The organism is Acinetobacter sp. ATCC 27244 (assembly GCF_000156555.1).
In the GTDB taxonomy this organism is placed as follows: domain Bacteria; phylum Pseudomonadota; class Gammaproteobacteria; order Pseudomonadales; family Moraxellaceae; genus Acinetobacter; species Acinetobacter haemolyticus.
The window spans coordinates 244,375-301,451 of sequence record NZ_GG665950.1 but is presented as its reverse complement, the minus strand read 5'-3'; the positions used below and the strand labels follow the sequence as shown (position 1 = coordinate 301,451).

64 protein-coding genes, 3 tRNA genes and 2 pseudogenes (1 of these 69 running past the window's edge) are annotated in these 57,077 nt (G+C 41.0%); 21 read left to right on the top strand and 48 right to left on the bottom strand.

Features of this window, described 5'->3' with window-relative positions; all coding sequences use genetic code 11:
• From HMPREF0023_RS03640 to HMPREF0023_RS03625, 4 genes are all read left to right on the top strand, one after another.
• On the top strand, positions 1-150 hold the 3' end of the coding sequence (locus HMPREF0023_RS03640) for a tripartite tricarboxylate transporter substrate binding protein (RefSeq protein WP_005086808.1). It extends 846 nt beyond the left edge of the window; the window shows 150 of its 996 coding nt (coding positions 847-996); its start codon lies beyond the left edge, outside the window; it ends in the stop codon at positions 148-150.
• 96 nt (positions 151-246) lie between these two features.
• Positions 247-690 (top strand): tripartite tricarboxylate transporter TctB family protein, encoded by a 444-nt coding sequence (locus tag HMPREF0023_RS03635; RefSeq protein ID WP_008941222.1) that lies wholly within the window; start codon positions 247-249, stop codon positions 688-690.
• A gap of 14 nt (positions 691-704) precedes the next feature.
• A complete protein-coding gene (locus HMPREF0023_RS03630; protein WP_005086812.1) occupies positions 705-2,201 on the top strand; it encodes a tripartite tricarboxylate transporter permease in 1,497 nt (498 codons plus the stop codon).
• A 65-nt stretch (positions 2,202-2,266) separates the two neighbouring features.
• Positions 2,267-3,331, top strand: coding sequence for an AbrB family transcriptional regulator (locus HMPREF0023_RS03625; RefSeq protein ID WP_008941221.1), 1,065 nt, complete (start codon positions 2,267-2,269; stop codon positions 3,329-3,331).
• 19 nt (positions 3,332-3,350) lie between these two features.
• Here the strand turns inward: HMPREF0023_RS03625 and HMPREF0023_RS03620 are convergent.
• From HMPREF0023_RS03620 to HMPREF0023_RS03610, 3 genes are all read right to left on the bottom strand, one after another.
• A tRNA-Arg gene (locus tag HMPREF0023_RS03620) sits at positions 3,351-3,427 on the bottom strand.
• 47 nt (positions 3,428-3,474) lie between these two features.
• Positions 3,475-3,551 (bottom strand) — tRNA-Arg (locus HMPREF0023_RS03615).
• Positions 3,552-3,562: 11 nt separating this feature from the next.
• A tRNA-Ser gene (locus HMPREF0023_RS03610) sits at positions 3,563-3,652 on the bottom strand.
• Positions 3,653-3,910: 258 nt separating this feature from the next.
• Between HMPREF0023_RS03610 and rnr the strand changes: the two genes are divergently transcribed.
• From rnr to HMPREF0023_RS03580, 6 genes are all read left to right on the top strand, one after another.
• Positions 3,911-6,349: a ribonuclease R gene (gene rnr / locus HMPREF0023_RS03605; protein WP_008941219.1), complete on the top strand. Its 2,439-nt coding sequence runs from the start codon at positions 3,911-3,913 to the stop codon at positions 6,347-6,349.
• Between the two features lie 191 nt (positions 6,350-6,540).
• Positions 6,541-8,580 carry a M3 family metallopeptidase gene (locus HMPREF0023_RS03600; RefSeq protein WP_008941218.1) on the top strand — a complete coding sequence of 680 codons (2,040 nt, stop codon included), beginning with the start codon at positions 6,541-6,543 and terminating at the stop codon, positions 8,578-8,580.
• Between the two features lie 38 nt (positions 8,581-8,618).
• On the top strand, positions 8,619-8,825 hold the full coding sequence (locus HMPREF0023_RS03595) for a YheV family putative metal-binding protein (RefSeq protein ID WP_005086820.1): 207 nt from the start codon (positions 8,619-8,621) through the stop codon (positions 8,823-8,825).
• 12 nt (positions 8,826-8,837) lie between these two features.
• Positions 8,838-9,287 (top strand): hypothetical protein, encoded by a 450-nt coding sequence (locus HMPREF0023_RS03590; protein WP_005086822.1) that lies wholly within the window; start codon positions 8,838-8,840, stop codon positions 9,285-9,287.
• Positions 9,288-9,348: 61 nt separating this feature from the next.
• Complete coding sequence (locus HMPREF0023_RS03585; RefSeq protein ID WP_005088311.1) at positions 9,349-10,236, top strand: DMT family transporter; 888 nt, start codon at positions 9,349-9,351, stop codon at positions 10,234-10,236.
• A gap of 58 nt (positions 10,237-10,294) precedes the next feature.
• The gene (locus tag HMPREF0023_RS03580; protein ID WP_005088313.1) at positions 10,295-11,050 is read left to right on the top strand and encodes a DUF2314 domain-containing protein; all 756 of its coding nucleotides are present in this window, start codon (positions 10,295-10,297) and stop codon (positions 11,048-11,050) included.
• A 73-nt stretch (positions 11,051-11,123) separates the two neighbouring features.
• On the opposite strand, the gene HMPREF0023_RS03575 is transcribed toward HMPREF0023_RS03580, so the two are convergent.
• The 6 genes from HMPREF0023_RS03575 to HMPREF0023_RS03550 form a co-directional block, all read right to left on the bottom strand.
• Positions 11,124-13,334, bottom strand: coding sequence for a TRAP transporter large permease subunit (locus HMPREF0023_RS03575; RefSeq protein WP_004641016.1), 2,211 nt, complete (start codon positions 13,332-13,334; stop codon positions 11,124-11,126).
• Between the two features lie 177 nt (positions 13,335-13,511).
• Positions 13,512-14,093, bottom strand: coding sequence for a rhombosortase (rrtA, locus tag HMPREF0023_RS03570; protein WP_004641018.1), 582 nt, complete (start codon positions 14,091-14,093; stop codon positions 13,512-13,514).
• 127 nt (positions 14,094-14,220) lie between these two features.
• Positions 14,221-15,264: a hypothetical protein gene (locus tag HMPREF0023_RS03565; RefSeq protein ID WP_004641019.1), complete on the bottom strand. Its 1,044-nt coding sequence runs from the start codon at positions 15,262-15,264 to the stop codon at positions 14,221-14,223.
• Between the two features lie 359 nt (positions 15,265-15,623).
• Positions 15,624-15,830 carry a hypothetical protein gene (locus HMPREF0023_RS03560; RefSeq protein ID WP_026056364.1) on the bottom strand — a complete coding sequence of 69 codons (207 nt, stop codon included), beginning with the start codon at positions 15,828-15,830 and terminating at the stop codon, positions 15,624-15,626.
• A gap of 210 nt (positions 15,831-16,040) precedes the next feature.
• Positions 16,041-16,436: a hypothetical protein gene (locus HMPREF0023_RS03555; RefSeq protein ID WP_005088316.1), complete on the bottom strand. Its 396-nt coding sequence runs from the start codon at positions 16,434-16,436 to the stop codon at positions 16,041-16,043.
• Positions 16,423-16,680 carry a succinate dehydrogenase assembly factor 2 gene (locus HMPREF0023_RS03550; RefSeq protein ID WP_005088318.1) on the bottom strand — a complete coding sequence of 86 codons (258 nt, stop codon included), beginning with the start codon at positions 16,678-16,680 and terminating at the stop codon, positions 16,423-16,425. Before HMPREF0023_RS03550 ends, HMPREF0023_RS03555 begins: the two co-directional genes overlap by 14 nt.
• Before the next feature lie 186 nt (positions 16,681-16,866).
• On the opposite strand from HMPREF0023_RS03550, the pseudogene HMPREF0023_RS03545 reads away from it, so the two are divergent.
• Positions 16,867-18,039, top strand: a pseudogene (locus HMPREF0023_RS03545) (acyl-CoA dehydrogenase family protein).
• Positions 18,040-18,090: 51 nt separating this feature from the next.
• Here the strand turns inward: HMPREF0023_RS03545 and HMPREF0023_RS03540 are convergent.
• From HMPREF0023_RS03540 to HMPREF0023_RS03385, 32 genes and pseudogenes are all read right to left on the bottom strand, one after another.
• Positions 18,091-18,588, bottom strand: coding sequence for a DUF2059 domain-containing protein (locus tag HMPREF0023_RS03540; RefSeq protein WP_005088321.1), 498 nt, complete (start codon positions 18,586-18,588; stop codon positions 18,091-18,093).
• A 122-nt stretch (positions 18,589-18,710) separates the two neighbouring features.
• Complete coding sequence (locus HMPREF0023_RS03535) at positions 18,711-20,201, bottom strand: flavin-containing monooxygenase (protein WP_005086827.1); 1,491 nt, start codon at positions 20,199-20,201, stop codon at positions 18,711-18,713.
• A 378-nt stretch (positions 20,202-20,579) separates the two neighbouring features.
• The gene (locus HMPREF0023_RS03530) at positions 20,580-21,077 is read right to left on the bottom strand and encodes a GNAT family N-acetyltransferase (RefSeq protein ID WP_004641030.1); all 498 of its coding nucleotides are present in this window, start codon (positions 21,075-21,077) and stop codon (positions 20,580-20,582) included.
• Between the two features lie 164 nt (positions 21,078-21,241).
• Positions 21,242-21,607, bottom strand: coding sequence for a 50S ribosomal protein L17 (gene rplQ, locus HMPREF0023_RS03525; protein ID WP_004641032.1), 366 nt, complete (start codon positions 21,605-21,607; stop codon positions 21,242-21,244).
• Positions 21,608-21,625: 18 nt separating this feature from the next.
• Entirely contained in the window at positions 21,626-22,633 is a 1,008-nt protein-coding gene (locus HMPREF0023_RS03520) for a DNA-directed RNA polymerase subunit alpha (RefSeq protein ID WP_004641033.1), read from the bottom strand.
• A gap of 18 nt (positions 22,634-22,651) precedes the next feature.
• On the bottom strand, positions 22,652-23,278 hold the full coding sequence (gene rpsD / locus HMPREF0023_RS03515) for a 30S ribosomal protein S4 (RefSeq protein WP_004641035.1): 627 nt from the start codon (positions 23,276-23,278) through the stop codon (positions 22,652-22,654).
• Positions 23,279-23,290: 12 nt separating this feature from the next.
• Positions 23,291-23,677, bottom strand: a complete 387-nt coding sequence (gene rpsK, locus HMPREF0023_RS03510; protein WP_004641037.1) for a 30S ribosomal protein S11 — start codon at positions 23,675-23,677, stop codon at positions 23,291-23,293.
• Between the two features lie 19 nt (positions 23,678-23,696).
• On the bottom strand, positions 23,697-24,053 hold the full coding sequence (gene rpsM / locus HMPREF0023_RS03505; RefSeq protein WP_004641038.1) for a 30S ribosomal protein S13: 357 nt from the start codon (positions 24,051-24,053) through the stop codon (positions 23,697-23,699).
• Between the two features lie 107 nt (positions 24,054-24,160).
• Positions 24,161-24,277, bottom strand: coding sequence for a 50S ribosomal protein L36 (gene rpmJ / locus HMPREF0023_RS03500; RefSeq protein ID WP_000867907.1), 117 nt, complete (start codon positions 24,275-24,277; stop codon positions 24,161-24,163).
• 21 nt (positions 24,278-24,298) lie between these two features.
• Positions 24,299-25,618: a preprotein translocase subunit SecY gene (gene secY, locus HMPREF0023_RS03495; protein ID WP_171055818.1), complete on the bottom strand. Its 1,320-nt coding sequence runs from the start codon at positions 25,616-25,618 to the stop codon at positions 24,299-24,301.
• Between the two features lie 45 nt (positions 25,619-25,663).
• On the bottom strand, positions 25,664-26,104 hold the full coding sequence (gene rplO / locus HMPREF0023_RS03490) for a 50S ribosomal protein L15 (protein ID WP_004641042.1): 441 nt from the start codon (positions 26,102-26,104) through the stop codon (positions 25,664-25,666).
• 4 nt (positions 26,105-26,108) lie between these two features.
• On the bottom strand, positions 26,109-26,285 hold the full coding sequence (rpmD, locus tag HMPREF0023_RS03485) for a 50S ribosomal protein L30 (RefSeq protein ID WP_000849088.1): 177 nt from the start codon (positions 26,283-26,285) through the stop codon (positions 26,109-26,111).
• A gap of 6 nt (positions 26,286-26,291) precedes the next feature.
• A complete protein-coding gene (gene rpsE, locus HMPREF0023_RS03480; RefSeq protein WP_001141025.1) occupies positions 26,292-26,789 on the bottom strand; it encodes a 30S ribosomal protein S5 in 498 nt (165 codons plus the stop codon).
• Positions 26,790-26,791: 2 nt separating this feature from the next.
• Positions 26,792-27,142: a 50S ribosomal protein L18 gene (gene rplR, locus HMPREF0023_RS03475; protein WP_004641044.1), complete on the bottom strand. Its 351-nt coding sequence runs from the start codon at positions 27,140-27,142 to the stop codon at positions 26,792-26,794.
• 14 nt (positions 27,143-27,156) lie between these two features.
• Positions 27,157-27,690: a 50S ribosomal protein L6 gene (gene rplF / locus HMPREF0023_RS03470; protein ID WP_004641046.1), complete on the bottom strand. Its 534-nt coding sequence runs from the start codon at positions 27,688-27,690 to the stop codon at positions 27,157-27,159.
• A gap of 13 nt (positions 27,691-27,703) precedes the next feature.
• Positions 27,704-28,099: a 30S ribosomal protein S8 gene (gene rpsH / locus HMPREF0023_RS03465; RefSeq protein ID WP_004641048.1), complete on the bottom strand. Its 396-nt coding sequence runs from the start codon at positions 28,097-28,099 to the stop codon at positions 27,704-27,706.
• Between the two features lie 11 nt (positions 28,100-28,110).
• Positions 28,111-28,416, bottom strand: a complete 306-nt coding sequence (rpsN, locus tag HMPREF0023_RS03460) for a 30S ribosomal protein S14 (RefSeq protein WP_004641050.1) — start codon at positions 28,414-28,416, stop codon at positions 28,111-28,113.
• Between the two features lie 9 nt (positions 28,417-28,425).
• On the bottom strand, positions 28,426-28,962 hold the full coding sequence (gene rplE / locus HMPREF0023_RS03455; RefSeq protein ID WP_004641052.1) for a 50S ribosomal protein L5: 537 nt from the start codon (positions 28,960-28,962) through the stop codon (positions 28,426-28,428).
• 15 nt (positions 28,963-28,977) lie between these two features.
• Positions 28,978-29,295, bottom strand: a complete 318-nt coding sequence (gene rplX, locus HMPREF0023_RS03450) for a 50S ribosomal protein L24 (RefSeq protein ID WP_004641054.1) — start codon at positions 29,293-29,295, stop codon at positions 28,978-28,980.
• Between the two features lie 9 nt (positions 29,296-29,304).
• Complete coding sequence (rplN, locus tag HMPREF0023_RS03445; protein WP_004657680.1) at positions 29,305-29,673, bottom strand: 50S ribosomal protein L14; 369 nt, start codon at positions 29,671-29,673, stop codon at positions 29,305-29,307.
• Between the two features lie 92 nt (positions 29,674-29,765).
• Entirely contained in the window at positions 29,766-30,023 is a 258-nt protein-coding gene (rpsQ, locus tag HMPREF0023_RS03440) for a 30S ribosomal protein S17 (RefSeq protein WP_004641057.1), read from the bottom strand.
• Positions 30,020-30,217: a 50S ribosomal protein L29 gene (rpmC, locus tag HMPREF0023_RS03435; protein WP_000849927.1), complete on the bottom strand. Its 198-nt coding sequence runs from the start codon at positions 30,215-30,217 to the stop codon at positions 30,020-30,022. Before rpmC ends, rpsQ begins: the two co-directional genes overlap by 4 nt.
• Positions 30,217-30,630, bottom strand: a complete 414-nt coding sequence (rplP, locus tag HMPREF0023_RS03430) for a 50S ribosomal protein L16 (RefSeq protein ID WP_004641059.1) — start codon at positions 30,628-30,630, stop codon at positions 30,217-30,219. Before rplP ends, rpmC begins: the two co-directional genes overlap by 1 nt.
• Positions 30,570-31,386: pseudogene (rpsC, locus tag HMPREF0023_RS03425) on the bottom strand (30S ribosomal protein S3). The gene rplP and the pseudogene rpsC overlap by 61 nt, the downstream one beginning before the upstream one ends.
• A gap of 1 nt (position 31,387) precedes the next feature.
• Positions 31,388-31,717 (bottom strand): 50S ribosomal protein L22, encoded by a 330-nt coding sequence (gene rplV, locus HMPREF0023_RS03420; RefSeq protein ID WP_005086837.1) that lies wholly within the window; start codon positions 31,715-31,717, stop codon positions 31,388-31,390.
• Positions 31,718-31,728: 11 nt separating this feature from the next.
• Entirely contained in the window at positions 31,729-32,004 is a 276-nt protein-coding gene (gene rpsS, locus HMPREF0023_RS03415; RefSeq protein WP_004641066.1) for a 30S ribosomal protein S19, read from the bottom strand.
• Between the two features lie 13 nt (positions 32,005-32,017).
• Entirely contained in the window at positions 32,018-32,842 is an 825-nt protein-coding gene (rplB, locus tag HMPREF0023_RS03410; protein WP_004641068.1) for a 50S ribosomal protein L2, read from the bottom strand.
• Between the two features lie 11 nt (positions 32,843-32,853).
• Positions 32,854-33,174: a 50S ribosomal protein L23 gene (rplW, locus tag HMPREF0023_RS03405; protein ID WP_004641070.1), complete on the bottom strand. Its 321-nt coding sequence runs from the start codon at positions 33,172-33,174 to the stop codon at positions 32,854-32,856.
• Complete coding sequence (gene rplD, locus HMPREF0023_RS03400; RefSeq protein WP_004641072.1) at positions 33,171-33,773, bottom strand: 50S ribosomal protein L4; 603 nt, start codon at positions 33,771-33,773, stop codon at positions 33,171-33,173. The genes rplW and rplD overlap by 4 nt, the downstream gene beginning before the upstream one ends.
• 11 nt (positions 33,774-33,784) lie before the next feature.
• Entirely contained in the window at positions 33,785-34,423 is a 639-nt protein-coding gene (gene rplC, locus HMPREF0023_RS03395; RefSeq protein ID WP_005086841.1) for a 50S ribosomal protein L3, read from the bottom strand.
• A gap of 57 nt (positions 34,424-34,480) precedes the next feature.
• Positions 34,481-34,792 carry a 30S ribosomal protein S10 gene (rpsJ, locus tag HMPREF0023_RS03390; protein ID WP_000070912.1) on the bottom strand — a complete coding sequence of 104 codons (312 nt, stop codon included), beginning with the start codon at positions 34,790-34,792 and terminating at the stop codon, positions 34,481-34,483.
• 227 nt (positions 34,793-35,019) lie between these two features.
• A complete protein-coding gene (locus HMPREF0023_RS03385) occupies positions 35,020-35,748 on the bottom strand; it encodes a type 1 glutamine amidotransferase (RefSeq protein WP_004641076.1) in 729 nt (242 codons plus the stop codon).
• Between the two features lie 168 nt (positions 35,749-35,916).
• On the opposite strand from HMPREF0023_RS03385, the gene HMPREF0023_RS03380 reads away from it, so the two are divergent.
• From HMPREF0023_RS03380 to HMPREF0023_RS03355, 6 genes are all read left to right on the top strand, one after another.
• On the top strand, positions 35,917-37,110 hold the full coding sequence (locus HMPREF0023_RS03380; RefSeq protein WP_005088324.1) for a PLP-dependent transferase: 1,194 nt from the start codon (positions 35,917-35,919) through the stop codon (positions 37,108-37,110).
• Between the two features lie 19 nt (positions 37,111-37,129).
• Positions 37,130-38,677 (top strand): helicase HerA-like domain-containing protein, encoded by a 1,548-nt coding sequence (locus HMPREF0023_RS03375; protein ID WP_005088327.1) that lies wholly within the window; start codon positions 37,130-37,132, stop codon positions 38,675-38,677.
• A gap of 142 nt (positions 38,678-38,819) precedes the next feature.
• Positions 38,820-40,031: an NO-inducible flavohemoprotein gene (gene hmpA, locus HMPREF0023_RS03370; RefSeq protein ID WP_005088328.1), complete on the top strand. Its 1,212-nt coding sequence runs from the start codon at positions 38,820-38,822 to the stop codon at positions 40,029-40,031.
• A gap of 79 nt (positions 40,032-40,110) precedes the next feature.
• Positions 40,111-40,563 (top strand): RrF2 family transcriptional regulator, encoded by a 453-nt coding sequence (locus tag HMPREF0023_RS03365; RefSeq protein ID WP_005088330.1) that lies wholly within the window; start codon positions 40,111-40,113, stop codon positions 40,561-40,563.
• Positions 40,564-40,634: 71 nt separating this feature from the next.
• Positions 40,635-41,411, top strand: a complete 777-nt coding sequence (gene yihA, locus HMPREF0023_RS03360) for a ribosome biogenesis GTP-binding protein YihA/YsxC (RefSeq protein ID WP_005088331.1) — start codon at positions 40,635-40,637, stop codon at positions 41,409-41,411.
• 129 nt (positions 41,412-41,540) lie between these two features.
• A complete protein-coding gene (locus HMPREF0023_RS03355) occupies positions 41,541-42,485 on the top strand; it encodes a metal-dependent hydrolase (RefSeq protein WP_005086849.1) in 945 nt (314 codons plus the stop codon).
• Positions 42,486-42,558: 73 nt separating this feature from the next.
• Here HMPREF0023_RS03355 and HMPREF0023_RS03350 read toward each other — a convergent pair whose 3' ends face one another.
• From HMPREF0023_RS03350 to HMPREF0023_RS03340, 3 genes are all read right to left on the bottom strand, one after another.
• Complete coding sequence (locus HMPREF0023_RS03350) at positions 42,559-44,676, bottom strand: TonB-dependent receptor family protein (RefSeq protein ID WP_005088332.1); 2,118 nt, start codon at positions 44,674-44,676, stop codon at positions 42,559-42,561.
• Between the two features lie 319 nt (positions 44,677-44,995).
• Entirely contained in the window at positions 44,996-46,237 is a 1,242-nt protein-coding gene (locus tag HMPREF0023_RS03345; RefSeq protein WP_005086853.1) for a dicarboxylate/amino acid:cation symporter, read from the bottom strand.
• A 128-nt stretch (positions 46,238-46,365) separates the two neighbouring features.
• Positions 46,366-47,238, bottom strand: a complete 873-nt coding sequence (locus tag HMPREF0023_RS03340) for an acyl-CoA thioesterase (protein WP_004641096.1) — start codon at positions 47,236-47,238, stop codon at positions 46,366-46,368.
• Positions 47,239-47,596: 358 nt separating this feature from the next.
• Between HMPREF0023_RS03340 and plsB the strand changes: the two genes are divergently transcribed.
• Positions 47,597-50,149, top strand: coding sequence for a glycerol-3-phosphate 1-O-acyltransferase PlsB (gene plsB / locus HMPREF0023_RS03335; RefSeq protein ID WP_004641098.1), 2,553 nt, complete (start codon positions 47,597-47,599; stop codon positions 50,147-50,149).
• A 49-nt stretch (positions 50,150-50,198) separates the two neighbouring features.
• Here plsB and HMPREF0023_RS03330 read toward each other — a convergent pair whose 3' ends face one another.
• Together HMPREF0023_RS03330 and HMPREF0023_RS03325 are read right to left on the bottom strand one after the other, a co-directional pair.
• Positions 50,199-51,179 carry a putative solute-binding protein gene (locus HMPREF0023_RS03330; protein WP_017396794.1) on the bottom strand — a complete coding sequence of 327 codons (981 nt, stop codon included), beginning with the start codon at positions 51,177-51,179 and terminating at the stop codon, positions 50,199-50,201.
• 143 nt (positions 51,180-51,322) lie between these two features.
• Positions 51,323-52,150, bottom strand: a complete 828-nt coding sequence (locus tag HMPREF0023_RS03325) for an NAD-dependent epimerase/dehydratase family protein (RefSeq protein ID WP_008941212.1) — start codon at positions 52,148-52,150, stop codon at positions 51,323-51,325.
• Between the two features lie 18 nt (positions 52,151-52,168).
• Here HMPREF0023_RS03325 and recG point away from each other — a divergent pair, with 18 nt between their 5' ends.
• Both recG and HMPREF0023_RS03315 read left to right on the top strand, forming a co-directional pair.
• The gene (gene recG, locus HMPREF0023_RS03320) at positions 52,169-54,214 is read left to right on the top strand and encodes an ATP-dependent DNA helicase RecG (protein ID WP_008941211.1); all 2,046 of its coding nucleotides are present in this window, start codon (positions 52,169-52,171) and stop codon (positions 54,212-54,214) included.
• A complete protein-coding gene (locus HMPREF0023_RS03315) occupies positions 54,207-54,866 on the top strand; it encodes a ComF family protein (RefSeq protein ID WP_008941210.1) in 660 nt (219 codons plus the stop codon). The genes recG and HMPREF0023_RS03315 overlap by 8 nt, the downstream gene beginning before the upstream one ends.
• Here the strand turns inward: HMPREF0023_RS03315 and HMPREF0023_RS03310 are convergent.
• Together HMPREF0023_RS03310 and HMPREF0023_RS03305 are read right to left on the bottom strand one after the other, a co-directional pair.
• A complete protein-coding gene (locus tag HMPREF0023_RS03310) occupies positions 54,835-55,242 on the bottom strand; it encodes an NUDIX hydrolase (RefSeq protein WP_026056363.1) in 408 nt (135 codons plus the stop codon). The two genes, HMPREF0023_RS03315 and HMPREF0023_RS03310, sit on opposite strands and share 32 nt — an antisense overlap.
• 10 nt (positions 55,243-55,252) lie before the next feature.
• Positions 55,253-55,837, bottom strand: a complete 585-nt coding sequence (locus tag HMPREF0023_RS03305; RefSeq protein WP_008941208.1) for a TIGR00730 family Rossman fold protein — start codon at positions 55,835-55,837, stop codon at positions 55,253-55,255.
• A 173-nt stretch (positions 55,838-56,010) separates the two neighbouring features.
• Between HMPREF0023_RS03305 and HMPREF0023_RS03300 the strand changes: the two genes are divergently transcribed.
• Complete coding sequence (locus HMPREF0023_RS03300; protein WP_005086867.1) at positions 56,011-57,027, top strand: CorA family divalent cation transporter; 1,017 nt, start codon at positions 56,011-56,013, stop codon at positions 57,025-57,027.
• Positions 57,028-57,077: the final 50 nt, after the last annotated feature.

Here is a 57,077-nt window from a genome sequence, read left to right as displayed (position 1 = left end):
ATGATGCAAGATCCAAAATTTGAGCAATCACGTCAACAGTTTGAGCTACTCCCGCTCTCCATGACAGGTGAAGAATTAGATCAGTTTGTAATCCAACAAACCAATCAATTAAGAGCATTATCTAAAGAGTTCGACCTCGTTACAAAATAGCACTTAAAACCCAGAAAACATTTCAACCGCTGATCTTTCATAGAATGAAACTCAGGGTTGAAGTGTTCCTGAATTTTAATGAAAAAGGAATGATCTATGTCCGCAGAAAGGATTTTTTCAGGGACCTTAGGACTCGTCAGTCTTGGCCTACTCTACTTGGCTTGGGGCTATGTCGCACCCATTGCATATGACCCGTTAGGACCACGTCCTTATCCCGTACTCCTGTTATTACTTTTAATTTCATGTTGTTTATATCTTACCTTTAGACCTCGAAAACTCGCTGAATTTATTGATCTGGGATACACCCCATCCGTCTTAAAAAAAATCGGTTTGTTGATGCTGTTTATGCTGATTTATGCCGTTACTTTTGAGTTCTTAGGTTTCCCTATTGCAACAGCCATCATGTTTTTCCTTGTCGGCACCCTCTTCGGAGGAAGTTTAAAAGCATCACTAATCACAGGCATTGTTTTTGGCTGCCTCTTATATGGGTTATTTGACTACATATTAGATGTACCACTGCCATTAGGATTTTTTAGTTAATCAAGGAAGAATTAATGGACGTTTTTGAATATTTAATGTACGGCTTTCAAGTCGCATTAACCCCACAAAACCTATTCATTGCACTGATTGGTGCATTCATTGGTACGATTGTCGGCTTATTGCCTGGTCTCGGTCCAATTAACGGTGTTGCATTACTCCTTCCTTTTGCTTATGCCTTAGGACTCCCCCCTGAGAGTGCATTAATCTTACTGGCAGCCGTTTATCTCGGATGTGAATATGGTGGACGAATTTCCGCCATTCTAATCAATGTCCCCGGAGATGCAGCAGCAATTATGTCCACCATGGACGGTTACCCACTTGCTAAACAAGGAAAAGCAGGGATTGCGCTGTCGCTCTCGGCCATGAGCTCATTTATTGGCAGTTTAATTGCAATTATCGGGATCGTATTATTTGCTCCCCTTTTAGCAAAATGGGCAATTGTTTTCGGGCCAGCTGAATATTTCGTTTTAATGGTATTTGCTCTGACCTGTTTAAGTGGCCTCGTGGGTGATCAACCGATTAAAACAGCCGTAGCAGCCTTGATCGGATTACTGTTTGCTACCGTTGGTGTCGATGCAGTGACAGGTGTCTATCGCTTTACATTTGACTCAGTAAACCTCAGTGATGGCGTTCAGTTCACTACCATCGTGATCGGTTTTTTCAGTATCAGTGAAATTCTGATTATGTTAGAAAAAACAGCGATTGGACAGAAAGCACTTGGACAAGGTAAACGCAGTCTTTTCAACCTAAAAGAATTTTTGTTCACCCTAAAAACCACGATTCGTAGTTCGCTACTGGGCTTCATTGTCGGCATTTTACCGGGCGCAGGCGCAACAATTGCCAGTGCAATGTCTTATACCAGCGAACGAAAACTTGCGGGAAAAGATGGAAAATTTGGTGACGGCGATTTACGTGGTATTGCAGCACCTGAAGCAGCCAATAATGCTTCGGCATGTGGTTCATTTATTCCAATGTTAACTCTAGGTGTACCTGGTTCAGGTACCACAGCTGTGATGTTAGGTGCATTAACGCTTTACAATATTACGCCTGGTCCACAGTTATTCACTGAACAACCAACGATTGTTTGGGGACTAATTGCATCATTATTCATTGCCAGTATTTTATTATTGATCATGAATATTTCATTGGTACGTTTCTTTGCCAAGTTGTTGAGCGTTCCAAACTTTATTCTTCTTCCTGCAATCGCAGCAGTCAGCTTCGTTGGTGTGTATGCAATACATAGCACCGTATTCGACTTGGTTCTGATGGTTGGATTGGGTATTTTTGGTTATATTTTACGTAAACTCAACTTCCCATTATCCGCCCTGATCTTAGGCTTTGTTTTGGGTGAGCTTATGGAGTCAAGCTTACGTCGCGCACTGTCTATTTCTCAAGGTGAATTGTCAATCTTGTTCGATGGCTACATCACCAAAGTATTGTGGATTTTAGCAGGTATCATGATCGTACTTCCTTTAATCCGCTGGTTACGTAACCGTCACAGAGCGATTTAAATAATGTTGACCGATAGAGAATAAAATCTATCGGTCATTTACCTTTTATTTATGCGATTTGATTTATGCAATTGTATCTAAAGTATGCTTTGAGTCTAAGCCTTGCATTTTTAGGTGCACTTGTTGCACAGTGGCTACACTTACCTATTCCATGGCTGCTCGGGCCATTATTCACCACCGCTCTTCTTAAAATAAATCACGCTCCCATCGAATGTCATAATTCTGCACGCAGTATTGGACTATCCATCATAGGACTCACGCTCGGTTTATATTTCACACCAGAGATGATTCACCTAATCGCATCACATTGGCTGGTATTACTGATCGGCCTGTTGTTTGCATTATTACTCGGTGCAATCGGTGCCTTTATATTGCAACGCTGGGCAAAAGTCGACTTTAAAACCGCATGGTTTGCTTCTGCAATTGGTGGGGCAAATGAGATGTCTCATCTCGCAGAACACTATCAGGCACGCGTTGATCAAGTTGCATCAGCTCATACATTACGCGTATTAATGGTGGTGGTGATTGTGCCTTTCTTTTACCAATTTATGGGCTGGCATGGTTTTGATACGGATCAAATCGCAAAACATCTCGAAGTGAACTGGTTTGGTTTTTTCAGCTTGGTCTTGATCTCTTATATTGCCAGTCGTATTTTTATTCAGTTTAAACTCCCTAATCCATGGACCTTTGGTGCATTATTGGTTGCTATCTTCTTTACAGCACAAGATATTCATCTATCCGCAATTCCGACACCGATTATTCATCTAGGACAAGTCTTACTCGGTTGGTCATTAGGTAATAAATTTAAACCTGGATTTTTTAAAACCGCCCCGCGTTATTTAAGCATTGTGGCACTTTGTAATCTAGGCGCATTATTCTTAACTGGGCTGCTAGCTTATACACTGATGCAATGGACGGATCTTCCTATCGCCACCCTTGGTTTAGGACTTGCGCCCGGTGGTGTCGCTGAAATGACGATCACAGCCAAGGTTCTGCAACTCGGTGTTCCAATCGTGACTGCATTTCATGTGGTTCGTATGGTAGGTGTCTTGGGAACAGTCGGATATTTATATCTTTTCTTCGATAAAATACTACAAAAGAAAATTCAGACACAAAAAAACCGCAATTAAGCGGTTTATTTCATTAAGTTGGTGCGCTCAGAGAGATTCGAACTCCCGACCCCTTAGTTCGTAGCCAAGTGCTCTATCCAGCTGAGCTATGAGCGCATTACTTATGTGCCTATGCAGGCGTGTGTTACTTTTAAATCTTTACTTGGTGCGCTCAGAGAGATTCGAACTCCCGACCCCTTAGTTCGTAGCCAAGTGCTCTATCCAGCTGAGCTATGAGCGCCTTAAGTAAAGTGGCGGTGAGAGAGGGATTCGAACCCTCGATACAGTTACCCGTATGCATCCTTAGCAGGGATGTGGTTTCAGCCACTCACCCATCTCACCGTAACACGAGCGCAATAATACAAACTAAATCCCCATTACACAAGGGAAGAACCCTATTTTTTCTGTTTTTTTAAATCAATCAAATATTTTTTAAACAATTTTGGTATTTTTTCAGCATTTTTTTGCTTTTCACTTGTTAATATAGGCATCTCTTTTATACAGATCCATGACATAAACACAATCTTGCAATCTTTGACGTGCAGTCTAAGTTTGAATGTCTTATGCTAAAGTGATCTGCCAGATGTGAAATGAAACGATATGACTACAAATTGGGTTGATCCCGAAGCAAAAGCAGAAGCTGAACGTTACGATAATCCTATTCCGAGCCGAACTCTTATTCTTACTACATTAGAACAATTAAAAACTGCGCAATCTCACGCAGAACTCGTTGAGCATTTTAATATTCAAGACCAAAAAAGTATTGATGCCTTGAACCATCGTTTAAGTGCGATGGTTCGCGATGGTCAACTGATGAAGGATGGTTTTAAATATCAGCCCTCAACAGATGCGCCTAGCTACGAAGCAACGGTTTATATCAATAGTAAAGGTTTAGGTACTGCAAATATCGCGGGACAAGATGATGTCCTCTTACCTGAACGTGAGTTGCGTCTCGTTTTTAATGGTGACCGCGTTAAAGTACGTCAGACTTCAGTTGATCGCAAAGGTAAAGCTTGGGGCTTCATTACTGAAGTGGTACAGCGCCGCGTGAAACAAATCATTGGTAAAGTGGCTGAACATCAAGGTGAATACTTTATTCAACCAAGTAATCCAAATCAGCATCAACCGATTACCCTAGAAAAAGAACTGATTGAACATGCCAATGCCAAAGTTGGTGATATGTTACGTGTTGCGATTGATGATTATCCAACTCGTGAAGAGCTTGCAACTGGTCACGTGGTTCAATCCATGGCAGACAAAGCGGATACTGAAATTATTATCCCGCAAACAATTTTAGAATTTGGTTTGCCTTATGAATTTCCAGAAGCAGTGATTAAAGAAGCTGAAAGCTTTAAAGAACCTTCTGCACAAGACATAAAAAATCGCGTTGATTTACGAGATCTGCCACTGGTCACTATTGATGGTGAAGATGCACGCGACTTTGATGATGCTGTGTATGCGGAGAAGCGCCCAGGAGGCGGTTACCGTGTTGTGGTGGCAATCGCAGATGTAAGCCATTATGTTCGTTTAGAGTCGCCATTAAACGAAGAAGCGGAAGATCGTGGCACATCGGTTTATTTCCCGCACTTCGTCCTGCCAATGTTACCAGAAGCCTTGTCGAATGGATTGTGTTCTCTAAATCCGCATGTAGACCGTTTATGTATGGTTTGTGATTTAAAACTATCACGTGCAGGTAAAGTGACAGGTTATGAGTTCTATCCTGCGGTTATGCATTCCAAAGCACGTTTGACCTACACCCAAGTTGGTCAATATTTTGAAGGTGCAACAGATGCGATTCCTGAAGACAAGACCATTCATAAATCACTAAACACACTATTCCAACTCTATCAAACGCTTAAAGGCCTCCGAGCTGAACGTCATGCAATGGAATTTGAAACCATTGAAACCTACATGACCTTTGACGAGTTAGGTGGAATCAAGGAAATCTTGCCACGCACACGTAACGATGCACATAAACTCATTGAAGAATGTATGTTATTGGCTAACGTTGCGGCTGCAGAGTATTGCTTAGAACACGATATTCCGATGCTTTATCGTGTACATGAAGCACCGGAGTTTTCACGTATTCAAAAAGTTCGTGATTTTGTGAAGTTGCTTGGTTTACCGTTCCCTGAACAGCCAACACAAGCGGATTATCAACGTGTTATTGAAGCAACTAAAGATCGTTTAGATGCACCAAGTATTCATGCCGTTTTGTTACGCTCGATGATGCAAGCTTATTATGGTGCGAAGAACTCAGGACACTACGGTCTTGCTTATGAGGCGTATACGCACTTCACTTCACCAATTCGTCGTTATCCTGACTTGCTCTTACACCGTGCGATCAAGGCTTATTTACAACAAAAACCTTATCCATTGTCAGGTGCGGCGCTCGATGATGCAGGCGAGCATTTCTCACAAACAGAACGTCGTGCTGACGAAGCTTCACGCAGTGTAACCACATGGCTGAAATGTCACTACATGCAACAACATCTAGGCGATGAATTCGTTGGGGTGATCAGTGCCGTGACTGAGTTTGGTCTATTTGTTACCCTTAAAGATCTCTATGTCGATGGCATGATTCATGTGAGTCAATTAGGTGAAGACTTCTTCCTCTATGATCAAGCCAGCCAAAGTTTAATCGGACAGAACCGTGGACAATCGTTTAGCCTCGGTGATGAAGTCAAGATTCAGGTTGCAGGCGTGAATCTAGAGGAACGTAAGATCGACTTCCAATTGGTACAACAGTTGACTCATTTGGGTCGTGTAATTCGCCAAAAAGCACCTCGTACTGCGAATCCTTCTAGCTCGAATCGTGCGTCAACAACTGAAGAAGTATTCGGCAAAGCACCTTCATCTACGAAAGCTAAAGTCAGTGAAGACGGCGAAAAGCCTGTGCGTAAGAAAAAGGATAAGAACAAACCAAGTTCTTATAGCAAAAAGCCAGCTAAAAAGGCTTCGGCTAAGCCTGATACGAAAGAAAAGGCCAAAAAGAAAGTGAAAAAGAAAAAGTCGAATGCGAAAGCAAAGGCTGAGTAATTGATAAAAGATAAGAGAGCTTCGGCTCTCTTATTTTTTCGATTTGAAGCATGTGCTCGCCATCTATATCAATAAACAAAATTGAATTAACAACAAAACAATCATCTAATAAATCATGAATCAACCTTGATTTCCGTGCTTGTAAGCCTTACATCTATAACTATGTTTAAAGATGATATGGCAAAAATACAATGACACTACAGCAAGCAACACTTCCCACTCCCCAGTTTAATCAAATCCAACTTGCCGACTTAAAACAACAGATTGAAAGCACCATTCAAAATGGTCAAAACTTCTTAAATCAACTCAATGAAGCTCCTCAAGACATCGAAGCACAACTTGCAACGCTGACTGAAGTCGATCAGCTTGAAAATAACATGAGTGAATCATGGGGCATTTTGTCACACCTCAATGCGGTCATGAACAATGCCGAAACCCGTGAAGTGTATCAATCACTTTTACCGAGTTTAAGCGAATACTACACTCAGCTTGGACAGCACACGGCATTATATCAAACCTATCAACAGATACATGACAGCGCTGCGTTCCAAAGTCTGAGCGAAGCTCAACAAAGTGCCATTAAACTCGCTTTACGTGATTTCAAACTTTCAGGCGTTGCACTTGAAGGCGAAGCCAAAAAACGTTATGCGGAAATCTCAGCACGTTTATCACAACTGTCTTCAGATTTCTCTAACCATGTACTCGATGCAACGCAAGCTTATTTCAAAGCATTAACAGAAGAACAACTCAAAGGCTTACCACAAAGCAGTATTGAACTATTAAAGCAATATGGACAACAGCGTGAGCTTGATCAAGCCGTTGCCACACTCGACTTCCCTGCTTATTTTGCGATTATGACCTATGCTGATGATCGCGAACTTAGAGAGGAGCTGTATAAAGCCTACGTGACTCGTGCCTCAGAGCAATCTGACAAGACTGAATTTGATAATACTCCTGTGATGGAAGAAATTCTGAGCTTACGTCAAGAGATGGCACAACTACTTGGCTTTAACAATTTTGCTGAATACTCCTTGGCCAGCAAAATGGCACCTAACGTCGAAACCGTCGATAAATTCCTAGTGGATTTGGCAGAACATGCACGCACACCTGCTCTTGCCGAAATCGCTGAACTCAAAGCAATTGCACAACAGGATGGTATCGAAGAACTCAAACCGTGGGATGCCACCTATTATTCTGAAAAGCTGAAACAACAGCAATTCAACTTGTCTCAAGAAGCACTTAAACCCTATTTCCCAGCTCCAAAAGTTGTGGACGGTTTATTCCAGATTGTGCAACGTCTTTATGGTATCCAGATCGTTGAACGTCAGGCACCTGTTTGGCAAAATGATGTGCGTTATTTTGAAATTGAAGATCAAGGTCAAGTGGTGGGTGGTTTCTACTTCGATTTATATGCCCGCAATGGCAAACGCGGTGGCGCATGGATGAGCGGCTTCCGTTCCCGCGTACAAACCACAAATGGACTGCAAAAACCAATTTGCTATATGGTGTGTAACTTTACACCACCGATTGGCGATCAGCCTGCCCTGCTTACGCATGATGAAGTGATTACCCTATTCCATGAATTTGGTCATGGCTTACATCACATGCTCACCGAAGTGGATAATATCTCGGTTGCAGGCACACACGGCGTTGCATGGGATGCAGTGGAGTTACCAAGCCAGTTCATGGAGTTTTGGGCATGGGACAATGAAAGTTTAGATGTACTTAGCGAGCATATTGAAACCAAGCAAACCTTGCCGCAAGAATTGTTAACTGCATTGTTGAATGCGCGTTTCTTCCAATCAGGTATGCAAACACTACGTCAAATCGAATTTGCACTATTTGACCTCACTATTCACCGTCAATCGCCCGCTTTAAATAGCGAGCAAATCCAAGCGACTTTAGATGACATTCGAGCGAAATTTTCGGTTGTTCCTACTGTTGCTTATAACCGTTTCCAACACAGTTTTAGTCATATTTTTGCAGGTGGCTATGCTGCAGGTTATTACTCATATAAATGGGCAGAAGTTTTAGCCAGTGATGCCTTTGACCGATTCGAAAATGAAGGTATTTTTAACACAGAGACTGGAAAAGAATTTCGAAAGTTTATTCTAGCAGTTGGCGGAAAAGATACAGCACTTGATGCGTTTCGCAATTTCAGAAAAAGAGAACCAAAAATAGATGCATTATTGCGTCATCAAGGTTGGACGAAGACAGATAAAACCGCTTAAACTACGTCATTATTGTTCACAGGATGGTATTAACTGACATGAAAAGACAATTCATCGCGGGCGCTAAATGCCCAAAATGTGGGGCTTTGGATCGTGTCGTTAAAATCATTACTGTGGATGACGAGTGGATTGAATGTATCGAATGTGCTTATAGCGAAAAACGTCCGACCCATGTGGAAGAGTCGCAACCCGCTGAGCCAGATGAAATTGGGGTGATACAGTTCAAACCTCGTCATTTTGACTAGAAGGTTAAAAAAATGACGTCACCAGCCCAAACAAGCAACTCCAAATTATTATGGATGATCATTGGTGGGATTAGCCTCGTTGTGCTGATATTTTTTACTGCACAGTGGCTGTTATCTAACCATACAGCAGAAACTGAAACAGCTGTAAGCCAACCCCATCCTGTAACGACTTCATTAGAAAATGTCGAAGCCGCTAGCGCTGCGATGATGAGTCATGTAAATGAGGAAAGTGACCCAGCTCCGATTCAACTGGTTGAAGAATCAATACTCAAAGCAGCTGTGCCAAACAATGAAAGCCTAGCAAAAGAAGAAATTGCTAAATTAGATGATATTCAACACCAGCTCAAAGATCAGAAACAAGAGTTACAAGCCCAACACCACGATGCTGATACTTTAATAAAACTCAAAGAAGAACAAATCAAACTATTAGAAGCACAACTGCTCCAAACACAAGCATCGTAAAACAGCTTTTAAGCTATTCAATTTGCTAGAATGTGATCATCCCTTCTAGCATTTTTATTTTATGCCTATCGTCAGTCAACGTCACCCTGTCGTTCTTGCAATCGCATGCCTGACGTTTTCAGCTTTTTTATTCTCACTTATGGGCATATGCATCCGTTTTGCATCACATACCATCGATAACTACACCATTGTCTTTTTCAGAAACTTAGTTGGATTGATACTGTTCTTACCTTTCATTTATAGACAAGGCACCGATTTTGTCAAAACAGAAAAAATCTGGATGCATACTTGGCGAAGTATTATTGGATTAGCTGCAATGTACGGTTTCTTTTATGCAATTGCTCATCTTGAATTATCCAATGCGATGGTCTTTACCTACTCTTCCCCAATCTTTATTCCTTTTATTGCATGGCTCTTTCTTAAAGAACGTATCAGCACGCTAATGCTTTGCGCGGCAGCACTCGGTTTTATTGGGGTATTTTTTGTGGCAAAGCCTGATCAAGGGCTATTGAACTGGTTATCAATCATTGGAATCACCTCTAGTTTATGTGCAGCGATGGCATTTGTGACTGTCCGCGCGCTTACCCAGACCGAGCCCCCAGAGCGCATCGTATTTTATTTTTGCTTTATCGGTGCTCTACTCTCAGGCATCCCGATGTTTTGGGTTTGGCGCCCCTATCAACTTGAAGAATTATTCTTTCTGATTGCGGCTGGTGTACTCGCCAATGTTAGTCAACTATTTATGTCACATGCGTATCGTCTAGCGCCAGCAGGTCAGATCGCTCCAATCAACTATGTCGCGATTATCTTTGCAGGTATCTGGGGCTTTTTACTTTGGCACGAATTACCTGATACCTACAGTCTAATTGGTTTTGGCTTTATTTTGATTGCGATCTTTTTATGTAGTCCACTTACACAAACCTATAAGAAATGGCGTTTTAAACTTTAACAATACGCTACTCTTTTGAATAAAATTGCAACGATACAAATTAGGAAAATTCAAACTCATGAATATAAGAAATACCGTTTTTGTAAATGAATCTCCTGAAATGATTTCAGCATTCAATAAAGCTCAAGAAACCTTTAAATATTTTTGGCGAGAACTTTCTTGGGAATATCGCAGAATAATTCCTGCTTTTGATCTTGCTTATGTTAAATGTGCATTCATCCAAGAACACAGCGACTCATCGGACTCACCACTAGTTGAGTATATGTGGATAAACCAAATTGATTTTGATGGGACCACAATCTCTGGCCAGTTAATAAATCAACCAAACTATATCGACAATGTACAAGCTGGTGACATTATAGCGCAACCTTTTGAGGCGATCGTAGACTGGATGTTTTTAACTCAAGATCAGGTTTATGGTGGCTTTACTATTCAAGAATATCGTAAACAATTAAATGATTCTGAGCGAAAAGAATATGATGAATCTTGGGGAATAAATTTCGGTGATCCCAACAATATCTTATTTGTCTATGATCAAGAGGAACACCCTGAAAACTTAATTGAACATCCCATGTGCGAAAAGATGTTAGATAGTTTTTTAAACTTTATCCAAACCAATCCAACCGTAATTCATGAAAGAGATGATCACGGCAATCAATTATTACATCGAGAAGCTATTGCGGGTAATTTCTTAATTATTCAAGCATTACTGCAACATAATCTAGATAAGTCAGCACTGAATAACCAATCTATGACCGCCTCAGACCTAGCCCTTAAAATGGGATGGGAAAATATTGCAAAGTTATTGGCGTAGCTTTGATCTATCCATCATATTCCCTATTCTGTATACATAAAAAAGCACCCGAAGGTGCTTTTTTATTCACTGCTTATTGGTACCAACCAAACAACTTAAAGTAATAAGGAATATACGCAACAATCAGGATTGCTGGGACCATTACCAATAATGGCAATATCCAACGTTCGAAACGATAGTAGAAGGACAAATGCTTCACTTCTTCGTCGGCTGCTCGTACTTCATCATCACCAATTGCTTGTCGTGCCAACAAGTGATTCAAGGCAACAGGTGGTGTGACATAACCTAGCTCGAAGCCAATCAATGCAATCATCCAGAAGTGAACAGGATCTATACCATATTGATAAGCCACTGGTGCAACCGTTGCGGAAATCAAAATTACCGCACCAAATGGATCCATGATCATCCCTACGAGAACCATGAACACAACCACTAAACTGATCACAATAAACATACTACTGATGTCACGCGGGAATGCTTCCATCACTTCAATATGTTCTAAGAAACCACCTACGCTGACAGACAATGCCATAAGGATAATCAAGGCACCAATATGACCGACTGTTTCAGTTGTTGAGAGATGTAAAGCTTTTCCAAATGGAACTTTACGCTCTGGGTTGCGAGGATCATCTGCAGGATTCACTTTCGGTGTAGGTTGTGAACCATCTGGCGGCGCAGTATACGTGTTTAAAGTACTGTCCCAATGCCCGACTGGTGCTAGTGGTGCAGGTTCTTTACGTAACTTATCAAACAATACCATCAGCAATAGAATTACTGGCATCATCACTGGTGCTGTAAATTCATTTAGATCCGTTGACAATGCATGCTTGTAGAATAACCAAATCAGAATAAAGATTACGATATATGGTGCTACAGGAACAAACGCACGCAATGATTTAGGCAAAGCAATTTTCGGCGGTGAAATGCGGAATTTTTGCTCTGCAAAGAACAAAGAAATGATTAAGAACAAGGTTGAAGTCAATAAGAAGACATACATACCATGTGTATAAAGTAAATCAGTTGTCACTTCTTTATTTAAAGAGGCTACGACAACGATTAATAAACATGGACGTAATACCACACCCAATGAACCAGAGAGTGCTGTTGCTGCCAATGCAAACTGACGACGACCACCAGCATTCCACACTTCTTTATAAATAATCGCACCGGCTGCAATAACGAAGATACCAGATGCCCCTGTATAGGCGGTTGGTAATGCAGCTGCAATCAAAATTAACCATGTTAAGGTTTCTGGCGCTAAGTTCCACGGACGTAAAATATTTAAGAATAAATCAACAATACGTGTCTGCTTAAGCAACATACCTGCCCAAATAAACAAGGCAAGATTTAAGAAGATATTTGAAAACTCAACCAACTGACCAAGATAGATCCCTTGCCCCATTGGATAATCCATGAAGAAGGTAAATGCCACCCCTGTAATAATCGCCATATAAGCATATAACGGGATACTCAAGAAGGCTAAACCAACATTACCTCCTTCACGAGTTGGCGGTGGTGATTTAATCAAATGGAATAGACTAATTAAGGTCAATGATCCAAATAAAATCATCCATAACCAATAAATCACATTCATGCCAGAGGCAAAAGGTACACCAGAATTAAGTACCGAGTTGTATTGGCTAATCACAGAAGAAGTAAGTAAACCATTACCTAATACCATTGCCGTATTATAAATACGGAAATCGATTCTAGTGGCTGGACTACGTAAACCAATATGATGTGATTTAATCGTGGCGCTAATAGCAGCAAATACCACCATAATGACTAACAATAATGCACGATTTTCAGAGCCAAATTTAAAGATGCCGAAAAAGGACGTCTCTATCGTACGATAGGTACGAACACTCGGATTCGCTTCAATATGCGCCATTGCTTTATCATAGAAGACATATTTTTCTTCACACTGTTGTTGTGCAGCCAGTAATGAAGAACGAACATCAGATTCTGAAGCAACACCAAACATGCTTGCAAACTCATCCGCAGCATTGATCTTCATTTGCTCTTGAACTTGTGCATCGATATTTGGGTTACGATCACAGGTTGGCTTACTCGGTTCAGCCCGTAGAAACGAATATTGCATCCCAATATTCGGATCGCCGTACAGACGTTCACCCATACGTAATAACTGCCCATGGATCATCTCACCCGTACCAATCACGAGTGTTACTAAGAGTAAGATGAGAATAACAAAGGCTGATATCCACTCTGTCCAGATATAACTCAGTAGACCTAATCCAGACTTTTTCTCTTGATCATTTTGCATGTCTATTCCAATTTATTGTTATCAACATCCATCCAAAGATGTTGAATCATGCGATGTCTATGGTTGATAGATAAATGAATTTACCCTCTTAACACCAATCCCTTTTAAACCGCCTAAATTTGCAGCAATCTTTCGCTAAAAAAAATGGCTACAATTATTTTTTTATGGACTTTATTATCAATGTGTCTGTTCTTTATCTTTCCCAACTAAAAGTAAATAACCTGATCCACACAACACACCTCCAATTGCACCAATCAAATGTGCTTCGGTTAAAACAGGGCTACCAATCAACTGTGCTGTTCCTGATTGTCCAAAAGTATTTTCCCAAATCAATTTTGCAGCGATCAGAACTAACACCAACACCGCAAACTTGCGCTCATTTTGATATTGCAGATAAACAATACTGACCGCGGTATAGAGACCATGTAAAACACCAGATAATCCAGCATAGGCATCGATATAAGGTAAATAATAATAAAAAACCAGACTAATAAATGGAGGAAGAAGCAATAATAAAGCAACCAGATGCCAATTACGCACATGTGGAAAAATGAAAGGCAAACATGCAAAAGCCAACATATTCAATAAGAAATGCATCCAACCAACATGCACCCAGTGTGCAGTCCACAACCGCCAAAACTCGGTTAATAGACTGGATTTCCAATAAATGAAATGATCAGCAAATACTTGCAAACATGCTGCCACTGACACACAGACAGCGATCAAAATGACTTTCCGTATCCATATTTGATCTTTCATTTATGCACCTCTCTGGAGAAAACAGACCTTTTACGATTTACAGATCATAGATAACTTGCTTAATCCATATTGTAAAAGGTCGTTTAATTCAGGTTACTTCATCATATTGCGTCTGTAGAACAGATGCTTACTCACCACCATCAAATAAATCATCTAGCTCAGATGAACTTTCTTTGGTTTCATCCCAGAATGAAGACAAACCTTCATCACTCGCTCTTACGCCCGTATTTTCAGTCCAATAACGATCCGCAATCCCTTTCACCATGGCACCCGCCATTTGGTCAATCAATTTGAACTGAGGATTTGCGGGTTTATCTTCACCTGTTGCAGCAGCATAAGAGCGCAGAGCATCACGCATTTTTACATCATCGCCACTTGCCTGCGCTGCCACAGCATATAACGCATGGGCTAAACGAACGCCTTTCTTTTCACCGATTTGCATAGACTGTTTGATGGTTGCATAAGGTTCAGGCTTGCCATCACCAGCACCAGGTAAGAGTGTCCAGATCACAGCACGGGTTGCCATTGGCGCACCCCAATACTTTTCATTGTCTAAACATGCCATACCACGTTCAACGATACCTGCAATATCTTTAGGCACGTGAACCGCACCACCAGAGTTAATATCATTGGTCATTGCTTGTAAACCACTGACCATCCCTAGTAGGTAAACGGTTTGATCTAGATCATTTCGCATCGTCGGACACGAATCACCTAATTTATATTTATATTTGCTTTCCCAACGATTTGCGAATAATTGATAACCTGCATATTGACGCTCTGCTGCTAGTGCAGCCCAGCGCTTTTGCTCAATACGGGCATCCTGTGCTTCAGAAACTTGTCCTGATTTTGCAGCACGTAAATAACGCAATTCAGCTTCTAATGCTTTATTTTCTGCACACATCCCCGCCGCAGAATACATCAGAACAGCCATACGCGTCGGATCAGCCCCCATATCTTTGGTGGACATAATTGCTGGAGTTAAAGCATTACCCGTATTACACACCATATCTGCATCGTCCATTGCGAGAATTGGTGGTACGATATGCCGTTCACTAAAACCTAATGCAACATTGGCCCCTGTTTTAATGACGTAAGAACATCCCGTTAACATTGATGTTGTGAATAATGCGACCGCCACACCTTGTCCAATTTTTTGGAATTTAGACATGCTTCCTGTCCTCTAATTAATTTGTTTTTCCTTTTAGTTGTACCTTATCAGATGCCATACCCGAGTTAAAGAGTAATTGCTCTAATTTTGATAGGGTTATTTTGACACACTTCACAGAACAAAGAATTGACAGATATTTGGGAATACAGAAATTTCAGGCAAAAAAAAGTAGCATTGCGACGGTTCAGCACATGCTACTTATTAACTGGTAAAATCGTGAAACTCTTTATATTTTAGTTTTGTTGAAAATAATCCTTGAGTAACGTTCCAGCTCTTCCTACAACAATCGCCATAACGATTGCAATTACTAGAAACATCCACATTGAAATCTCCATAGAGACCTCCTACACTTCACGTATCTACTTTTGATAGATACTCGATTGATGTTCATCATCAGTATTCATGGGAGAATGATATATTGATGACACTTTCAATCTCTTTCTCTTGTTCACTTCAACCTTAGATCGACGTGATTCAAGAAGTTCCCTGAGTAAAGTTCCTGCTCTTCCTACTACAATTGCAAAAACGATTGCAATCACCAGAAACGACCATGTTGGAATTTCCATCATTTTGGACCTCCACCATACTTTACGTTGGTGTTTGTACTTTAACGAAAATAAATCAGACTTGATCGCCAGATTGTCTGACAATCATCATTTTCACGTTTTTTTAGAGTATTTAATCTAACAATTTTGATTATTTCAGAAACAAAATAGCTTAAGATTTTGAATTATAATTATTTATTAATAATATACACCCATACAATTGTCTAACAATTATGCAAGTTTGACCCATGTTCTGAGCTTTTTCCACTGTAAAATCGACAATTGATCCCACCAAATCACACAAGGTCGACATTGAGAGTCATAAAAATAGATGACGATATAACATTGATGATCGATCATTTTTCGAATTTTCCTTTGCTCGATCCTCTGCATCTCATCACTAAAACACAAGGAGCAAAGCTGATCATCTAAATATTCAAAGTGTTTAAGCTGAGGTTGTTTGAGTAATAATACCCAAGCAATTAGCATCAAAGGAAAGCTAACAAGCCATAAAAACCAAGGAAGTAAGTAATACAATAAACTGATCAGTACGATAAAAATAAAAAGTTGAAACGCAAATGCAAAACGACTGCGTTTCAACACAAAAACACGATCAGCCGTGGACATACTGTTTTAATTTTGAAATAAACGCTTTTAACTCTGGACGAGGAGGTTCACCCACCTCCATGAACCAATCCAGTAAATCAGGATCTTCTTGATCTACCAACTCTGCAAACAATGCTTTCTCAGTCGCATCTGCTGTGAGATAACAATTTTTGACATAAGGATCAAAATACACATCGATTTCTTTCAAACCACGACGCGCACGATAAATCACTTTACGTTCTTCTAGTGTCAATTCTTCAGACATTCTTTGTTCCACTATGCAACAATTTGCCCCATAGTGTACTCGAACCCACTAAAGTTCGCAGCGATTTTTATGAAGTGACCAAATACATCAATTAAATTGAGCATTGATCACATTGTCCAATATTTTCGATTTCTTGTATCGTGATGATGAGTCTGTAACTTCAACAATTTAGGGAAAAAATAACAAATGCAATCAGGTGCAATTCGTCCAATTCCAAATATGTTAGCGCGAAAATTATTTACTTCAGACCATGAAGCATTTCGCGAAACTGTGCGCAAATTCTATGAAAAAGAAGTTGTTCCAAATATTGAAAAATATGAAAAACAACAACATGTTGACCGTGATCTATGGAATAAAGCTGGTGAGTTAGGTTTACTTTGCACCACTATGCCAGAAGAATACGGTGGTTCAGGTGTAGATCGTTTATACAGTATGATTCTCATTGAAGAACAAGCTTATGCGATGGATTCTAGTACTGGATTTTCGTTGCATTCAGATATTGTTGCCAATTATATCAACAACTTCGGTAACGATGAGCAAAAGCAATAATGGTTACCTAAAATGGCGACCGGTGAAACCGTAACAGCAATCGCCATGACAGAACCGGGTACAGGTTCAGATCTACAAGCAGTACGCACAACAGCCGTACTTGAGGGTGATGAATATGTCATCAATGGCTCTAAAATCTTTATTACCAATGGCTATCTCTGTGATATGGCCATTGTGGTATGTAAGACGGGTAATACAGAAAAAGGATCAGCGAATTTATCATTAATTATTGTAGAAGCAGATCGTGCTGGTTTTAGCAAAGGCAAGCCTTTGAATAAAATTGGGATGAAAGGTCAAGATACCTGTGAACTGTTCTTTGACAATGTTCGTGTACCGAAAGAAAACCTTCTTGGTATGGAAGGCATGGGCTTTATGATGCTAATGAAAGAGCTCGCATGGGAACGTATGCTCGTTGCAATCATTTGCCAAGCAGGTGCTGAAGCTGCATTTGCTCATACAGTACAGTACACCAAAGACCGTAAAGCGTTTGGTAAACCGATTGGAACATTTCAAAATACACGATTTAAATTGGCAGAATTACGCACAGAAATCGATTTTTGCCGTACGTATTTAGACCGTTGTATGGAGTTACAGCTTGAAGAGAGTTTAGGTGTAGATGCAGCAGCAGCAGCTAAATATAAAATTTCAGATATGTTCTCAAAAGTTGTAGATGAGTGCTTACAATTACATGGGGGCTATGGCTATATGCTTGAATACCCAATTGCACGCGCCTATATCGACAATCGTGCAAACCGCATTTATGCAGGAACCAATGAAATTATGAAAGAATTAATTTCACGTACTCTTTAATTGTTAGATTTAAAAAATCAGGGATAGTACTAAATGTACTATCCCTTTTATTTACTTTGACTGCGGCGATTCCGATGGTTGAGATGGTGGATTCATCCGAACCATCAACTGCTTAACCTTAGGATGATCAATATGTTGTTGCATCGTTTCATTTAGTGCAGTGCGCGCATGTTGTGTCGTGAAATGTGCAACCTCGCTTCCAACTTCACTGGCTTTATTTGCCCATGCTTTACCTTCAGGTAATTGATAAAAATTTAATGCCGCTTGTAACTCTTTTTGGTTAAAAGTCTCAACATAGCGTTGCACAATAAACTGTTTACGTTGCTCACTATTTAGATTCTTAGTCAAATCCGTATAAAAACTCTCTGGTAGATCTTTGGGTAAACGCATCCGAATCTGCTCTAGGATCATTTTATCCGTGCTTAGTAAACCTTGCTCAGTACCATCAATAGAAACCAATTGTTGAGCTAATTTTTCTTTTTGCTTCAGATCATCCGCAAACGTGGCATTACTAAACAGTAATATCCCCAAAAACCATAATTTTTTCATTGAATTGTCCTAAATATATAAATTTTATAATCAACACTTTTACGCGATATTCTAACAACAATCATTATTTAAAACAAAAGAACCCTGTGTCTACACAGGGTTCTTGCTTAGCTTAAAATAAATTAAGAAACTAATTTTGGTTTACGATCTACTTGTTCATCACGCTTACGGAATTGTAAGACACCATCGTTAAATTTTGCATCTTTCAATTCTTTACGATCAGCAAGATAGTTGTTAGAAATCTTCCATGGTGCTTGCTTGCCTTGTTTTGGCATAATATCTGCTGCACGGGCGATATAACCTGAAGATAGTTTACCCATAATCGTATCTTGCTCAAACTGAGCAGGGTCAGCATGTGCGATCACTTCATCAAAGCCGTTTTTGTCCATATGATTAAGCAAACGACAAATATAGTCAGCAGCAATATCAACTTTCAATGTCCAAGATGCATTGATATAACCAATAATCATTGCCATATTCGGTACATCACTCACCATCACACCTTGGTACAACATATGATGTGAGGTATTCATCGGCTTACCATCAATAGAGCCTTTTACGCCACCTAAGATTTGAATTTCCAAGCCAGTCGCTGAAATTACAATATCAGCTTCCAAATGTTTTCCAGATTTCAACTGGATACCATTTGCAGTGAACTTCTCAATCTGATCAGTTTCAATACTTGCTTGACCTTGGCGCAATGCTTTGAATAAATCACCATCAGGCACAACACACAAACGTTGATCCCATGGATTATAGCTTGGCGTAAAGTGTTTCATATCCACTTTACCTTTTAGCTGTAACTCAATGCCTTTTAATAATAGGCGACGCACAGTTTTTGGATGCTTTTGAGCTAAGGCGTAGATCGCACGCTGCATCCCAATGTTACGAGCACGGGTAAATTTATATGCTGTTTCTTCTGACATAAATCTACGTGTTTTTTCATAGATGAAGTCAATTGAAGGAACTGTTGCGATGTACGTTGGAGAACGCTGTAACATAGTCACATGACCTGCTCCACCTTTCACCATTGAAGGAACAAGGGTAATCGCTGTTGCGCCACTACCTACAATCACCACTTTCTTACCAGTATAATCTAGGTTTTCAGGCCAGTGTTGTGGGTGGATAAATTGCCCTTTAAATTTATCTTGCTCTGGGAATTGTGGTGCATAACCTTGATCATAGTTATAGTAACCCGTACATCCCATTACAAAATTTGCTGACCAAGTTTGTTTTTTGTTGTTGCTATCTTCAATTTCAACAAGCCACTTTTTCTTAGCAGAATCATAGTTTGCAGAAAGGACGCGATGACCGAAATGAATTTTTTCTTTTAACTTAAACTCATCAATAACTTCAGAAAGATAGCCTTTAATCTCTGGGCCACTTGCAAGGACTTTGTCTTTCGCCCAAGGCTTAAAGTTAAAACCAAAAGTAGACATATCTGAGTCAGAACGAATACCAGGATAACGGAATAAATCCCAAGTCCCACCAAAGCTGTCACGACGCTCTAAAATTTCAAATTGGCGTTGTGGACAGTTTTTAGAAAGGTGTACAGCGAGCCCAATCCCAGAGATACCTGCACCAATAATTAGAACATCAACTTGCTTTTCCATTTTTTTTATACCCTGTATAAACCATGTCTTTATTAAAGCACAAATTTGACAATACACAATGTCAAGTTTAGTCATTCATCGGTTTTTTTATATCAGTTCGGGACATTTTGAGAAAAAACGAAGCTAAAAAATTTTGAGATTTCTACTAGGAATTTCCAGATCAGACTTCAGCAGCATAGGAAATTTATGTGTAGTTTAGAGATTATCAAAAAGTAATCTTGTTGGCATAACACTTAAGAAAATCAAAATAGCATAAGAAAATTTACTAAATGTACTCAAACAAATTGTACTTTAAAAAAGTTTGGGATGAACTATTGTTTAATGGTTGATCTTTTATCAACTTTAACGATACCGTGCTTTAGAGCTTTGAAAAATGCCTTAGAACAGAAAAAGCTTCATCAGAAGCTCATCCGTATATCCTGTATCATTTTTCAAAGCTTTCAATTCCACCCCATAGGTTTGAAAACCATTTTTTTGATAAAGATGAATCGCTGACTGATTATCATCAGCGACACTCAGTAAAATCTGTTCTACTTGCTCTTTACTATAAGCAATAACAGTACGAAGCAACTTTGTTGCGATACCCTGTCTTTGAAATTCAGGTTCAATAAATACACTGGATAGAGAAGCCTTATGAGACAGCTTCATTCCGCCCTCTTGTGTTAAAGTCGCTAAACCTATAATTTTATCTTTATGGTAAACCCCAAAGACTATTGAACTTGATAAGCAACTTTCAAAAAAACTGTATGGTTTTAAAACTTCTATCTCATAAGTTGAACCAAACATTTGTGGGGCTTTTGCTAAAGCTGAAAGTCTAATCGTTCTAAAATCATTCAGTTCATCTACACTTAGGATTCTAATCGTAATATCTAACATATTTATCTATTTGAAATTTTAATAATGTCATAACCTAATTTAGCATATTAACCATTTACCCAAATTTAAGTTAGAAAGAAAATTATTAACTAATAAGCAATAAAAAAGGTCGGTTATTACACCGACCTTTTTTGGAACAACTGAGCTGCTCTTGTATAGAAGTATTATTTTACTTCACGATCTACAAGTTCAACGTAAGCCATCGGTGCAGCATCACCTGCACGGAAGCCCGCTTTAAGAACACGTAGATAACCGCCGTTACGTTCTTTGTAACGAGGGCCAAGAACGGTAAATAATTTACCAACAGTTGCTGCAGAACGAGTACGAGCAAACGCTAAACGACGGTTTGCTACTGTATCGTTTTTTGCCAAAGTGATTAAAGGCTCAGCAACACGACGAAGTTCTTTCGCCTTAGGCAAAGTTGTTTTAATTAACTCATGCTCAACTAAAGCATTTGTTAAGTTTTGGAACAACGCCTTACGGTGGCTGCTTGTACGGCCTAATTTCACACCACTATTACGATGACGCATGGTGATAGTCCTACTTAATTAACGGCTACGATAGGCAAAACGGTCATCCATACGGAGACTAGCTGGTGGCCAGTTCTCTAAACGCATGCCGAGTTGTAAACCTTTCGATGCCAAAACATCTTTGATCTCAGTTAACGATTTTTTACCCAAGTTAGGAGTTTTTAACAACTCAACTTCAGTACGTTGAACAAGATCACCAATGTAGTAAATATTTTCTGCCTTCAAACAGTTAGCAGAACGAACAGTTAGCTCGAGATCATCTACTGGACGAAGCAAAATTGGGTCAACTTCTTCGCGAGGTTCTTGAGCAACAGGAGTTTGATCTTTCTGAAGATCAACAAAAATTGCAATTTGTTGTTGCAAGATTGTTGCCGCTTTGCGGATAGCTTCTTCTGGATCAACAGTTCCATTTGTTTCAAGATCGATCACTAGCTTATCAAGATCGGTACGTTGTTCTACACGCGCATTTTCAACGGTATAAGAAACACGTTTAATCGGGCTATAAGAAGCATCTAACTGTAAACGACCCACTGGGCGAGTTTCGCCTTCTGGGAAACGAGAGTCAGATGTTTCATAACCACGACCTTGAGCAACTTTAAGGCGCATTTTCAATGAACCACTAGCACTCAAAGTACCAATTAAATGATCAGGGTTAACCACTTCAACATTATGAGGTAAACGAAGGTCAGCTGCTGTTACGTCACCTGCACCTTGTTTCTCTAATGTTAAATATGCTTCATTTTGATCGAACAGCTTAATAGACAATCCTTTTAGGTTCAGCAAGAGCTCGACGATGTCCTGCTGCAAGCCTTCTAAAGTACTGTACTCGTGCTCGACGCCTTCTATCTCAACTTCAACCACAGCAGCGCCAGGCAAAGAAGACAATAGAATGCGACGTAAAGCATTACCTAGAGTATGACCAAAGCCACGCTCTAAAGGTTCCAGAATCACTTTTGCCGAGGTCCCGCTCACCGCTTCGACCTTGATCGCTTGCGGAGTTAGAAACTCGTTTGCAGTACGCGTCATTTATTGCTACCTCAAGGATTATTTAGAATACAATTCTACAATCAAGCTTTCGTTGATTTCAGCAGGTAAATCAGAACGATCAGGTGCAGCTTTGAACGTACCTTCTAGCTTAGAATGGTCAACTTCCATCCAAGCAGGGATACCACGTTGAGCAGCCAATTCAATTGCATTTTTAATACGCAATTGTTGTTTAGCGCCTTCGTGAACCGCAATTACATCGCCCGCTTTTACTTGAATAGACGCAATGTTGACACGACGACCATTTAAAGTAATAGAACGGTGAGAAACTAACTGACGAGCTTCTGAACGTGTAGAACCAAAACCCATGCGATAAACTACGTTATCAAGACGGCTTTCAAGCAATTTCAACAAGTTTTCACCTGTTGCGCCTTTCACACGAGCTGCTTCTTTATAGTAGTTACTAAATTGACGCTCTAACACACCGTACATACGACGGACTTTTTGTTTTTCACGTAATTGTAGTGAATACTCAGATTGCTTACCACCACGAGCCTGACCATGTTGACCAGGTGCTTTATTGTGTTTTTTGGTTTTTACATCAAACGGTTTAACGCCTGATTTAAGTTGCAGGTCTGTCCCTTCGCGACGAGAGAGTTTGCATTTTGGACCAATATAACGAGCCATGAATGTTTCTCCTTACACGCGACGTTTTTTAGGTGGACGGCAACCGTTGTGAGGAATTGGAGTCACATCGGTAATGCTGTTAATCTTATAACCCACTGCGCCTAATGCACGAACCGCAGACTCACGACCTGGACCAGGACCTTTTACAAGGACGTCTAGGTTTTTCAAACCGTAATCTAAAGCTGCTTTACCAGCAACTTCAGCAGCTACCTGAGCAGCGAACGGAGTTGATTTACGTGAACCACGGAAGCCTTGTCCACCTGAGGTGGCCCAAGCCAATGCATTACCTTGACGATCGGTAATCGTAACAATGGTGTTATTAAAAGACGCGTGAATGTGTGCAACACCTTCAGAGACGGTACGAGAGACCTTCTTGCGTGTGCGAGTATCTTTAGCCATCTTTTAGCTTCCAGAAATCTTACTTTTTAATCGGTTTGCGCGGACCTTTACGGGTACGTGCGTTAGTTTTGGTGCGTTGTCCGCGAACAGGCAAGCTGCGACGATGACGAAGACCGCGGTAGCAGCCTAAATCCATTAAACGTTTAATGTTCATGGAAATTTCGCGACGTAAATCACCTTCGGTCGGAACCTTAGCAACTTCTGCACGAATCGCATCAAGCTGAGCATCATCTAATTCACGAATTTTCGTAGTTCCAGCAATACCTACAGCAGCTAAGATATTCTTAGCAGTGTGGCGACCGATACCAAAAATATACGTGAGAGAGATAACAGCGTGCTTGTTATCCGGAATGTTTACACCGGCAATACGAGCCATTCAATTTTCTCCAAAAAGGCAGTCAAGATAATCAACCGCCCCACAAAAATCTTGAGGGGCGGATAATAACCTAATTAGCCTACTGAAATCAACAGGTCTTAATTAAATTAACCTTGACGCTGCTTATGACGAGGTTCTGCGCTACAAATTACGCGAATAACCCCATTACGACGGATAACTTTACAGCTACCACAAATTTTCTTTACAGAAGCTTGTACTTTCATGATGAAAACCTCTAAGTGCGCTTATCCCTGCGGATGAGCAGTCGTTTTTCTCATTAACGTTTGATTATCATATTGATGCGAGGTCAAGTGCGCCTGAAGTTGCGCCATAAAGTCCATCACAACTACAACTACAATCAGTAAAGATGTCCCACCCAAATGGAATGGAATACCAAACGAACTTTGTAGCACCATAGGCATTAAACACACTACGGTAATGTAGATAGCACCAATAAATGTCAAACGGTTAAGAATATGATCTAAATAACGAGCCGTTTGCTCACCTGGGCGGATACCAGGCACATATGCTCCGCTACGTTTCAAATTCTCTGAAACTTCTTTCGGGCTAAAAACAAGCGCCGTATAAAAATAACAGAAGAAGATAATTAACGCACCAAAGAGCATTAAATATAACGGCTGTCCAGGTGATAACACCAATGCCAGATCTTGCAGGCTACGCTTAACAAATCCTGCATTTGGATCAGCACTTCCTAACCATTGCCCCAAGCTCGCTGGAAATAATAACAGTGAGCTAGCGAAAATCGCTGGAATAACACCTGCCATATTAATTTTTAATGGCAAATGTGTTTGCTGTGCAGTAAATACACGACGGCCCTGTTGTTTTTGAGCATAATTTACTGGAATACGACGTTGTGCTTTTTCAATAAACACTATCGCGGCTAAGACAGCTAACGATAATAAACCGAATACCGCCAAACCAATTAAGCTACCTTGACCATTTTGTACAGACGTGAACGACTGAATTACAAGATTTGGCAAGCCAGCTACAATACCAGCAAAAATAATCATTGAGATACCATTACCAACACCACGTTCGGTAATCTGTTCACCCAACCACATCAAAAACATTGTTCCTGCAACAAGCGAAGTCACTGCTGGAACATAGAATGCCAAGCCTGAAGTCAAAGTAATACCCTGACTAATCAGACCAGCACACATCCCTATACCCTGCACGAGTGCAAGAAATAGAGTGCCGTAACGCGTATATTGATTCAGTTTACGTTTGCCTTGCTCGCCTTCTTTTTTCAAAGCTTCTAACGAAGGAACCACGGTTGACATCAACTGCACGATAATCGATGCAGAGATGTATGGCATGATCCCTAACGCTAGAATTGACATGCGTTCTAATGCACCACCAGAAAACATATTAAATAAGCCCAAGAAGGTACCTTCATTGGCCTTAAAAAAGCTTGCTAGTGCCACACTATCAATGCCCGGCAACGGAATATGCGCTCCTAGTCGAAAGACCAATAACGCGCCAATTAAAAACATTAATCGACGAATAATTTCACGATATTTCACATGAAACGGTTGGCCTTTCATCATGTTTACATGACCAGAAGAACTAGGAGTCATAGACACTCGAGATTACTCCTCGACTTTACCGCCAGCAGCTTCAACAGCAGCTTTAGCACCTTTAGTCAACGCTACACCTTGTACAGTGAACGCGCGAGTGATTTCACCTGAAAGCACGATGCGAGCACGAACTTGGTCACGACGAACAACATTCGCAGCCTTCAAAGTTTCTAGTGAAACAACATCACCTTCAACTTTGTTTAGCTCAGACAAACGTACTTCAGCAGTTTTCAAAGCGATTTGGCTAGTGAAACCGAATTTTGGTAAACGACGATATAACGCAGTTTGACCGCCTTCAAAGCCTGGACGAGTACCACCACTTTTACGTGAATTTTGACCTTTGACACCACGGCCACCAGTCTTACCAACGCCAGAACCGATACCACGGCCTAAACGACGGTTTTCACGCTTTGCACCTTCAGCAGGTGCAAGCTCATTTAAACGCAGAGTCATGGCATTATTCCTCTACACTAACCATATAGTAAACTTTGTTGATCATGCCGCGGTTAGAAGGCGTATCTTGCACTTCTACAGTATGACCAATACGACGCAGACCTAAACCTTGTAAGCAAAGCTTGTGATTTTTCAAGCGATGTGAAGAAGACTTAGTCTGGGTAACTTTAATCGTTTTCATGATTGATTACCCTTGAATTTCTTCTACTGACTTACCACGTTTCGCAGCGACTTTCTCAGGAGAAGTCATATCACGCAAACCTTTAAAAGTCGCGTTTACTACGTTAGCAGCGTTAGTAGAACCATAACATTTAGCAAGTACGTTATGTACACCTGCAGCTTCAAGAACAGCACGCATCGCGCCACCAGCAATTACGCCAGTACCTTCTGAAGCAGGTTGCATGTATACACGGCTTGCGCCATGACGAGCATTCACAGGGTGTTGTAAAGTAGTCCCCGCAAGGTCTACAGTAATCATGTTGCGACGAGCAGCTTCAAGTGCTTTAGAAATAGCAGCTGGAACTTCACGTGCTTTACCACGACCAAAACCTACACGACCATTACCATCGCCCACAACAGTTAGTGCTGTGAAAGAGAAGATACGACCACCCTTTACTACCTTGGCTACACGATCAACGGCAACCAGCTTTTCAACGAGACCTTCGTTTTGTTCAACTTTCGCCATGATTAGAACTCCAAGCCGCCTTCACGAGCAGCATCAGCCAAGGCTTTGATACGACCATGATATTTAAAACCAGAACGGTCAAATGCAACTTTAGTAACGCCAGCTGCTTTAGCACGTTCTGCGATCAAAGCACCAACTTTCGTAGCCGCTTCAACATTACCAGTAGTACCACTACGTAAAGATGCATCTAAAGTTGAAGCTTGCGCTAAAACTTTGCCACCATCCGCTGAAATAACTTGCGCATAGATGTGACGCGGAGTGCGGTTTACACACAAACGAGTCGCACCCAATGCACGAATGTGCAAGCGTGTGCTTTTCGCACGACGCAAACGGGTTTGTTTCTTTTCGTTCATAAGAACCTCGCGCCTTATTTCTTCTTAGCTTCTTTACGAAGAATAACTTCATCCGAATAACGAACACCTTTACCTTTATATGGTTCAGGAGCACGGTATGCACGGATTTCCGCTGCCACTTGACCTAACAACTGCTTGTTTGCTGATTTCAAAATGATTTCAGTTGCAGTTGGAGTTTCCGCTGTTACACCTTCCGGTAAAGCGTAGTCAATCGGGTGTGAGTAACCAAGGTTAAGGTTTACAACAGTACCCTTAACCGCAGCTTTATAACCAACACCAACAAGCTGTAACTTACGTTCGAAGCCTTCGCTAACACCTTTTACAAGGTTGTTCAATACAGCGCGAGCAGTACCAGCCTGCATCCAAGCGTCTTTCGACTCTTTAGCCGGAGCAAGTTGAAGTTTACCTTCTTCCTGTTTTAGCTCGACCAGCGCATGCAGGTTGAAAGACAATGTACCTTTGCTGCCTTTCACTTCGACCTGCCGGCCGTTCTGAGTAACTGTTACACCATTCGGTACAGTTACTGGGGCTTTAGCCACACGAGACATGAGGAATCACCTATTAAGAAACAAAAGCAATAACTTCACCACCGATGCCCGCAGCACGTGCAGCGCGATCAGTCATGATGCCTTTGCTTGTAGAAACAATTGCAATACCTAAACCTTGCTTAACGCTAGGAATTTTATCTTTACCGCGGTATTGGCGAAGACCTGGACGGCTTACACGCTTAACGGTTTCGATAACTGGTTTGCCTTCGAAATATTTTAACGTAATAGTCAAAGTAGATTTGATCTCTTCTTGAGCCACTTCTACATTTGAAATATAACCTTCTTGTTGAAGTACATTTGCAATTGCAACTTTCAACTTAGAAGACGGCATAGAAACAGTTTGTTTCTTCGCCATTTGTGCGTTACGAACACGTGTTAACATGTCGGCAACGGTATCTTGCATACTCATTTAGTCGCTCCTTACCAGCTTGCCTTAACAACGCCCGGCACATCACCTTGCATTACTGTATCGCGTAATTTGTTACGGCTTAAACCGAACTTACGGAAGTAACCATGAGGACGACCAGTTAAACCACAACGGTTACGAAGACGTACTGGAGATGCGTTACGTGGCAATGCCTGTAACTTTAATGTCGCTTCGAAACGTTCTTCGTCACTCGCATTTACATTTGCAATCGTTGCTTTTAATTCAGCACGTTTTGCAGCGTATTTAGCAACTGTCTTTTCGCGTTTCAATTCGCGATTAATCATACCTTTCTTAGCCATATCGACCTCTTATTTGAACGGGAAGCCGAATGCACGCATAAGCGCACGGCCTTCGTCATCGCTACGAGCAGTGGTCGTAATCGTGATATCTAAACCACGGATACGATCAATTTTGTCAAAATCGATTTCAGGGAAAACGATTTGCTCTTTTAAACCCATAGAGTAGTTGCCGCGACCATCAAATGATTTCGCAGAGAAACCACGGAAGTCACGAATACGAGGGATTGCGATAGAGATCAAACGATCCAAGAATTCGTACATTTGGTCGCCGCGTAAAGTAACTTTACAACCGATCGGCCAACCGTCACGGATTTTGAAACCAGCGATTGATTTACGCGCAAGAGTCACAACTGGTTTTTGACCAGCAATGAGTTGCATATCAGCAACAGCACCATCTAATAATTTCTTATCAGTTGCAGCTGCGCCTACACCCATGTTAAGAGTGATTTTCGTGATGCGAGGAATATCCATCACGTTCTTAACGCCAAGTTCTTCTTGTAACTTCGCTTTAAGTTCGTCGTTGTAACGTGCTTTAAGTCTGGCCATTGCCTTTTCAACCTATTACTTCGCTACCGCCACTGATTCACCATTTGATTTGTAAACGCGAGTTTTCGCGCCATCAATCACTTGGTAACCAATACGGTCAGCCTTTTGGGTTGTAGCATTAAAAATTGCCACGTTTGAAATATGAAGCGTTGCCTCTTGAGTAACGATACCGCCTTCAGCGCCAGTTACACGGTTTGGCTTTTGATGCTTCTTCACTAAGTTAAGACCTTCGACCTTAACTCGATCTTCAGAAACAGACAAAACAACACCTTGTTTGCCTTTTTCTTTACCTGCGATCACAATTACTTGATCGCCTTTTTTAATCTTAGCCATGATTGCCTCTTATAGAACTTCAGGAGCCAATGAAATGATTTTCATGAACTGTTCAGTACGAAGTTCACGAGTCACTGGTCCGAAGATACGAGTAGCAATCGGAGCTTTGTTGTTATTCAAAATAACAGCTGCGTTATCGTCGAAACGAATAACTGAACCATCTGGACGACGGATGCCGAATTTTGTACGAACAACTACAGCATTCATCACGTCACCTTTTTTAACACGTGCGCGTGGGATTGCTTCTTTTACAGTAACTTTAATAATGTCGCCAACTGAAGCATAACGACGGTGTGAACCACCAAGTACTTTAATACATTGTACGCGGCGTGCACCACTGTTGTCTGCTACGTCGAGCATACTTTCGGTTTGAATCATTGCCCTACTCCAAAACCGAGCATCACCGGTCACAATTTCGAAAGGCTCAAAGAGTACTCGAAATTGTCCGATGATGCAACAAGAACGTCTAATTACTCAGCAGCTGCTTCAACGACTTCCACTAAAGTCCAAGCTTTAGTTTTAGAAATTGGGCGGCTTTCTTTGATGGTTACCAAGTCGCCAGTTTTAGCAACATTGTTCTCATCATGAGCGTGTAGTTTAGTTGAACGGCGGATTGATTTGCCATACAACGGGTGTTGAACACGGCGTTCAATAAGTACAACAATAGACTTGTCCATTTTGTCACTTACGACTTTGCCGGTTAACGTGCGGACTGTTTTTTCACTCATTGTCCGTTCCCCTGTTTTTCGGTAAGGAGTGTCTTGATACGAGCAATTGTCTTACGAGCAATTTGCACTTCATGCGATTTGCCTAATTGACCAGTTGCTTTCGCCATACGAAGACGGAATTGGTTAAGCTGTTGCTCATCAAGCAAAGCTTTCAACTCTTCTACCGATTTTTCACGTAGATCTTTAGTTTTCATTACATTACCGTCCGAGTCACGATAGTGGTTTTAAACGGAAGTTTAGCAGCAGCTAAAGCAAAAGCTTCACGCGCTAACTCATCGTTAACACCTTCAATTTCGTACAGGATCTTACCTGGTTGGATCTGACAAACCCAATATTCCACGCTACCTTTACCTTTACCCATACGAACTTCTAATGGTTTTTCGGTAATTGGCTTGTCCGGGAATACGCGGATGAAGATTTTACCACCACGCTTAATACGACGGCTGATGGTACGACGGCAAGCTTCAATCTGACGCGCAGTCATACGACCACGTTCAGTTGCTTTAATTGCAATCGAACCAAATGATACTGTACTACCACGATGCGCTAGACCAGTGTTACGGCCTTTGTGCACTTTACGGAATTTGGTACGTTTAGGTTGCAACATGGATTATTCTCCCTTGTCAGCAGCACGGTCACCGCGACGACCACGACGCTCTTGACCTTCACCACGTCCACGACCACGTTTAGCTGGACGCTCTTCAGCAGGAGCAGGGTTCATGACTTGTTTCATGCCACCTAAAATCTCGCCACGGAAAATCCAAACTTTAACACCGATCGTACCGTAAGTTGTTTCTGCACGCATAGTTGCATAGTCGATGTCAGCACGAAGTGTATGCAAAGGTACACGACCTTCACGATACCATTCAGTACGAGCAATCTCTGCACCACCTAAACGGCCAGAAACTTCAACTTTGATACCTTTCGCGCCAGCACGCATTGTGTTTTGTACCGCACGCTTCATAGCACGACGGAACATAACACGCTTTTCTAATTGTGAAGCAATTGCTTCAGCAACTAAACGAGCATCTAGGTCTGGGCGATCGATTTCGTTGATGCTAACTTGCGCTGGAACACCCATAATGTTGGTGAGTTCGCGCTGTAATTTTTCAATGTCTTCGCCTTTCTTACCGATTACGATACCTGGACGAGCAGTGCTAATTGTTACTTTAGCAGCACCAGTAGGACGTTCAATAAGAATATTGCTGATCATCGCATTCTTAAGTTTTTTAGTTAAAAACTCACGAACTTGAAGATCTTTAAGCAAGTATTCAGCGTATTGTTTCGGACTCGCATACCAGTTAGCGTTATGGCGTTTCACAACACCCAGGCGGATACCGATTGGATGAACCTTCTGACCCATATCAAACCCCTACCTTAACGGTGATGTGACAAGTACGCTTAGTAATACGATCTGCACGGCCTTTAGCACGTGGCATGATACGTTTAAGGCTCATGCCTTCATCAACGTAAATCGTAGTTACTTTAAGATCGTCAACATCTAAGCTGTTATTGTGTTCAGCATTCGCGATTGCAGATTCAAGTGCCTTTTTAACGAGCACAGCTGCTTTCTTGTTGCTGAAGTTTAAAATGTCTAGCGCGCGTGCAACCGATTTACCACGAATCAAATCAGCAACTAAACGTGCCTTCTGTGCCGAGATAGCGGCACCGCGTAATTTAGCAGTTACTTCCATCATAGCACCTATTAACGTTTAGACTTCTTATCAACACCGTGACCACGATAGGTACGAGTTGGCGCGAATTCACCTAGTTTATGACCAACCATGTGTTCAGTAACAATTACTGGAACGTGGTTACGACCATTGTGAACAGAAATTGTTAAACCAACAAAGTCTGGAAGGATCATTGAACGACGAGACCAAGTCTTGATCGGCTTACGGTTGTTTGCTGCAATAGCCGCTTCAACCTTAGCGAACAAGTGCGCGTCGACGAATGGACCTTTTTTTAATGAACGAGGCATTAGTCAGATTCCTTTACTTGACGCGACGGTCGCGAATAATCATCTTAGTCGTACGCTTATTGGTACGTGTCTTGTACCCTTTAGCTTTTTGACCCCATGGACTTACAGGTTGAATACCTTTACTACGTCCTTCACCACCACCGTGTGGATGGTCAACTGGGTTCATCGCCATACCACGAACGGTAGGACGAACACCGCGCCAGCGCGAAGCACCAGCTTTACCCAATGAACGAAGGTTGCTTTCTTGGTTAGAAACTTCACCAATTACAGCACGACATTCAACATGGACTTTACGCATTTCACCAGAACGTAAACGAACGATAGCGTAAGAACCATCACGACCTAACAACTGAACTGAAGTACCAGCAGAACGCGCTAATTGAGCACCTTTACCGATTTTAAGTTCAAGGTTATGAAGTGTAGAACCAATAGGCATGTTACGAAGTGGTAAGCAGTTACCTGGACGAATTGGAGCATCGTTACCAGATTGAACTTTATCACCCGCACGTAAACCTTTAGGAGCAATGATATAACGACGTTCACCGTCAGCATATTTCAATAAAGCAATATGAGCTGTACGGTTAGGATCGTACTCAATGCGCTCTACAGTCGCTGGAATACCATCTTTATTACGTTTAAAGTCAACAATACGATAGTGTTGTTTATGACCACCACCTACATGACGTGTAGTGATGTGACCATTGTTATTACGACCACCAGTACGTTTTTTAGCTTCTACCAACGGTGCATAAGGTGCGCCTTTGTGAAGATGGCTATGAACCACTTTCTCTACAAAGCGACGTCCTGGAGACGTTGGCTTACATTTTTGAATTGGCATAATTTTCGTCCTTATTCCGCTGCGTTTTCAGCGGTATCGCCCAAGTCAGCCATTTCTACATCTTGGCCAGCTTTCAGGGTGACGTATGCTTTTTTCACATCAGAACGACGTCCTAATGTTTTACCAAAGCGTTTTGTTTTACCTTTAGTGATCGTTGTATTAATTTTTACAACTTCAACACCGAAGAGCTGTTCAACTGCTTTTTTGATTTCAAGTTTGTTTGCATTTAATGCAACTTTGAACACTTGAACACCAGCAGTATCACCTAAAACTTGTGCTTTTTCTGAGAATACTGGTCCTAATAGGACTTGATAGATACGTTCGTTGTTCATCCGAGTTCTACCTCAATTTTCTTAGCAGCAGCTACAGACATTACAACTTTATCAAATGCGATCAAGCTAACAGGATCAATAGCAGTAGCATCAACCACATCAACGTGTGGAAGGTTGCGAGCTGCGAGATACAAGTTCTCATCTACAGCATCTGTAATGATCAATGCGCGAGTTGCATTCAAGTCGGTAAGTTTTGCAAGCAATTCTTTAGTTTTTGGAGCCGCAACAGCAAACTCTTCAACTAATACAAGGCGATCTTGGCGAACAAGTTCAGCTAAGATACATTGCATTGCACCGCGATACATCTTACGGTTTACTTTTTGAGACCAATCTTGTGGACGAGCAGCAAAAGTTTTACCACCACCAACCCAGATCGGGCTACGAATAGAACCCGCACGAGCGCGACCAGTACCTTTTTGACGGAATGGTTTTTTACCACCGCCAGAAACATCTGCACGTGATTTGTGAGCACGAGTACCTTGACGACCACCAGCTAAATAAGCTGTAACAACTTGGTGTACAAGAGCTTCGTTAAATTCACGTCCGAAAGCAACTTCAGACAATTCAACAGCAGAGCCGGAAACAGTTTTTAAATTCACAGTATTTCCCCTCAGGCCTTGATGGTAGGACGCACGATAACGTCGCCGCCAGTTGAACCAGGAATAGCACCTTTAACAACTAAAACAGAACGTTCAGCGTCAATAGATACAATTTCAAGACCTTGAACTGTTACGCGTTCATCACCTAAGTGACCAGCCATTTTCTTGCCTTTGAACACGCGACCAGGTGTTTGGTTTTGACCTGTAGAACCTAATACACGGTGAGATACAGAGTTACCATGAGTAGCATCTTGCGTACGGAAATTCCAACGCTTAACACCACCTTGGAAGCCCTTACCTTTTGATTGTCCAGTTACGTCAACAATTTGACCAACTGTGAACAAATCAACACCGATAGAACCACCAACTTCACGACCTTCAAGCTCAGCTTCAGTAACACGGAACTCTTTAACTAAACGACCAGCAGCAACACCCGCTTTAGCGAAGTGACCTTTCTGAGCGTTCGTTACGCGCGATTCGCGACGTTCACCAGTAGTTACTTGAATTGCTTGATAACCATCAGTTTCAAGTGTTTTGATTTGCGTAATGCGGTTTGGATCGACTTCGATAACTGTAACAGGTACAGATACACCAGCATCTGTAAAGACGCGAGTCATACCACATTTGCGACCGACTAAACCAATAGCCATGTGCATAAACCTCTAAAAAAGCGGCCTAATTAACTTAGAGTTAATTAACCGAAAGCCTTAACCCAAAGCGATCTGAACATCAACACCAGCAGCAAGATCTAACTTCATCAATGCATCAACAGTTTTATCTGTTGGTTGAACGATATCGATCAAACGTTTATAAGTGCGGATTTCATACTGATCACGAGCGTCTTTGTTGACGTGTGGTGAAGTAAGAACGTTGAAGCGTTCGATGCGAGTAGGCATCGGGATTGGACCACACACTTGTGCGCCAGTACGCTTAGCGGTTTCTACGATCTCTTGAGCAGATTGATCAATCAGACGATGATCAAAAGACTTCAAACGGATACGAATTCTCTGGTTAGACATACCAGTAAACTCCAAGCCAAATATATAAAGAATCACCCATGACGCACCTCACCTTTTGGTAAGTGTCAAGGGCAGTGAAAATCACTATGGTCGTGATCGATGCCACGACTGTAATGCGTTAACTACTTTCTTCGTAGAAAACGCCCTCCTTTTGAGGGTCGCCCATTATAGCGATTGTTTAAGTCTTATGCAATTCCTGTTTTTTATTTTTTATAATTTTATCCTCTTTAAACACCTACAACATATTCTATCGCTCGATTCAACAACTGATTACCTTGTTCGAATCTACTTTTTAGTGTCCTTTTTAGCTCCGATATGGGTTGAACGTACTCGCCATCAAAAATTGCCATTTCTTCTTCATTTTCAATCAACAACTCCAATGCATGTGGTGTCATTTCTGGATGAAATTGAAAACCAAGCACATTGCGTCCAATTTGATACATTTGGTTTCGACAAACTTTATTTTCTGCCAAATGTACTGCCCCCTTCGGGATTTCAAAAGTTTCACTATGCCACTGTAAGATATTGATCCGCTCAGGAAATTGGAAGCATGTTTCTGGAATATGTGAAGCACGCCCAACATCCATCCAACCTAATTCCTGATGAGGATTACGGCTTACTGCAGCACCTAAAGCATTTGCAATCAACTGCCCACCTAAGCATAAACCAATGGCGGGTTTTCCTGCTGCCAAATAGCGGCGTAACCAGCGTTTTTCCAGCCTCAACCATGGATAGTTCGCTTCATCATTTACACTCATGGTTCCCCCCATGATAATGAGCAAGTCCACCTCATCCACACGCGGCAACGCCTCTAGCTCAAGCGGCAAATCTACAGGCAAAGCAAAAAACTCAGTGGCTGTGATTTTTGCTTTATGTGCCTTTAGAAATTCATAACAACTTCCAAAACCCTCACCGGCGATGTGCTGAAAATAATGCACTCTTAAATGCGACTTCATGCGCTAAAACCTATTATCGTTAGAATGATAATAATTCTTAGCAAAAATAACGCCAGTTTTATTCCAAAGCATGATGCCCGTACCGATTCTGTACAAAAGCTGCAAATTACTGGCAGATAGATCACTTTTATCTTAACCTAGATCATCATATCGTTTTGATTTTGCCCCATGACTACACATAAAAATAGACAAACGCTTCTTATTCATGCACCACGCCAAGCCCCTCAATACATTGAAACCATACAACCTCCCCTATTTCGTGCATCCACCATCATTTTCCAGTCGACAGCGCACCTTTTTGATCGTCACTGGACCGATGCCTATGACTATAGTTATGGCACACATGGCACCCCCACAACATTCACTCTAGCCGATAATATTGCTCAGATTGAAGGGGGGCGATATTGTTTACTTGCACCGAGCGGTCTATCCGCGATTAATCTCGTGAATAGTGCAATATTAAGCAAGGGAGATGAAGTCTGGGTCGCTGATAATATTTATGGCCCTAATTTAGAACATTTAAGAAATCTGCAAGGCCGCTACGGCATCATTGTTAGCATTTACAATCCAATTGATGCTGACAGTTTCCAACCGACAGACAAAACCAAGCTAATTTGGCTAGAAGCAGCAGGTTCAGTCACCTTAGAATTTCCCGATCTAAAAAAATTAGTTAAAAAAGCCCAACAAGCCAATGTGCTGACTGCACTGGATAATACTTGGGGGGCGGGCCTTGCATTTAATGCTTTTGATTTTTCAGATGAACACCTTTCAGTTGATATCACTGTTCATGCTTTAACCAAATATCCCAGTGGTGGTGGCGACATATTAATGGGTTCAGTGGTGACACGTGATCAAGCTTTACATCACAAATTGTTCCGTATGCATGCCATTCAAGGCATTTCTGTTTCAGGTGATGACACTGCTCAAATTCAACGTAGTTTGGCACACATGTCCTTTAGATATGACCAACAAGCACAAAATGCGCTTACTTTAATGAACTGGTTAAAGCAACAACCTCAATTCGCCCAAGTACTCCATCCAAGCCTTGCTGATTGCGCAGGCCATGAGTTTTGGAAACAAATTTGCACTACAGGCAAAAGTGCTGGTCTCGTCAGCGTCATCTTTAAGCCTGAATATGATCTCGCTGCGATTCGGAAATTTTGCGACCACTTACAACTATTCAAACTTGGATTTAGCTGGGGCGGCCCTGTGAGCCTAGTAATGCTATATGACTTAAAAACAATGCGCTCACTCAAGAATACACATTTACAACAAGGATTATTGGTTCGCTTCTGTATTGGACTAGAACATGCTGAGGATTTAATTCAAGATATTCAAAATGCATTAAAACAACTGGAATGAAATCAAGAATAGGTGAAGAATGAATACACCCATCGTTATTGCTAAAAAAACCACAGATACCACACAAGATATTGTTCTACATTCTAAATTTGCCAACAGACACGGATTGATTGCAGGTGCAACAGGAACAGGTAAAACCGTTACCTTAAAAGTATTGGCAGAAAGTTTTTCTCGCCTTGGTGTGCCTGTATTTCTTGCTGATGCTAAAGGTGATGTCTCGAGTCTCGCCAAGGCAGGTTCGAGCAATCCCAAATTTGAAGAACGCCTTAGCCTACTCAAAATCAGCGATATCCCTTTTGCAGCATCACCTGTCATTTTTTGGGATTTATTTGGTGAGCAAGGTCATCCTATTCGTACCACCATTTCTGAGATTGGACCCTTATTATTAGCCAGAATGCTCAATCTCAATGACACACAAGAAGGTGTGCTTTCAGCAGTTTTCCGAATCGCAGATGATCAAGGTTTATTATTAATTGATTTTAAAGATTTAAAATCGATGTTGAGCTATGTCAGTGAAAATGCTTCGGCACTCAAAGCTGAATATGGCAACCTCTCTCCCGCAAGTCTTGGTGCCATTCAACGCAATTTACTAGCACTAGGTGATCAAGGTGGCGAACAATTCTTTGGCGAACCGAGTCTCAACATTTTAGACTTTATTCAGACCGATACCAACGGTCACGGCTATATCAACATTTTAGCTGCGGATAAGTTAATGAACACCCCGAAGCTATATGCCACATTCCTGCTTTGGATGATGTCAGAACTGTTTGAACAGCTCCCAGAAGTGGGTGACATGGACAAACCCAAATTGGTATTCTTCTTTGATGAAGCACATTTACTGTTTGATAATGCCAGTCCAGCTTTGCAACAAAAGATTGAACAAGTAGTTCGTTTGATCCGCTCTAAAGGTGTCGGAATTTATTTCATTACTCAGAATCCACTGGATCTACCAGAGAGTGTACTTGGACAATTAGGTAATCGCGTACAACATGCTTTACGTGCATTCACGCCAAAAGATCAAAAAGCGGTCAAAACAGCTGCGGATACATTCCGTGCCAATCCAGAGTTTAAAGTTGATCAAGCGATTACCGAGCTTGCTGTAGGTGAAGCACTCGTGAGTTGCCTCGACGAGCAAGGAACACCACAAATTGTTGAGCGCGGCTGGGTGATGCCACCTTACTCATCCTTTAGCCCAATTACACCGGAAGAACGTCAAGTTATCATTGCACAGAGTATTGTTGCAGGTATTTACGATCAAGCCGTTGACCGAGACAGCGCGTATGAAATGCTACAAAAGAAAGTCTTGCAACTATCTCAACAAAAAGAAGCCGATGCCTTGGCAAAACAACAGGAAAAAGAACAAGACGCTTTAGCCAAACAACAAGCCAGAGAACAAGAACGTTTTGCACGTGAGCAACAACGAGCCGCTGAAAAAGCACAACGCGATCGAGAAAAACTCACACAAGACATTGTAGGGACTTTTGCGAAAAGTGCTGCACGTAGTCTAGGGGGAAGCTCAGGACAAAAGATTGTCAGAGGTTTACTTGGATCCTTATTTGGTAAATAACAACCACATCTGCTTATAAATTAAGGGATAATAAATTATCCCTTAATTTTTTATGGCTTTTATCATAAGATGTATTGCAAATACATTTTATAAGATGTATTTTAAATATATCTTATAAAATGATAGCCAAGAGAGATCAAACATGACTCCGCAGCAAATTGAACTCGTAAAAGCAACCGTCCCTGTTCTTCGTGAAAATGGCGTGGCACTCACTGGTTATTTTTATAACCGCATGTTAGGGAACAATCCTGACTTAAAAGAAACCTTCAATATGGGTCATCAACGTAGTGGTGCTCAAGCTCAAGCACTTGCAGGTGCCGTTCTCGCTTATGCAGAAAATATTGAAGATCCATCAGTATTGCTGCCAGTAGTTGAATTGATTGCGCATAAACATGTCAGCCTCAATATCCAAGCACCTGATTACAGCATTGTGGGCGAAAACCTGCTGCACTCGATCAGTGAGGTCTTGAGTATCTCTATGGATGATCCACTCATTGATGCATGGGCTGCGGCATACGGGCAATTGGCTGATTTATTTATCAGCACAGAAAAAGCGATTTATGATCAACACCAGCAAACAAAGGGGAGCTGGCTAGGTTGGCGTAATTTTAAAATCGCTCAAAAAGTGATTGAAAGCGATGAAATTACTTCGTTCTATTTAGCTCCTGTCGATGGTGGTGATTTACCCAAATATGAAGCAGGTCAATACATCTCTGTGCGGGTATTTGTACCTGAGCTAGGGTTAAGACAACCACGTCAATACACATTATCAACCTCACCTCAAGCTGACTATTTAAGAATTTCAGTCAAACGTGAAGATGAAAAAGAAAATTTAGCTGCGGGCTGGGTGTCCAATACACTACACAGCTTAGCCGAAAGCTCACAAATTGAGGTGTCAGCACCTACAGGTAACTTCTATCTGATTGATCATACAAAACGTAATGTATTTATTAGTGGGGGTGTCGGCTTAACTCCAATGATTGCGATGTTAAATCAACTCGTTACCTTAGATATGCCACAGCCTGTGAGCTTTATTCACGCATGTCGTAGTAGCCAAGTACATGCAATGAAAAAGCATATTCATGATCTTAAAGATAAGTATCCCCGTCTTAGTACGTTTACAGCTTATGAATTTCCACATGACGGCGATGTATTAGGTATTGATTATGATATTGCTGGGCGTTTAGACCTCAGCAATGTAGATGCGGCTTTATTACCTATTAATGCAGATTATTACTTATGCGGCCCTATGCCATTTATGGCGGAACAACATAAAGCTTTAATCGCGCGCGGTGTTCCTGCCCAGAACATTCACAGTGAAGCTTTTGGTACAGGTGGGGTCAAACTCAGCTAATCGACACTGCATTTTGCACAGGGCTAGTCTATGATAGACTAGCCCTTTGTATTTAAAGCAATAGATTGAGTGAAATCCAATGCAACTCAATAAGTTTACTGATTATGCGCTGAGAATTTTAATGTATGTCGCTCGTCCGAGTGATGTACCTTATACAATCGCAGATATTGCAAAAGACTTACATGTCTCCCAAAACCATTTGGTTAAAGTGGTTCATTTTATGGGAAAGCAACAGTGGATTGTCACGATTCGTGGTAAAGGAGGCGGTCTTCGCCTCAATCCTGAAGCAAAAAGTCTTAAACTCGGTGAGATCGTACGCACTCTGCAAGGTCATCAACAAATTGTTGAATGCAATACCCCACCCTGTGTTTTACGTTCACATTGCGGGCTCAAAGGAATTTTAGACCAAGCTTTAGAAAGTTTTTATCAAAGTCTAAATCAATATACGCTTGGTGAGGTCATACAGCACGGCATTCTTCCATCTTCGAAGCATTCAAATATTGAGTTTCTAGAACTCATTCAAAAAGTATAACCATCAGATTCGCACGATTGACTGACATCCTTTATAATAGCTTTGCTATTTCAATTCAAAAGTAAGCTTCTATGCGTCAGCGTCAACAATCCAAAGACACCAAAGCCAAACTCGCACCCAAACAAAAAATCAGTTATGAAAAAAAGACTGATCCTGCATTGACTGAATATGCGGTACATTCTTTGAATTGGCTACGTCAAGCTGAGTTTTTAATGAGTGCGCCAAAACTGGCTTTGTGCGTAGAAGATACGGGATATGAAATTGCATTCGCAGGACGCTCAAATGCAGGTAAATCTAGCGCTATCAACGCCCTCACCAATAAAAAGCAATTAGCACGCGCCTCTAAAAAACCAGGTCGTACACAAATGATCAACTTTTTTAGTTTAGGCAACCCAGATCAACGCCTTGTGGATTTACCGGGTTATGGTTATGCAGCCGTGCCAGAGTCAATGAAAATTGTATGGCAAAAAGAACTCGAAAACTATTTAATCCATCGCAAAAGCCTACAAGGTCTAGTCTTATTGATGGATATTCGCCATCCTTTACAGCACTTTGATTTGATGATGCTGGAATGGGCTCATTCTCGTCATTTATTTGTGCATATTCTTTTAACCAAAGCGGACAAACTGAATCGTGGTCCAGCCAATAAAACCCTACTTGATGTAAAACAACAATTGAAGAAAATGAAATTAGATTTCTCGATTCAACTGTTTTCATCTCTGAATCGTATTGGTTTAGAAGAGCTCGCCAGTGTTATGGCAGGACGCTTAAATTACACCCTCGATCAACCCACTGAATTTGACCTTGATCAGATTCCTGAAGCCTCAGAAACAGACGCTGAAGAGTAAATTGCGCTTTTCATGCAACTTGATGCATAAAATAATTTTTAATTGTCCTGTATTGCTAAACACAAACACTAGGGAGTTTTCATATACTGCTTAGTGTTGGTTCATTGCACTATCGATTAGGACTAAACGATGAAATTACTATCATTTGTGAAGAACAAAGTTCTTGGTTCTTCGATTGACTATAAAATTCTCCCACGCAAAGTAAAATTTGACTGGGAAAAAACACCAGTAGACTGGATTCCAAACCAACCTTTCGCAAGTTATTTTATTAATGAAATTAATAACATATTACCTGCTGGTGAATTTTGGTTTTGCCGATTGTACAATAAAGTACTCCCGCAAATTACTGATGAAAAATTAAAGCAAGATGTCCAAGCTTTTATTCGTCAAGAAGCAATGCACGCTGTGGCACACACTTCTGCAAACAAGGAATATCTAAGCCAGCGCAATATAGATATTCAACGTAACTTAGATATTATGGACTTCCTTTTCACCAAAGCGCTTGCAGACAAGCCTTTTGATAAAGAAGTGCCACAGTTTCTAGAGCATCAATGGGATTTATTCCGTTTAGGTGTCATTGCAACTGTTGAACATATGACCTGTGTACTGGGTAAATATGCACTTTACAACAAGCGTTGGGAAGAGTTAGGTGCAGACCCTGAGATGATCGATCTCATCAAATGGCATGGCTCTGAAGAAATCGAACACCGCACGGTTGCATTTGATCTTTATCGCCATTTAGGCGGTGGCTATATTGCTCGTTATTATCTCAGTGTTGCGGTGATTATCGGCGTACTGGGTTTATGGGTAGATGGCGCAGCGCATATCATGAGCCAAGATCCTCGCTTTGCGGATAAAAAACCAAGTTTATTTAAACCTTGGATCTGGATTGAATGGTATAAACAAGGCCGCAAAGATGACCAAATCCTCCCAAATCCAATTTGGCTCGTTGCACAACAAATTGATTACCTCATGCCGTGGTATGATCCTGTCAAAGAAGGAAATACCCAAGATGCGGTCAACTATTTAAACAACTCACCTGCTGCGAAGCGCGCTTTACAACAAGCAGCTTAAAACAAATTATTGTTTACTTATACAAAAACCCCTCATCCTAGGATGAGGGGTTTTTCACAATCAGCAAATATAATTAGAAACGATAGCGAACACCAGCTTCAAACGAACGTTCAGGACCTACGTAGATACCTTGGCGTAAGCTCGCAATATAGCGCTTATCTTCTAAATTCTTTACTGCACCATAGAACTCAATTTGATCATTGAGTGTATAGCGAGAGGTTAAATCCACAGTCGTATAACCATTGATTTTACCCGTAAAGAAACCTGACGTGTTTTCTGTAATTGGCTTAGTATTCAAATCATCAGTAAATTGAGAGCCCGTGTAATTTGCACTCAGCTGAGTACGCAAACCAGCATAAGTATAACCAAAACCAAGATTTGCAACCCATTCTGGTGTGTATGGTACACGATCACCATCTTTTGATTTAAGCGTGCCATTTTTATTAAAACGGTCACCCTTAAATTCTGCATCGGCAACCCAAGTCACGTTAGCAAACATATCAAAACCGTTTTCCAACTCAACACTAATCGCACCCTCAAGACCTTGGTTAAAAGTCTTACCACCATTAGTTGTTTGGAAATCAGAATTACTGTTCGCAGGGATGATTTGATTGTCAAAATCCATTCGGAAAGCAGTCAACTCATATTTAAAGATATCTTGCTGTCCTCTTAAACCGAACTCCCAACTAACCGCAGTTTCCGCGTCCAGTTTTTGATCTTTCATACCACTGAGGGAATCGCCATTCAAAGCAGGAGAAAATGCTTTGTATACACTACCATAGAGCTGTACTGCTGGAACTAATTGGAAAGTAAATCCCAGACCAGGCATCACTTCAGTATTTGAAGTTTTGACCGATTCACTCTTTTGTTTATCTTCTCGTTGTTGTTCATAGCGTTCAACACGAAGTCCTGGTGTGACTGATAATTGATCCGTTATATCCAAACGATTCTGAGCATATAATGCAACACTTTTTGCTGAATCTTTAGTGTCTTTAGCAATCGTGCCTGTACGTGGTGTTGCACGCTTTGCATTAATGGTTACATCATCCATCTTCTCATTCATCAAGCGTAGACCAACTTCAGCCTCACTTGGAATATTGAATAAAGTATGCTTTGCAACTAAACGGGTTTCAGCACCAATACGTTCAAATGTACGGTTATTACCATTCACACTGTCCGTATAGATCCAACGACCAGCTGCTTGCGAAGCTGCTCCATTAATGCCATAACGCCAGTAATCACGATTCATTTCACTCCAATACACTAGAGTCTGAAGTTCTGTATCGGCGTTGATATTCCAACGGTGGTTAATATCGAAGGAATTACGCTCTGTCAAAAACCAATCATCTGGTGCTGGATTATTCTTTTTCTTGGCGTGATATTCATTCAAGAACTGTCCACGATATGAAATATTGGCATCATTCTCATAATGGGTAAATTTAACACCTAACCATTGGTTATCACCAATCGCCGTGCCTGCTTTGATCACAGCGTCTTTCATTTCATAGCCTTTGTCCATGAAACCATCGCTTTTCGCCCAACTTAAAATTGCGCCAAAATTGCTGTCTTTATTTGGAGAACTACCACCGAGTTCAACCGTTGTTTTATAGGTTTCCCAAGATCCAATCGATACATCAACTAAAGCACCATCTTGAGGTTGCTTAGTACGATAGTTAATCACACCACCGATATTCGATGGCCCATAACGTAATGCCGAAGAACCTTTTAGTACTTCAATACTATCCATGCGCTGTACACGTGGATTGTAATAACGGCCATTTCCAACAAACAAACCCGGTGCAACAGGTACACCATCTTCTAAAATTAAGGTTTTATAATCAGCTGAACTAATACCGCGCATACCAATATTTGCGACAACAGCCGATTCTTCCTCAGGTTTCACATATACGCCAGAAACACGCTTTAAGATGTCTTCTGTCGATGTTGGAACAAACTGCTGAATCTGCTCTTGATCCACAATCACAGCCGCGCCAGGAATTTTTGAGACTGCATCATCTTGCGAGCCGATTACCTGAATAGTTGGTAGTACTACAGTTTTTCGATCTTGCTCAGTTGCAGCATGCAACATAGGCGCGAAACTACCAAATAATAAGCCACTCATCACGATTGGATTTTTTAGAAAAGAACGGTTTTTCATAGCTTCCCCCGAAGCAGCAAAAAGATGGATCATCTTTTCCAACCCAAAAACTAGTAAGTGGTTAAAAAAGACACCAAACAAAAACAGACAAATGATAGTGCAAACAAGAACGATTATCCATAAAATATTAATAATTTAGAAATAAATCACTTTATTTTCATTAATTTAATTTTAATTAAACCTATTTTATTAAATTAATATTCACACACTTTATTGTTTTAAATCTGCCTATTAGAAAATTTAATCATTATTTTTTAGTTTACTTTTCAACCATTTCACATAAATGTATCTACTATATTGATGTGCCAATTTTTTAGTTAAGAAATAAAACTGATGCAAATTTTGCATCAGCTTACCCTTGATCTGTTGTGGACTCCGATGCATGTCGATCCACAACAACACTAATCATCATATCCCCCTGAACATTGACCACAGTACGTACCGTATCTAATAAACGATCAATTGGTAATAATATGGCAATCGCTTCCGCAGGTAAGCCAACAGACTGAAGCACCATAATCATGGTGACCATCCCCGCGCTCGGAATTCCTGGCGCACCTAAAGATGCAATAATTGCCACCAAGCACACAATAATTTGCTGCGTAATAGATAAATCTAGCCCCATTAAGTTCGCAATAAATAAGGCTGCTGCTGCCTCATAAAGTGCAGTTCCATCCATATTCAGCTGCGTCCCCAAAGGGATTACAAAGCCTGCGGTTTGTGGCCGAACACCTAGATTTTCCTGCGCACATTTTAAACTTAATGGCATTGTTGCCGAACTAGAACTGGTGGCAAAAGCAGTCACTAACGCCGTTCTGGCCCCACGAAAGAACGTGATCGGATCCATGCGCCCAAAAACCCATAGCAAAAGTGGTAATACCACAAGACCATGAAAAATCGTCGTCCCTGTCACCACCGCAGCAAACTCAGCTAAACGGCTCAAGACAGAAAGATCCTCTGTCACAATCAGTTTCGCCAACAGAGCGAAAATACCAATCGGAGCAAGTTTCATCACCCACCCAACCAGCATCATCATTATTTCAAAAAACTGCTGAAAACTATTCCGTACCAGTGCGAAACGTTCTCCCCCTTGTACCAAGGCCACACCTAAAAATAAGGCAAATACTACAACAGCCAATACATTCCCTTCACTAAATGCTTTGAATGGATTGATTAAGGTGTTTTGGACAAAATTGCTTAGAAAACTCGAAGGAGTCAAAGTATCAGGGCTTTGATGACTCTGCATATCCGCTTGAAAAAGCTGAATATCAACACCTTTACCCACATCAAAGAGATGAGCACATCCTATGCCTAAAATGAGCGCTAGTGTGGTCGTTGTAATGGAACATAATGCCGTGATCTTCCAAACACGACCAAATTGTCCACCTGCTTGTAGATTAGATACGCCCACAACAATTGAACTAAAAATCAAAGGAATCAATAACATTTTCAAAAGACCAATAAAAATGCTGCTTAAAATTCCTAAGCCATAAAGACTATGCTCTACAAATGCTGTTTCAGGGAAGGCGTTTAACAGGAAGCCAAACACTACGCCTAAAATGGCTGCAAATAAGATCTGGGTATTTAAATTCATTATCGGTATGAAAGCATGTTAACTTTTCAGTACTATCGCATGCTCAAACATAACAATCGAGCAATTTTTTTGTCACATTTGCATCTTAAAAAAGCCATCATAATGATGGCTTTAATCTAATTTAATCGTTACTGCGTTTCAATTTCTCTGAGCCTAATCAAACCTTCTTGAACCGTGCTACAAACCAGCTGACCATTTTGCCACATACGACCAAAATTCAGTCCACGTGAACTTGCACTCACGGTTGCTTCCATTTCGTAGAGCATCCACTCATCTGCACGCAAAGGACGATGAAAATAAATCGTATGGTCAATACTTGCACACTGAAGATTTGGAGAAATCCAAGATAAACCATGTGGACGTAATGCTGTGGTCATTAACGTAAAATCAGAATAAAATGCGACAATCGCCTGATGTAACGATATCTCATCAAGATTTTTTGCAATATCACCATGTGTACGAATGTAATGCGCATAAAATGGCGCTTCAGGCTGTGGCTGAAAAGGATTGACAGGCTGAACTGGACGAATCTCAACATGACGTTCACGCATGAAACTTGCTCGAACATTCTCTGGCACGAAGTTGAGCATACTTTCTTTTAATTCATTTTCAGATTTTAAATTTTCTGGTGCAGGATATTCAGGCTCTTTATGTTGGTAATTCAATCCTTCTTCTGGATTGGCAAAAGATACCATCGCCGAAAAGATAACACGTCCATGCTGAATAGCACGCACTTGACGACTGGCAAAACTTTTTCCATCTCGAAGAGAATCAACTTCATAAATAATCGGTGCGTCTACATCTCCACCATAGAGAAAATATGCATGAAGCGAATGCGCTGGACGATTGGTCGTATAGGATGCTGCTCTTAATGCTTGCCCCAAAACCTGTCCACCAAACACACGTTTGCCAACCAAATTACGACTATTACCCCGAAAGATATTGGCTTCCAGCCTTTCTAGCGTCAAAAGCTCGACGAGTTCTTGCGTTAACGCATTCATTTAATCACCTTTTTAACAACAATTAGGGAGAGATAATTCAAGCAAAAGCAAGGTCCTAGTGAGAATAAGGACTAGCACGAAACAAGAACAATTATATTAATCGAGATTTATCGATTAATACAGTTAGCACTCAATATAAATGTTTTTCTCAGTATAACTTTATATTTATAACCGCTAAAAATACGTTTTTTAACGATAAAATCTACCAAATACGCTATATTTTGTCAGAAAACAACATACCGTTTTATGTAAGAATACCGCAGAATGTCGTGTTCATGTTTGTGTATTGGACATGGCCTTGTGCTGTTTAGATTGCAGCGCTATGCATTTGCTTAGGGTTATCATTTAGGAGTTTGTAATGTCCAAGACTGGATTTGGTCAAATGTATCGCCAACTTTCGAGTAAGTTACTTGACCTTGTGGTTACACCACATATTCTTGGTGAAGTTCCTGTAGAGTCCACCACAGAACAAAGCACAAACGATGCAAAAAAAGTCGTGTGTTATGTATTACAAAACTACTCTCATAGTAATGCACTGGTGGTCGATGGTGAAACCCGTCGTCTACAACTCAAACCCGCTTTGGATCCTTTGAGTTTTGGCGATTATCAAGAAAAAAATTCTGTTCTTTTTTTACATCAAAATGACAATATTCTTTTTAATACACAAACCTTCCCACCTCGTCTTTTACAACTCATTGAAGCACTCGAAAAAAATCCAGAAATCGAAGTACAACTCATCCCTGTTACTGTGCTATGGGGACGCTCCCCTGATAAAGAAGATTCTTGGTTTAAGCTTTTATTTTCAGACACGTGGGCAACTCCAAGCACTGTAAAACAATTGGTAAATATAGGCTTACATGGTCGCCAATCGTATTTAGAATTCCATGAACCACAATCCTTACGAGAATTGGTTGAGTATGCCAAAACCAATCATCCAAATGTTTCGCCAGCTACGTATATTGCAAGCTCACTAGATAGCTACCTCGACCAACAGCGTGAAGTGGTACTCGGCCCAGATTTATCAGATCGTCGTAATGTAATGCAGTCTGTAGTGAAAGCACCTGACGTACAAGATGCGATTCGCCGCGAAAGTATTCAACATAAAATTAGTATGCTCGAAGCAGAGCGACGTGCGATTGGTTATGTAAATGAAATTGTATCAGACTATTCAGCCTCCGCAGTTCGCTTTGCTGATATGGCCTTAACACGATTATGGACACAGCTTTACGATGGTGTAGACGTACATAACTTTAGTACTGTCCGTGAACTTGCCAAAGATTACGAAATTATTTATACCCCATGTCATCGCAGCCATATTGACTATTTATTACTGTCCTACGTGATTTTTAAACGTGGTTTGATGATTCCTTACATTGCAGCCGGTGATAACCTCAATTTACCATTTGTTGGTCAATTATTACGTGGTGGTGGTGCTTTCTTTATTCGCCGTTCATTCCGCGGAAACGCGCTCTACACCTCTGTGTTTAAAGAATATTTATACAGCATCTTATCTCGCAACACCCCAATCGAGTACTTTATTGAAGGTGGACGTTCACGTACAGGTCGCTTATTACCACCAAAAACAGGCATGTTGGCAATGACCGTACACGGACATTTACGTGGTCGCGCCAAACCGATTGCCTTTGTTCCGACCTATATTGGTTATGAACGTTTAATGGAAGGTTCAACCTATGTTGGTGAAATGCAAGGTAAACCTAAAGAAGCTGAATCCATTTTTGGCATTCTCAAATCATTGCGAAAAATTGAACGTATCTTTGGTAAAGTACATGTGAACTTCGGCGAGCCTGTATTCTTAGATGATGTATTAAAACAGCACAATGCTGACAAGATTCAAATTGAAAAGAATGATGCGCCAGCACCAATTGAAATTTCTCGCGTTGTCTCTGATTCAGCCAACCGTATCTTAGAAAACATTAACCGCGCAGTAGTGATCAACCCTGTATCGCTATTGTCTTTAATTTTATTGGCGACACCAAAACATACTTTAGATGAAGAAATTTGTGCAAAGCAACTAGATATCTATCGTGACCTTGCTGCTAAACAACCTTATGATCAACGTACCCAAGTAACGTCGTTATCGGGTAAAGAGATTATCGAATATGGCTTAAAACTTAAACTCATCAAACGCGTTCAACATGTCTTAGGCGATATTATTGCAATCGAAGACAATCAAGCCGTACTACTAACGTATTTCCGCAATAACATTTTACATGCCTTTGTCCTACCTTCGTTGGTTGCATCTTTGGTTGAACATAATGGCAAGATTCACAAAACAGATTTAAGCAATGTCATTCGTACCTTATATCCATTCTTAAAAGCTGAATTGTTTATGAAATGGCAGTCATCTGAGTTACAACAACAGATCGGCGCCTATATCGATGCCTTGTCAGAAATCGGGTTAATTTTCCAAGATCATGATGGCAATCTATTCAGCCCAACACCAAATAGCGAAGAGCATCAAAAACTTCTCACTTTGGCGATGCCAGTAAAACAAAGTTTAGAGCGTTATTACATGACCCTTGCGCTCATTACACAACGTGGCTCTGGCAATATCTCGACCAAACAAGTTGAAGAACTGAGTCATTTATTGGGTCAACGACTCTCTGTACTTTATGAGTTCAACTCACCTGAATTCTTCGATAAATCATTGTTCCAAAGTTTTATCAAGGTACTGACTCAGCAAAACTATATTCGCAACAATGAACAAGGCTTCATTGAATACGATGATAACTTTAGTGAAATGGCGGCAGGTGCTCAACTGGTACTGGATGAGACTACTTTGCAAATGCTGCAACATATCACCACATTTAGTGATGAAGAGCTTGCTGCTGCTTTAGAAGCGATGGCATCACAACAAGCAAAACGACGTTTAAAACGTAAAAAAGCATAGGTGCAGTAAAAATAAAACGGCAACTCAAAGTTGCCGTTTTTATTCATCCCTACTTTCTACATTCTATATATTTGGGGTCATCCAGACATCGTAATCGCCGAATCAGTTCAACCAAATAAGCATCATAATATCCCGATGCAACATAACGATTGCGAATTCTGGTGACTAATGCATCATAGCCCTGCTTTTCGTAACTCGAAATATCTGCCCAATAATAGGCAGGCAAATGGTTTTCCCACTGCATCGCTTGTGCAGCCAATACATGGCTATTTTTTGCAAACCATGCGCGAATCGTATGACCAAATCCTGTAGGGTAAGCTTGTGGTCTGATTACAATATTGACTGCGAAATATGCAATAGGAAAATTGACCACTTGAGTCGATTCTCCAAATTCTTGTTTCAGGTTATACGGCAAAATACCATAGGCTGGCGAAGCCAAAATATCCATTTTCTTTTGTTTAAATAAATCAATCGCATTTGAGAAGTCCACATACGTAGGTTTTGCCCCAACACTTTGCGCTAGTGCCAACTGCGGAGGGTTATCTACCAAAATGCCGATACTCTTATTCCTAAGCTGTGAAACTTTATTAATCCTTTGGGTATTCATAATCATATAAACCGTACCCACAGGAATCATTCCAACCGCTTCATACTCAGCTTCTCGCATGCGCTTTTCAACATTCGGATTGGTAAATAACTGTAAAAATACACGTGCGGTTCGATTATTGGGAATTAAACCAATGGCGGCAGTACTACCCATAAATCGATTATAACGATAGGTGTTAAAATTTGAGGCAACCAAACCTGAACATTCTTTTTGATCAAATGCTTTAATCGCCTCTTGTTCATTTTTAAACGTTTTAAATTTCAACTGTACTTGGCTTTGCATTGCATGCACACGTACATCTTGCAAACGACGGCTTATATCACCTTGAGTACTTAAAGGATCAAATACACACCATGTTTGCTCTCCAGCCCAGCTGATTGTTGCCATCAGAGCAAGTAACATCGAACAAATTATTTTTTTCATCATTGACCTTCAATGCCTCGCTGCAAACCCTGTGCACAATTCAGGCAGTTCCTTTACGGAATCTATTGGTATTTAAAATCCAAAATCCATACCAAGTATTATGGGCGCTTAAATATCAAAAACACCTTAATATTGTTTTTAGTTTAATCTAATTTTTCAGCATTACTATGTGCCGATAAAGCTGCTGCGTAGTCATTAAAGCAAATCAAATGGTCAAATTTAAAACCTGTCTGCATTAATCTGGTTGCATAAATTCGTTTGCCTGTTTGCTGCTCAGTGAGAAGTTTTAAAAGAGGTAAACCTAACTGCTGTTGAAACCACTGCAAAATTTCATGCATTGGCAATGGCTGATTATTAGACACAATATAACTGGCTTCTACATGGGGCAGATCGATCAACAATGCTAAAAATTTCGCTAAATCATCGATATGAATACGATTGCTAAAATGCAGGTTTGGATAGCTTAAAGTCTGCTCAGCCAAACGCTTCAATCGTGCAATCGAGATGCCATAGATCCCCGTCGGTCTAACAATAATACTCTGCAGTGGATAATAGGACTGCCAAAGTAATTCCATCTTCCGTAATAAGTGTCCTTGCTCATCAACTGGTTGGATTTCAGAATCATCATCAACTCGCTCCCCTGCATTCTGACCATAGACACGTGTTGACGATACAATCACGATACGTTTTACAGGATGCGAGGCTAGTACTTGTACAATCGGTTTAATGCTATCCACATAAGTGTGTTGGTACGCATCTAGACCACTTTGAGACGGGGCTAAGATCACATAAACCACATCAATCGGTGCTAGGTCAGTCACATCCAAGCAATGAACATCTTGAGTATAATGCGTCGCGTAACAATCTGTTTTCGGCGTGCGACTAATTGTGCTAATGTGGTGACCACGCTCAAATAAGTGTTTAGCAACACGCTGAGATGTTTTACCATAACCAATAAATAAAATATGCATATATATCCTTGATCAAGAATGACTTCAGTCCAGCAGTTACAAGGCGTTGGTGCTGCCGCAGCGACCTTATTAGAAAAGCTTCATATTTTTAGCACGGATGATTTGTTGTTTCATCTGCCGCGTGACTATGAGGATCGTAGCACTATTATTCCGATGAATCAGCTCATGGTCGGACGTAGTTACCTGCTAGAAGGCGAAGTACGTTCTATCGACTTTCCACCTGGAAAAAAGAAATCTCTTGCAGCATTGCTACAAGATGATTTTGGTAAAGTCACTTTGCGTTTCTATCATATCTACAAAGGCTTAACTGATCGTATTCAAGTAGGAAATCGATTACGCATATTTGGTGAAGTTAGAGTAGGTGCACGGGGGCTTGAACTTTATCATCCTGAGATACAAGTGATTCTACAGCACACGCCTTTGCCTAAAACACAACTGACAGCGATCTATCCAAGCACTGAAGGGCTCACGCAGCCCAAATTACGCGAATATGTGCGGCAGGCTTTGGCACATCATAGTGATGATTTAGCAGAGCTATTACCCAGTAAATACAGCAATGGTTATGAATTAAAACAAGCGCTGCATTATATCCATGAGCCACCGATTGATGCCAATATGGTACAACTCAATCAAGGTTCTCATCCTGCACAACAACGTTTGATTTTTGAAGAATTGGTTGCGCATCAGATTAGCCTGTTAACCCGTCGTGCCTATATTCGTCAAATTGCGGCCCCCAAATTTACCAGCAGTAAAGTTTTAGCCAAACAGCTCTTAGAAGCGTTGCCGTTTCAGATGACCAATGCCCAAAAGCGCGTATCCAAAGAAATCTTGCAAGATCTAAAACAACAGCAACCCATGTTGCGGTTGGTTCAAGGTGATGTTGGTGCAGGTAAAACACTTGTCGCAGCCATCGCTGCGTGTCATGCACTTGAAGCAGAGTGGCAAGTCGCACTCATGGCACCGACTGAAATTTTAGCAGAACAGCATTATTTAAATTTTAAACGCTGGTTTGAACCCTTAGGCATCGATGTCGCATGGTTGTCTGGTAAACAAAAAGGCAAAGCTCGCACCCAAGCAGAACAGCACATTAGAGAAGGCCATTCGCAACTGATCGTCGGTACACATGCTTTATTCCAAGACAATGTTGCATTTTCTAAGCTTGGTTTGGTGATTATTGATGAACAACATCGTTTTGGTGTTGACCAACGCCTTGCCTTACGCAATAAAGGTGCGGATCAATTTACACCACACCAACTCGTCATGACGGCGACCCCCATCCCCCGCACCTTAGCTATGAGTGCGTACGGTGATTTAGATACCTCAGTGATTGATGAACTCCCACCAGGACGTACACCCATTCAAACCGTAACCATTCCGCTCGATCGTCGTGAAGAAGTGTTACAACGAATTGCCCAAAATTGTCGTGAAGGCAAACAAGCCTATTGGGTCTGTACCTTGGTTGAACAATCTGAAACACTTGATGCTCAAGCTGCGGAAGCCACCTATCAAGAAATTAAAGAACGTTTCCCTGATCTAAATGTCGGACTTGTACATGGCAAAATGAAAGCCGATGAGAAACAAGCTGTTATGCAAGCCTTTAAAGACAATCAATCACAACTGTTGATTGCCACCACAGTCATTGAAGTGGGGGTTGATGTTCCTAATGCTTCGATTATGGTGATTGAAAATGCAGAACGTTTAGGCCTTTCCCAATTACATCAACTTCGAGGACGTGTGGGACGAGGCGCGACTGCGAGTTTCTGTGCGCTTCTTTATAAAACACCATTATCGCAAAATGGTCAGGAACGACTCTCCATCTTACGAGAAAGTAATGATGGCTTCGTGATTGCAGAAAAAGATCTAGAAATTCGTGGACCAGGTGAGTTGCTTGGAACTAAACAAACGGGAGACATGGGTTTCCGTGTGGCACGTCTAGAACGAGATGATCATTTACTGACACAAGCACATTATGTTGCAGAACAAATTCTGAAAGACTATCCGCAACATGCAGAAGGTCTATTAAAACGTTGGTTACCTGAAGCACCAAGATATGCCTATGTTTAAGTTACTTGGCAGTCAAACCCAACGATTCTTAGATCATTTCACTGCATGTGATTTATGTGAAATAGGAGCCAAACAATACTTTGGCGTATGCAAAAATTGTTGGGATGATATGCCTTGGTTAAAACAAACAATTGAACGCAATCAACAGCAGGTCTTCGTTGCCTGCCATTATCAATATCCCATCAACCGCATTATTCAACAATTTAAATATGAGCAGAAGCTACATCACCAGCGAGTGCTCAGTGGCATATTACAACAAGTTAGACTTCCCAAAGTTCAAGCGATTGTTCCCATGCCCATTTCAACCGATCGCTTAGTCGAACGAGGCTTTAATCAATCTTTATTATTGGCTCAAGGCTTAGCACAAACGCTCAATATTCCAGTTTGGCAACCTGTTCGACGTTTAGCCCAACACTCTCAAAAAGGCTTATCCCGCCTAGAACGTTTGGAGAATATCGAGCATCAGTTTATTGCTCATCCACCGAATAAAATCCGTTATCGCAAAGTCTTAATTGTTGATGATGTCATCACGACTGGCAGCTCGATTGATGCATTATCCAAAGGCTTACGCCAATTGGGCTGCCAACAGATCTATGCTGTTTGTCTTGCTGCTGGCGGGGTTAAGGACTCAATCCTGCCATCTGTTGCTTAAGCATCCACGGGATCACCACCTCTTTGGTTAAAGGGGCGAGTAAAGTCGCTGAATCATTTAAATCAATCCATTTCATTTCTGCAATTTCTGCTGCAATCTGCGGTTGTTGTTTTAACTCAACCATGTAGAGATAACTGACTAATAGATGATCAGGTTCATTGGCAGCAGCTGTCTCAAACTTTCCAACAAATTGCTGGATCTCACACTCACAACCAATCTCTTCCAAGATTTCACGTTGAATCGTGATTTCAGGTGCTTCATTGATTTCCAATTTACCGCCGACCTGCATAAATGCTTGCGTATTCTTTTTTCGCACTAACAAGAGTTGATGATGTTGATTTACGATGACCGCCGCTGCAACCGTTATAATTTTCAATGAAACGTCCTCATGCTTGAATTTCATCAACCGACATCCATTTAGGCGTCGCTGGTTGATAGGTAGAAAATGCGGTTAGGATTTCATTAATATCATTTTCCACAATCAATTGATCAACAAAACGTGACTGACTAAATCCACGTGCCACCGAACCTTGAATCATTTTAATTAAATCATCGTAAAAACCACCAACATTTAAAAATGCACATGGTTTTTGATGAATGCCGAGTTGATTCCAAGTCCATTGCTCAAAGATTTCTTCTAATGTTCCCGCACCACCAGGTAATGCAATAAATGCATCTGCTTGCTCAGACATCTGGGTTTTACGCTCATGCATATTATCAACCACATACAGTTCGGTTAACCCCTTATGTGCAAGCTCCCGATCAACCAATGCATTTGGAATAATACCAACCACACGTCCTCCAGCCTTTAATGCACTATCAGCAACGACACCCATTAAACCAGAACGACCACCACCGTAAATCAGCGTTTTACCTTGCTCTGCAATCGCCTGCCCAGTTGCTTGAGCCATTTGTTGATATATCGGATCGTTTCCAAGAGAAGAGCCACAGAAAACACATATTGAATTCATACAATTAAAACCGTTTTATGCAATTGTCATGCTGTTAAAGTAAGCTAAGAAACAAGATTTTTGAGAAAATAACGATTAGGCAAGTGTTTTTCATTGCATCCTTGTCTAAAATACACGCTGACTTTCTGCAAAGTGCAAAAAGTCCTGATATTCACTGCGCGAGGAAAAAAGACATGCTTGAAGCCTTTTATGCCACAGAGCGCGGTAGCCTAGAAGACGCAACCATCAATGGTGGTTTTGATCTCTACCCTGAGTTGGTCTGGATTGATCTAATCGCACCATCCCAAGAAGAGCAGCAATGGGTACTCGATGCCTATGAACGAAATTTACCTACCTTAAAGTCACTGGAAGATATTTCCTCATCTGCACGATTTTACCGTGATGATGATGGGATTTTGCATATCAGTACTTATTTTTTAACAAAGAATAAAAACTTTCAATCTGATCGAGAACAAGAAGATTTAGAAAATACATTGGCGGCGACGGTACATACCGTTGCATTCTTGCTTGAAAAAAATCGACTCATTACTTTGCGTGGTGAAAAACTCGTTGCTTTCCGCGCCTTTCGTTCACGCGCTCGGCGGAATGATTATGAGATGGACTATAAAAATCCCGTTTGGATTTTATTAGGACTCTTAGAAGCTAAACTAGATGAACTGTCAGATATTCTTGAGGATACTCATCGATACCTTGAAGAATATTCTGCTGAGGTTCTCAATGATCATCATCGTGAGCAAATCTTGGATCTTGATGACATGATCACACGGTTAGCGCATCAAGAAGATATGCTAGGAAAAGCACAGCTCTGTCTAACTGACTTACGTCGAGTGCTGACCTTCCTATCACGTCCACGTGCATTAGGCAGTCATATATATGATGCTGATATTCGAGAAATGAGTGAAGATGTACGCTCTTTACTTGAGCATAACGCGTTCTTATTCCAGAAGCTAAAATTCTTACTTGATATCACTACTGGTTTTGCCAACACTGAAATGAATGAAACCTTTAAGCGTTTCTCTATTTTACCCAGTATGTTAGCCCCACCCATGTTGGTTGCTAGTATCTACGGTATGAATACAGATGTATTACCTTTTGCTCAAGGGGATACCAGCTTCTGGATTGTTATTACCTTTGTTACTACATTATTAATCGGTCCAATCCTCTATTTCCGTTGGAAGAAATGGATTTAATCTTATTACCAGCACGTTTATCTGCCTCCATATATAGACCATAATGGAGG

Coding starts and splice junctions, on each gene's coding strand:
- HMPREF0023_RS03635 (WP_008941222.1), top strand. CDS start 247: ATGTCCGCAGAAAGGATTTTTTCAGGGACCTTAGGACTCGTCAGTCTT.
- HMPREF0023_RS03630 (WP_005086812.1), top strand. CDS start 705: ATGGACGTTTTTGAATATTTAATGTACGGCTTTCAAGTCGCATTAACC.
- HMPREF0023_RS03625 (WP_008941221.1), top strand. CDS start 2,267: ATGCAATTGTATCTAAAGTATGCTTTGAGTCTAAGCCTTGCATTTTTA.
- rnr (WP_008941219.1), top strand. CDS start 3,911: ATGACTACAAATTGGGTTGATCCCGAAGCAAAAGCAGAAGCTGAACGT.
- HMPREF0023_RS03600 (WP_008941218.1), top strand. CDS start 6,541: ATGACACTACAGCAAGCAACACTTCCCACTCCCCAGTTTAATCAAATC.
- HMPREF0023_RS03595 (WP_005086820.1), top strand. CDS start 8,619: ATGAAAAGACAATTCATCGCGGGCGCTAAATGCCCAAAATGTGGGGCT.
- HMPREF0023_RS03590 (WP_005086822.1), top strand. CDS start 8,838: ATGACGTCACCAGCCCAAACAAGCAACTCCAAATTATTATGGATGATC.
- HMPREF0023_RS03585 (WP_005088311.1), top strand. CDS start 9,349: ATGCCTATCGTCAGTCAACGTCACCCTGTCGTTCTTGCAATCGCATGC.
- HMPREF0023_RS03580 (WP_005088313.1), top strand. CDS start 10,295: ATGAATATAAGAAATACCGTTTTTGTAAATGAATCTCCTGAAATGATT.
- HMPREF0023_RS03575 (WP_004641016.1), bottom strand. CDS start 13,334: ATGCAAAATGATCAAGAGAAAAAGTCTGGATTAGGTCTACTGAGTTAT.
- rrtA (WP_004641018.1), bottom strand. CDS start 14,093: ATGAAAGATCAAATATGGATACGGAAAGTCATTTTGATCGCTGTCTGT.
- HMPREF0023_RS03565 (WP_004641019.1), bottom strand. CDS start 15,264: ATGTCTAAATTCCAAAAAATTGGACAAGGTGTGGCGGTCGCATTATTC.
- HMPREF0023_RS03560 (WP_026056364.1), bottom strand. CDS start 15,830: ATGGAAATTCCAACATGGTCGTTTCTGGTGATTGCAATCGTTTTTGCA.
- HMPREF0023_RS03555 (WP_005088316.1), bottom strand. CDS start 16,436: ATGTCCACGGCTGATCGTGTTTTTGTGTTGAAACGCAGTCGTTTTGCA.
- HMPREF0023_RS03550 (WP_005088318.1), bottom strand. CDS start 16,680: ATGTCTGAAGAATTGACACTAGAAGAACGTAAAGTGATTTATCGTGCG.
- HMPREF0023_RS03540 (WP_005088321.1), bottom strand. CDS start 18,588: ATGAAAAAATTATGGTTTTTGGGGATATTACTGTTTAGTAATGCCACG.
- HMPREF0023_RS03535 (WP_005086827.1), bottom strand. CDS start 20,201: ATGGAAAAGCAAGTTGATGTTCTAATTATTGGTGCAGGTATCTCTGGG.
- HMPREF0023_RS03530 (WP_004641030.1), bottom strand. CDS start 21,077: ATGTTAGATATTACGATTAGAATCCTAAGTGTAGATGAACTGAATGAT.
- rplQ (WP_004641032.1), bottom strand. CDS start 21,607: ATGCGTCATCGTAATAGTGGTGTGAAATTAGGCCGTACAAGCAGCCAC.
- HMPREF0023_RS03520 (WP_004641033.1), bottom strand. CDS start 22,633: ATGACGCGTACTGCAAACGAGTTTCTAACTCCGCAAGCGATCAAGGTC.
- rpsD (WP_004641035.1), bottom strand. CDS start 23,278: ATGGCTCGTTATATTGGTCCAAAATGCAAACTCTCTCGTCGCGAAGGG.
- rpsK (WP_004641037.1), bottom strand. CDS start 23,677: ATGGCTAAAGATACTCGCACACGCAAGAAGGTCTCTCGTACCGTCTCT.
- rpsM (WP_004641038.1), bottom strand. CDS start 24,053: ATGGCTCGTATTGCCGGTGTAAACATTCCGGATAACAAGCACGCTGTT.
- rpmJ (WP_000867907.1), bottom strand. CDS start 24,277: ATGAAAGTACAAGCTTCTGTAAAGAAAATTTGTGGTAGCTGTAAAGTT.
- secY (WP_171055818.1), bottom strand. CDS start 25,618: ATGAAAGGCCAACCGTTTCATGTGAAATATCGTGAAATTATTCGTCGA.
- rplO (WP_004641042.1), bottom strand. CDS start 26,104: ATGACTCTGCGTTTAAATGAGCTTGCACCTGCTGAAGGTGCAAAGCGT.
- rpmD (WP_000849088.1), bottom strand. CDS start 26,285: ATGAAAACGATTAAAGTTACCCAGACTAAGTCTTCTTCACATCGCTTG.
- rpsE (WP_001141025.1), bottom strand. CDS start 26,789: ATGGCGAAAGTTGAACAAAACGAAGGTCTCGTTGAAAAGCTGGTTGCC.
- rplR (WP_004641044.1), bottom strand. CDS start 27,142: ATGAACGAAAAGAAACAAACCCGTTTGCGTCGTGCGAAAAGCACACGC.
- rplF (WP_004641046.1), bottom strand. CDS start 27,690: ATGTCTCGTGTGGCTAAAGCCCCAGTAACTGTACCGAATGGTGTAACA.
- rpsH (WP_004641048.1), bottom strand. CDS start 28,099: ATGAGTATGCAAGATACCGTTGCCGACATGTTAACACGTGTTCGTAAC.
- rpsN (WP_004641050.1), bottom strand. CDS start 28,416: ATGGCTAAGAAAGGTATGATTAATCGCGAATTGAAACGCGAAAAGACA.
- rplE (WP_004641052.1), bottom strand. CDS start 28,962: ATGGCCAGACTTAAAGCACGTTACAACGACGAACTTAAAGCGAAGTTA.
- rplX (WP_004641054.1), bottom strand. CDS start 29,295: ATGGCTAAGATTAAAAAAGGCGATCAAGTAATTGTGATCGCAGGTAAA.
- rplN (WP_004657680.1), bottom strand. CDS start 29,673: ATGATTCAAACCGAAAGTATGCTCGACGTAGCAGACAACAGTGGTGCA.
- rpsQ (WP_004641057.1), bottom strand. CDS start 30,023: ATGAGTGAAAAAACAGTCCGCACGTTAACCGGCAAAGTCGTAAGTGAC.
- rpmC (WP_000849927.1), bottom strand. CDS start 30,217: ATGAAAACTAAAGATCTACGTGAAAAATCGGTAGAAGAGTTGAAAGCT.
- rplP (WP_004641059.1), bottom strand. CDS start 30,630: ATGTTGCAACCTAAACGTACCAAATTCCGTAAAGTGCACAAAGGCCGT.
- rplV (WP_005086837.1), bottom strand. CDS start 31,717: ATGGAAGTAACTGCTAAATTACGCGGTGCCGCTATCTCGGCACAGAAG.
- rpsS (WP_004641066.1), bottom strand. CDS start 32,004: ATGCCTCGTTCATTAAAAAAAGGTCCATTCGTCGACGCGCACTTGTTC.
- rplB (WP_004641068.1), bottom strand. CDS start 32,842: ATGCCAATTCAAAAATGTAAGCCAACGTCTCCAGGACGTCGCTTTGTA.
- rplW (WP_004641070.1), bottom strand. CDS start 33,174: ATGAACAACGAACGTATCTATCAAGTCCTATTAGGACCAGTATTCTCA.
- rplC (WP_005086841.1), bottom strand. CDS start 34,423: ATGGCTATTGGTTTAGTCGGTCGCAAATGTGGTATGACTCGCGTCTTT.
- rpsJ (WP_000070912.1), bottom strand. CDS start 34,792: ATGTCTAACCAGAGAATTCGTATCCGTTTGAAGTCTTTTGATCATCGT.
- HMPREF0023_RS03385 (WP_004641076.1), bottom strand. CDS start 35,748: ATGAAGTCGCATTTAAGAGTGCATTATTTTCAGCACATCGCCGGTGAG.
- HMPREF0023_RS03380 (WP_005088324.1), top strand. CDS start 35,917: ATGACTACACATAAAAATAGACAAACGCTTCTTATTCATGCACCACGC.
- HMPREF0023_RS03375 (WP_005088327.1), top strand. CDS start 37,130: ATGAATACACCCATCGTTATTGCTAAAAAAACCACAGATACCACACAA.
- hmpA (WP_005088328.1), top strand. CDS start 38,820: ATGACTCCGCAGCAAATTGAACTCGTAAAAGCAACCGTCCCTGTTCTT.
- HMPREF0023_RS03365 (WP_005088330.1), top strand. CDS start 40,111: ATGCAACTCAATAAGTTTACTGATTATGCGCTGAGAATTTTAATGTAT.
- yihA (WP_005088331.1), top strand. CDS start 40,635: ATGCGTCAGCGTCAACAATCCAAAGACACCAAAGCCAAACTCGCACCC.
- HMPREF0023_RS03355 (WP_005086849.1), top strand. CDS start 41,541: ATGAAATTACTATCATTTGTGAAGAACAAAGTTCTTGGTTCTTCGATT.
- HMPREF0023_RS03350 (WP_005088332.1), bottom strand. CDS start 44,676: ATGATCCATCTTTTTGCTGCTTCGGGGGAAGCTATGAAAAACCGTTCT.
- HMPREF0023_RS03345 (WP_005086853.1), bottom strand. CDS start 46,237: ATGAATTTAAATACCCAGATCTTATTTGCAGCCATTTTAGGCGTAGTG.
- HMPREF0023_RS03340 (WP_004641096.1), bottom strand. CDS start 47,238: ATGAATGCGTTAACGCAAGAACTCGTCGAGCTTTTGACGCTAGAAAGG.
- plsB (WP_004641098.1), top strand. CDS start 47,597: ATGTCCAAGACTGGATTTGGTCAAATGTATCGCCAACTTTCGAGTAAG.
- HMPREF0023_RS03330 (WP_017396794.1), bottom strand. CDS start 51,179: ATGAAAAAAATAATTTGTTCGATGTTACTTGCTCTGATGGCAACAATC.
- HMPREF0023_RS03325 (WP_008941212.1), bottom strand. CDS start 52,150: ATGCATATTTTATTTATTGGTTATGGTAAAACATCTCAGCGTGTTGCT.
- recG (WP_008941211.1), top strand. CDS start 52,169: ATGACTTCAGTCCAGCAGTTACAAGGCGTTGGTGCTGCCGCAGCGACC.
- HMPREF0023_RS03315 (WP_008941210.1), top strand. CDS start 54,207: ATGTTTAAGTTACTTGGCAGTCAAACCCAACGATTCTTAGATCATTTC.
- HMPREF0023_RS03305 (WP_008941208.1), bottom strand. CDS start 55,837: ATGAATTCAATATGTGTTTTCTGTGGCTCTTCTCTTGGAAACGATCCG.
- HMPREF0023_RS03300 (WP_005086867.1), top strand. CDS start 56,011: ATGCTTGAAGCCTTTTATGCCACAGAGCGCGGTAGCCTAGAAGACGCA.